Origin of the sequence: Pseudoalteromonas sp. PS5, from assembly GCF_004103255.1 — a bacterium.
In the GTDB taxonomy this organism is placed as follows: Bacteria; Pseudomonadota; Gammaproteobacteria; order Enterobacterales; family Alteromonadaceae; genus Pseudoalteromonas; species Pseudoalteromonas peptidolytica.
This window is the reverse complement of sequence record NZ_RCSQ01000016.1, coordinates 1-57671: the sequence shown is the minus strand read 5'-3', so window position 1 is coordinate 57671 and position 57671 is coordinate 1. Positions and strand designations below refer to the sequence as shown.

General features: G+C 42.8%; 53 protein-coding genes (1 of these 53 running past the window's edge). 8 read left to right on the top strand and 45 right to left on the bottom strand.

Annotated features, from left to right (window positions below; all coding sequences use genetic code 11):
- A protein-coding gene (locus tag D9603_RS02335) for a hypothetical protein (RefSeq protein ID WP_128729900.1) crosses the window boundary here: on the bottom strand, positions 1-1973 show its 5' portion. 949 nt of this gene lie to the left of the window's left edge; 1973 of the gene's 2922 nt are visible here — the first part of the coding sequence; it begins with the start codon at positions 1971-1973; the stop codon falls past the left edge of the window.
- A 171-nt stretch (positions 1974-2144) separates the two neighbouring features.
- Here D9603_RS02335 and D9603_RS02330 point away from each other — a divergent pair, with 171 nt between their 5' ends.
- Positions 2145-3479, top strand: coding sequence for a dicarboxylate/amino acid:cation symporter (locus D9603_RS02330; RefSeq protein ID WP_128729899.1), 1335 nt, complete (start codon positions 2145-2147; stop codon positions 3477-3479).
- 98 nt (positions 3480-3577) lie between these two features.
- On the opposite strand, the gene D9603_RS02325 is transcribed toward D9603_RS02330, so the two are convergent.
- The 3 genes from D9603_RS02325 to D9603_RS02315 all read right to left on the bottom strand — a co-directional run bounded on the left by D9603_RS02325 (position 3578) and on the right by D9603_RS02315 (position 8384).
- Positions 3578-6244, bottom strand: coding sequence for a TonB-dependent receptor (locus D9603_RS02325; protein WP_128729898.1), 2667 nt, complete (start codon positions 6242-6244; stop codon positions 3578-3580).
- A gap of 672 nt (positions 6245-6916) precedes the next feature.
- Entirely contained in the window at positions 6917-7573 is a 657-nt protein-coding gene (locus tag D9603_RS02320; RefSeq protein WP_128729897.1) for a DUF2987 domain-containing protein, read from the bottom strand.
- Positions 7563-8384: a glucosaminidase domain-containing protein gene (locus D9603_RS02315; RefSeq protein ID WP_128729896.1), complete on the bottom strand. Its 822-nt coding sequence runs from the start codon at positions 8382-8384 to the stop codon at positions 7563-7565. The genes D9603_RS02320 and D9603_RS02315 overlap by 11 nt, the downstream gene beginning before the upstream one ends.
- Before the next feature lie 257 nt (positions 8385-8641).
- Between D9603_RS02315 and D9603_RS02310 the strand changes: the two genes are divergently transcribed.
- Positions 8642-9934: an anti-phage deoxyguanosine triphosphatase gene (locus D9603_RS02310; RefSeq protein WP_194086947.1), complete on the top strand. Its 1293-nt coding sequence runs from the start codon at positions 8642-8644 to the stop codon at positions 9932-9934.
- Between the two features lie 170 nt (positions 9935-10104).
- On the opposite strand, the gene D9603_RS02305 is transcribed toward D9603_RS02310, so the two are convergent.
- Entirely contained in the window at positions 10105-11337 is a 1233-nt protein-coding gene (locus D9603_RS02305) for a DEAD/DEAH box helicase (protein ID WP_128729894.1), read from the bottom strand.
- 192 nt (positions 11338-11529) lie between these two features.
- Here D9603_RS02305 and D9603_RS02300 point away from each other — a divergent pair, with 192 nt between their 5' ends.
- Positions 11530-11790, top strand: coding sequence for a hypothetical protein (locus tag D9603_RS02300; RefSeq protein ID WP_128729893.1), 261 nt, complete (start codon positions 11530-11532; stop codon positions 11788-11790).
- A 207-nt stretch (positions 11791-11997) separates the two neighbouring features.
- Here D9603_RS02300 and putP read toward each other — a convergent pair whose 3' ends face one another.
- Positions 11998-13479: a sodium/proline symporter PutP gene (gene putP / locus D9603_RS02295; protein WP_128729892.1), complete on the bottom strand. Its 1482-nt coding sequence runs from the start codon at positions 13477-13479 to the stop codon at positions 11998-12000.
- A gap of 415 nt (positions 13480-13894) precedes the next feature.
- Between putP and D9603_RS02290 the strand changes: the two genes are divergently transcribed.
- Positions 13895-15115: an HDOD domain-containing protein gene (locus tag D9603_RS02290; RefSeq protein ID WP_128729891.1), complete on the top strand. Its 1221-nt coding sequence runs from the start codon at positions 13895-13897 to the stop codon at positions 15113-15115.
- A gap of 91 nt (positions 15116-15206) precedes the next feature.
- Positions 15207-17225 carry a TonB-dependent copper receptor gene (locus tag D9603_RS02285; RefSeq protein ID WP_128729890.1) on the top strand — a complete coding sequence of 673 codons (2019 nt, stop codon included), beginning with the start codon at positions 15207-15209 and terminating at the stop codon, positions 17223-17225.
- Between the two features lie 230 nt (positions 17226-17455).
- On the opposite strand, the gene D9603_RS02280 is transcribed toward D9603_RS02285, so the two are convergent.
- Genes D9603_RS02280 through ccmA form a run of 10 tightly spaced genes read right to left on the bottom strand, consistent with a single transcriptional unit; the run spans position 17456 to position 25197 of the window.
- The gene (locus D9603_RS02280) at positions 17456-18187 is read right to left on the bottom strand and encodes a VacJ family lipoprotein (RefSeq protein WP_125251983.1); all 732 of its coding nucleotides are present in this window, start codon (positions 18185-18187) and stop codon (positions 17456-17458) included.
- The gene (gene ccmI / locus D9603_RS02275; protein ID WP_128729889.1) at positions 18188-19471 is read right to left on the bottom strand and encodes a c-type cytochrome biogenesis protein CcmI; all 1284 of its coding nucleotides are present in this window, start codon (positions 19469-19471) and stop codon (positions 18188-18190) included.
- Positions 19468-19932, bottom strand: a complete 465-nt coding sequence (locus tag D9603_RS02270; RefSeq protein WP_125251985.1) for a cytochrome c-type biogenesis protein — start codon at positions 19930-19932, stop codon at positions 19468-19470. The genes ccmI and D9603_RS02270 overlap by 4 nt, the downstream gene beginning before the upstream one ends.
- Positions 19929-20501, bottom strand: coding sequence for a DsbE family thiol:disulfide interchange protein (locus tag D9603_RS02265; RefSeq protein ID WP_128729888.1), 573 nt, complete (start codon positions 20499-20501; stop codon positions 19929-19931). Before D9603_RS02265 ends, D9603_RS02270 begins: the two co-directional genes overlap by 4 nt.
- A gap of 1 nt (position 20502) precedes the next feature.
- Entirely contained in the window at positions 20503-22461 is a 1959-nt protein-coding gene (locus D9603_RS02260) for a heme lyase CcmF/NrfE family subunit (RefSeq protein ID WP_128729887.1), read from the bottom strand.
- 5 nt (positions 22462-22466) lie between these two features.
- Positions 22467-22946, bottom strand: a complete 480-nt coding sequence (ccmE, locus tag D9603_RS02255; RefSeq protein ID WP_128729886.1) for a cytochrome c maturation protein CcmE — start codon at positions 22944-22946, stop codon at positions 22467-22469.
- Positions 22943-23146: a heme exporter protein CcmD gene (ccmD, locus tag D9603_RS02250; RefSeq protein WP_128729885.1), complete on the bottom strand. Its 204-nt coding sequence runs from the start codon at positions 23144-23146 to the stop codon at positions 22943-22945. Before ccmD ends, ccmE begins: the two co-directional genes overlap by 4 nt.
- 2 nt (positions 23147-23148) lie before the next feature.
- Positions 23149-23886, bottom strand: coding sequence for a heme ABC transporter permease (locus tag D9603_RS02245; protein ID WP_125251990.1), 738 nt, complete (start codon positions 23884-23886; stop codon positions 23149-23151).
- 1 nt (position 23887) lies between these two features.
- Positions 23888-24574 carry a heme exporter protein CcmB gene (ccmB, locus tag D9603_RS02240; RefSeq protein ID WP_128729884.1) on the bottom strand — a complete coding sequence of 229 codons (687 nt, stop codon included), beginning with the start codon at positions 24572-24574 and terminating at the stop codon, positions 23888-23890.
- The gene (ccmA, locus tag D9603_RS02235; protein ID WP_125251992.1) at positions 24574-25197 is read right to left on the bottom strand and encodes a cytochrome c biogenesis heme-transporting ATPase CcmA; all 624 of its coding nucleotides are present in this window, start codon (positions 25195-25197) and stop codon (positions 24574-24576) included. Before ccmA ends, ccmB begins: the two co-directional genes overlap by 1 nt.
- 103 nt (positions 25198-25300) lie before the next feature.
- On the opposite strand from ccmA, the gene D9603_RS02230 reads away from it, so the two are divergent.
- Both D9603_RS02230 and D9603_RS02225 read left to right on the top strand, forming a co-directional pair.
- Positions 25301-27727 (top strand): flagellar hook-length control protein FliK, encoded by a 2427-nt coding sequence (locus D9603_RS02230; protein ID WP_128729883.1) that lies wholly within the window; start codon positions 25301-25303, stop codon positions 27725-27727.
- Positions 27728-27733: 6 nt separating this feature from the next.
- On the top strand, positions 27734-28030 hold the full coding sequence (locus D9603_RS02225; RefSeq protein WP_128729882.1) for an EscU/YscU/HrcU family type III secretion system export apparatus switch protein: 297 nt from the start codon (positions 27734-27736) through the stop codon (positions 28028-28030).
- Positions 28031-28054: 24 nt separating this feature from the next.
- Here the strand turns inward: D9603_RS02225 and D9603_RS02220 are convergent, their stop codons facing one another.
- The 29 genes from D9603_RS02220 to D9603_RS02080 all read right to left on the bottom strand — a co-directional run bounded on the left by D9603_RS02220 (position 28055) and on the right by D9603_RS02080 (position 56765).
- Positions 28055-28486 (bottom strand): DUF2802 domain-containing protein, encoded by a 432-nt coding sequence (locus D9603_RS02220; RefSeq protein WP_128729881.1) that lies wholly within the window; start codon positions 28484-28486, stop codon positions 28055-28057.
- Entirely contained in the window at positions 28487-28984 is a 498-nt protein-coding gene (locus D9603_RS02215; protein ID WP_010369098.1) for a chemotaxis protein CheW, read from the bottom strand.
- 24 nt (positions 28985-29008) lie between these two features.
- Positions 29009-29770 (bottom strand): chemotaxis protein CheW, encoded by a 762-nt coding sequence (locus tag D9603_RS02210; RefSeq protein ID WP_125251996.1) that lies wholly within the window; start codon positions 29768-29770, stop codon positions 29009-29011.
- A gap of 8 nt (positions 29771-29778) precedes the next feature.
- Entirely contained in the window at positions 29779-30549 is a 771-nt protein-coding gene (locus D9603_RS02205) for a ParA family protein (RefSeq protein ID WP_125251997.1), read from the bottom strand.
- A 121-nt stretch (positions 30550-30670) separates the two neighbouring features.
- Positions 30671-31816 (bottom strand): chemotaxis response regulator protein-glutamate methylesterase, encoded by a 1146-nt coding sequence (locus D9603_RS02200; protein ID WP_125252078.1) that lies wholly within the window; start codon positions 31814-31816, stop codon positions 30671-30673.
- A gap of 72 nt (positions 31817-31888) precedes the next feature.
- Positions 31889-34096, bottom strand: coding sequence for a chemotaxis protein CheA (locus tag D9603_RS02195; protein ID WP_128729880.1), 2208 nt, complete (start codon positions 34094-34096; stop codon positions 31889-31891).
- Positions 34097-34109: 13 nt separating this feature from the next.
- Positions 34110-34883 (bottom strand): protein phosphatase CheZ, encoded by a 774-nt coding sequence (locus tag D9603_RS02190; protein ID WP_128729879.1) that lies wholly within the window; start codon positions 34881-34883, stop codon positions 34110-34112.
- Positions 34884-34902: 19 nt separating this feature from the next.
- Positions 34903-35286 (bottom strand): chemotaxis response regulator CheY, encoded by a 384-nt coding sequence (gene cheY, locus D9603_RS02185; RefSeq protein WP_125252000.1) that lies wholly within the window; start codon positions 35284-35286, stop codon positions 34903-34905.
- Positions 35287-35328: 42 nt separating this feature from the next.
- Positions 35329-36063, bottom strand: coding sequence for an RNA polymerase sigma factor FliA (locus tag D9603_RS02180; RefSeq protein WP_128729878.1), 735 nt, complete (start codon positions 36061-36063; stop codon positions 35329-35331).
- 2 nt (positions 36064-36065) lie between these two features.
- A complete protein-coding gene (locus tag D9603_RS02175; RefSeq protein WP_125252002.1) occupies positions 36066-36926 on the bottom strand; it encodes a MinD/ParA family protein in 861 nt (286 codons plus the stop codon).
- Positions 36919-38394 carry a flagellar biosynthesis protein FlhF gene (flhF, locus tag D9603_RS02170; RefSeq protein ID WP_125252003.1) on the bottom strand — a complete coding sequence of 492 codons (1476 nt, stop codon included), beginning with the start codon at positions 38392-38394 and terminating at the stop codon, positions 36919-36921. The genes D9603_RS02175 and flhF overlap by 8 nt, the downstream gene beginning before the upstream one ends.
- A 19-nt stretch (positions 38395-38413) precedes the next feature.
- Positions 38414-40516: a flagellar biosynthesis protein FlhA gene (flhA, locus tag D9603_RS02165; RefSeq protein WP_128729877.1), complete on the bottom strand. Its 2103-nt coding sequence runs from the start codon at positions 40514-40516 to the stop codon at positions 38414-38416.
- Between the two features lie 72 nt (positions 40517-40588).
- Positions 40589-41719: a flagellar biosynthesis protein FlhB gene (flhB, locus tag D9603_RS02160; RefSeq protein WP_128729876.1), complete on the bottom strand. Its 1131-nt coding sequence runs from the start codon at positions 41717-41719 to the stop codon at positions 40589-40591.
- A gap of 15 nt (positions 41720-41734) precedes the next feature.
- The gene (gene fliR / locus D9603_RS02155) at positions 41735-42514 is read right to left on the bottom strand and encodes a flagellar biosynthetic protein FliR (protein WP_125252006.1); all 780 of its coding nucleotides are present in this window, start codon (positions 42512-42514) and stop codon (positions 41735-41737) included.
- Positions 42515-42516: 2 nt separating this feature from the next.
- A complete protein-coding gene (fliQ, locus tag D9603_RS02150) occupies positions 42517-42786 on the bottom strand; it encodes a flagellar biosynthesis protein FliQ (protein ID WP_125252007.1) in 270 nt (89 codons plus the stop codon).
- 1 nt (position 42787) lies between these two features.
- Entirely contained in the window at positions 42788-43525 is a 738-nt protein-coding gene (gene fliP, locus D9603_RS02145; protein WP_125252008.1) for a flagellar type III secretion system pore protein FliP, read from the bottom strand.
- A complete protein-coding gene (fliO, locus tag D9603_RS02140; protein ID WP_128729875.1) occupies positions 43518-43973 on the bottom strand; it encodes a flagellar biosynthetic protein FliO in 456 nt (151 codons plus the stop codon). The genes fliP and fliO overlap by 8 nt, the downstream gene beginning before the upstream one ends.
- Positions 43973-44371 carry a flagellar motor switch protein FliN gene (fliN, locus tag D9603_RS02135; RefSeq protein ID WP_125252010.1) on the bottom strand — a complete coding sequence of 133 codons (399 nt, stop codon included), beginning with the start codon at positions 44369-44371 and terminating at the stop codon, positions 43973-43975. The genes fliO and fliN overlap by 1 nt, the downstream gene beginning before the upstream one ends.
- A 67-nt stretch (positions 44372-44438) precedes the next feature.
- Positions 44439-45533, bottom strand: coding sequence for a flagellar motor switch protein FliM (fliM, locus tag D9603_RS02130; protein WP_128729874.1), 1095 nt, complete (start codon positions 45531-45533; stop codon positions 44439-44441).
- 10 nt (positions 45534-45543) lie between these two features.
- Positions 45544-46068, bottom strand: coding sequence for a flagellar basal body-associated protein FliL (gene fliL / locus D9603_RS02125; protein ID WP_128729873.1), 525 nt, complete (start codon positions 46066-46068; stop codon positions 45544-45546).
- Positions 46069-46111: 43 nt separating this feature from the next.
- Positions 46112-48139 (bottom strand): flagellar hook-length control protein FliK, encoded by a 2028-nt coding sequence (locus D9603_RS02120; protein ID WP_128729872.1) that lies wholly within the window; start codon positions 48137-48139, stop codon positions 46112-46114.
- Between the two features lie 132 nt (positions 48140-48271).
- Positions 48272-48718 carry a flagellar export protein FliJ gene (gene fliJ, locus D9603_RS02115; RefSeq protein ID WP_125252014.1) on the bottom strand — a complete coding sequence of 149 codons (447 nt, stop codon included), beginning with the start codon at positions 48716-48718 and terminating at the stop codon, positions 48272-48274.
- A complete protein-coding gene (gene fliI, locus D9603_RS02110; protein WP_125252015.1) occupies positions 48718-50049 on the bottom strand; it encodes a flagellar protein export ATPase FliI in 1332 nt (443 codons plus the stop codon). The genes fliJ and fliI overlap by 1 nt, the downstream gene beginning before the upstream one ends.
- Before the next feature lie 70 nt (positions 50050-50119).
- Positions 50120-50935 (bottom strand): flagellar assembly protein FliH, encoded by an 816-nt coding sequence (fliH, locus tag D9603_RS02105; protein ID WP_125252016.1) that lies wholly within the window; start codon positions 50933-50935, stop codon positions 50120-50122.
- Positions 50936-50938: 3 nt separating this feature from the next.
- A complete protein-coding gene (gene fliG / locus D9603_RS02100) occupies positions 50939-51979 on the bottom strand; it encodes a flagellar motor switch protein FliG (protein WP_128729871.1) in 1041 nt (346 codons plus the stop codon).
- Complete coding sequence (gene fliF / locus D9603_RS02095; RefSeq protein WP_128729917.1) at positions 51972-53690, bottom strand: flagellar basal-body MS-ring/collar protein FliF; 1719 nt, start codon at positions 53688-53690, stop codon at positions 51972-51974. The genes fliG and fliF overlap by 8 nt, the downstream gene beginning before the upstream one ends.
- A gap of 20 nt (positions 53691-53710) precedes the next feature.
- The gene (gene fliE / locus D9603_RS02090; RefSeq protein ID WP_125252019.1) at positions 53711-54043 is read right to left on the bottom strand and encodes a flagellar hook-basal body complex protein FliE; all 333 of its coding nucleotides are present in this window, start codon (positions 54041-54043) and stop codon (positions 53711-53713) included.
- Between the two features lie 254 nt (positions 54044-54297).
- Positions 54298-55668 carry a sigma-54 dependent transcriptional regulator gene (locus D9603_RS02085; RefSeq protein ID WP_128729870.1) on the bottom strand — a complete coding sequence of 457 codons (1371 nt, stop codon included), beginning with the start codon at positions 55666-55668 and terminating at the stop codon, positions 54298-54300.
- Complete coding sequence (locus tag D9603_RS02080; RefSeq protein ID WP_128729869.1) at positions 55665-56765, bottom strand: ATP-binding protein; 1101 nt, start codon at positions 56763-56765, stop codon at positions 55665-55667. Before D9603_RS02080 ends, D9603_RS02085 begins: the two co-directional genes overlap by 4 nt.
- 182 nt (positions 56766-56947) lie before the next feature.
- Here D9603_RS02080 and D9603_RS02075 point away from each other — a divergent pair, with 182 nt between their 5' ends.
- A complete protein-coding gene (locus D9603_RS02075; protein ID WP_128729868.1) occupies positions 56948-57550 on the top strand; it encodes a DNA-3-methyladenine glycosylase I in 603 nt (200 codons plus the stop codon).
- The last annotated feature ends 121 nt before the right edge of the window (positions 57551-57671 follow it).

Below are 57671 nucleotides of genomic sequence, written 5' to 3'. Positions count from 1 at the left end.
CAATTCCAGTTTTCTGAAGTGTTAGGAACTACGCCAACCTTACGAGGTGGAATACTATTTAGCCGATTGCCCCACTTCGGATCAGTAAAAGGACGAACACCTTGACTACGCCAAACTACAGAACAAGAAGCATTGTTGGTTCGGCAGTCATACGTAGTATCAGAATCAAGGCTACCTATTGCCCCAGCCTCTGCAATAACGGTTGCAGCGACCCCGTCGGCATTAAATTGGTTGAATTGATCGCCAAAAAATAACCTTATATCGGTGGTTACCCCATTATAATTAAGTGAATTGGTATTAAACGTGGTTGGAGAGGCATCAAATGTATCTTGATCGGTAACACCAGAGCTTAATATTAAGCCTGAAGACACACCAAAAATCTGTTCACTTAGTGGGATTGTATGCATAACGCCGGTAGGACAACGAACATCATCGTTTGTGGCATCAGTATCGTTACATGCTTTTGCAATATCTGTCCAGCAAGTTATTGCGTCACCATCTGGCAAGTTAACGTAAGATTCTTCTGGGATATAACATGCACTAACAACAAGTGGTCCCGGTACGATACCTGACTTAACTGTAGTTCTCACAATACCATTAGCATTGGTATTACCCGTAATTTGCGTAAGAGAGGCCAAGCCTTGCTCATCAGATAACCTGAAATCAACACGAGCACGGGGAATTGCAAGATTGTCTTCATCGACTAGCTTAAAGCTCACGACTGATTGCGTCGGCAAGCCCCCTTCGCCTGGAGGTAAAGCAATAAACTGGTTGAAGCCTTCTTCTTCTGGCAAAAACTGTACGGCCTGTGCAAGTGCACTGTCGATCTCAATCGTGGTTTCTTTGTTAATTGGCGAACTACCGTTTTGAATGGTCACTGAAATGCGGTCTTCACCTTGACAGCCTTTAGCGCGGTAAGTAGAGCGTGCAATACCGTTTGACGTGTTCACACTTTCATCAAGTTCGGCCAAAGCCGGTGTAGCAGATGAACAAGGGGAACTAAATGCCACCTCAAATGCGCTATTAATTAAGGCACCATTTTGGTCTTTCAGCGTTACAGTAATCACGGTACTACCACCAGCTGAAAGCTGTTGTTGAACGCCATCACCATCAACTAGGCCGTTATCAATAGACACATTTAGCTGCGCAACACCGACGTTAAAGTTAATTGCTTGGGTAACATCAACATAGTCTGGTGAATTTACGGTTATCGTCCCTGCACCACCTTGATTTCCAGGTTGAAACTTTAAGATAGCAATACCAAAATTATCAGTTAACGCTGTGCCAGTTGCAGGTAAAATGATACCTAATGTAGTTTCAGCACTAATTAGCGCATTAGCGATTGCATCACTTGTTTGACTTGAGGTGAGTTTGATAAAAATATCAGCAGTTTCATTTGATGACACTTGATTAACACGCGTACACCCCGCCGCAATTGGATCTATCATTGCTTGGTCACGATTTGTATCCCAGCCCACAGGACACTGGCTTAGTAGCATCACCTCAAGCTTACCTGAGGCCGTATTATCTGAGTTATCACCACCACCTTGAGAGGTAAAATCGAACGTCTTTGATACTGTGTTACTACCTTGTTCGTAAGACGCTGTAATGCGGCCAGCTCCGACCACATTGGTTACCTTTAGGGTAACCGAAGCTTTCCCTTCTGTGTCAGTTAACACTGAACCTGAACTAGGTTCCATTACTGCAAACTCATCGCTTTCAAAAACAACACGACTGTTCGCAAGCGCGCTGCCATCTTTTGTTAATGTTGCTGTAATAATGAGAGGAGAAGTGGACGAAAGTGTATTTGCTGTATTACCGTCGCTGTCTGAACCTGATAATGTTATAGCGTATGTGCCATCACTACCATCACCATTTCCATTGTCAGTATCTTTTTGAATGCTGCCGCCACCGCCGCATGCAGTCAGTAAAAATGCGATTATCAGCAAGCCAAAATAGCGCATCAAGGGCATTTACCTGTCTCCCTAGCTAAGTTAATTTTATTATTGCTCAATAGTAACCCAATTTTAGCGATAAAATCACAATTTTTTATTAGATTAACTCGATTTTCTATCGCTAAATGCTGTTCATCTGCGCTAAGCCTGTTAAGCTTTACGGATTTTAAAATACATAGTGTTAGGACAATGTCAGAAAATCAAAAAATGGGCCTAACGGCGCGCATTATGATAGGTATGGTATTAGGCGTAGCGTTAGGCTTTATACTCCAGACCATACTTGGCGACAGCAAAGAAGTACTTATACCTTTAGGTCTTTTTGACCTGCCTGTTAAAGGTTTTTTTGTTGATGGTTTGTTTCATATCGGTGGCCAAATCTTTATTGCAAGCTTAAAGATGCTTGTTGTTCCTTTAGTTTTTATTTCATTAGTGTGTGGTACGTGTAGTCTAAGCGATCCGAAAAAGTTAGGCCGATTAGGTGGGAAATCTATCGGTCTTTATCTGATCACAACTGCGATAGCAATTACAGTTGCGATAACCCTGGCTCTGTTTTTTGCTCCAGGTGGAGACGTTGAAGTACCCAGCACAGCCTCGTTCGATGCAAAGCAAGCGCCAACCTTAGTTCAAGTTATTATCAACATGTTCCCAACCAACCCGATTGATGCGATGGCTAACGGCAATATGTTGCAAATCATTGTGTTCGCACTGTTGTTTGGTATTGCCATGGCACTGAGTGGAGATGCAGGGGCTCGATTGGCCGCAGTATTTGAAGATTTAAACACTATTGTACTAAAGCTTGTCACTTTACTGATGAACGTTGCACCATACGGGGTATTTTGTTTGATGGCCAAGTTATTTACTACCATCGATATGGGCTTAATTGTTGAGCTTGGAAAATACTTTATGGTGGTAGTCTTGGCACTGCTTATTCATGCGTTTATTAACTACTCTATTTTGTTTAAGTTACTTACAGGGCTAAGCCCGGTTGTTTTCCTCAAAAAAATGAAAGATGCCTGCATGTTTGCATTTAGCACCTCGAGTTCCAGCGCGACTATGCCAGTGACATTAGAAACCGCAACTAAAAAGTTAGGTGCGCATAATTCGGTTGCTTCTTTTACTATACCGCTTGGTGCAACTATCAATATGGATGGTACTGCGATTATGCAGGGGGTAGCAACTGTCTTTATTGCCCAAGTATTCGGCGTTGACCTTACAATAAATGATTACTTAATGGTTATTCTTACAGCCACACTCGCCTCTGTTGGTACTGCAGGCGTTCCAGGTGTCGGTTTGATTATGTTGGCTATGGTGTTAAATCAAGTTGGACTACCTGTTGAGGGGATTGCGTTAATTATCGGTGTCGATAGATTACTTGATATGACGAGAACTGCTGTTAATGTCACTGGTGATTGTATGGTCACTTGTGTCGTTGCGAAATCAGAAAATGAATTTGATATCGCTGTTTTCAATGATCCTGACGCTGCAAAAGAGCTTGAAGAAACAACCTCTAGAGTCAAGGCCTGATCCCAATTATTACAGTTAGTTTTATCCTTATTCAAAGCGATAAGGCTAAACACTAAAAAGCCGCACTTCAAAGTGCGGCTTTGTGCTTAAACAAGCGATTAAAATTGATAAGCGAACTTCACGTATGCTTGGCGACCAAGAATACTATGCGTTTTATTATCAATACCCATAGACTCGGATGGCGCTAATGGTGCTTCCTCATTAAATAGATTAGATGCACCTAATGTCACCGTCAGCTTTTCAACACCGATGTAACTCACACTAGTATCTACCGTGGTCCAAGAGTCAATCTTGTACTTATTGCCTTCGCTATCAGCAAGATCCCTATATGAATCGATGTAATTAACACTGATATTTGCTAGCCAATCGTTTTTCGCCCAATCCACACCAGCAGTCCAGCGAAATTCAGGATGTTGGTATTCACCATTTAGATCCTCAGAAAGGTTGAATGAATTGCCCTGCTCGTCACTTGCAAACGATTGTTCTTCAAAGCTTAACGCATAAGTTAAATTGTAATTAAACTTAAACTCCCCTAACTCTTGCGTTGTTAGTGCATATGCTAAATTAACATCGAAGCCATCCGTCTCGCGTCCACCGATATTAACGAAAGTATCATTGATTGTTAGAATACGACCTAACGTACTGCCTTGGTTAGGCGCTCGCACAACTAAATTAGGATCAGTACCGCAGCAATCTACCAGCTTTTGCGCACCTATCTTCTTAATGAGATCTTCCTGTTCATAATTCCAGTAATCAACACCAATACTAAAGTCTTCAGTGGCTTGCCATACTACCCCTAAGTTATAGTTTTCAGACTCTTCAGGTTGCAAGTTTTTGTTACCAGAGACAATAGCAGTATACTCATAAGGGCTACAGTCATCATCTGCACCAGTTTGGCGACAACGTTCTCGGTCAATCACACTTGGTGATTCGTCAGTCCGGCCAAGATGTAGCTGGACTAACGAAGGCGCTCTAAATGCAGTACCCCATGAACCACGCACAACTAAACTATCCAGAGGCGCCCATCGGAATGCCACTTTTGGATCTGTAGTGGTACCAAAGTCACTGTAATCTTCATAACGTAAGGCTAATTGTAACTCTAGCGTGTCAAGTAGCGGTACACTAAACTCCGCAAAAATTGCTGTGTTATCACGATCACCATTCGCTTGGGTCGCTTCAGTACCGAAGATTTCTCCTCGAATATACTGGCTATCAGGGTTGTCTTCTATTTTCTCATAGCGATGTTCAAAGCCAAATGCAGCTGCAACATAACCTGCACCAAGTTCAAATAATTCACCTGACACCGTACCGTCTAGTGACTGCATTGTTGATGCACCGTAACGTGTTGTCGTTGTTTCAAAAAATGCCAGTCCCGCTTCTGTGTTAGTACTTGGTTCAAATGGATTCCATAGCCCTTCATCAATTGCTTGTTGTGCTCTTATTTTGTTAGGGAAACCATCAAAGCCTTTCTCTACTGCACTTGAGCGAATCGCCGAGTAAGCAATTTCCCATGACCAAGCTTGCCACTCACCACGTGCACCAAGTACTGCACGATAATACTCTGAATCAACATCTTTCTTACGATTACCTATATCCACAGTACGGCGGCGCATTGAAATATCTACACCATGTAAAAAGTGGTCCGGATCGTTAAATAGTGGGTGGTTTGGGTTGTCACCATCCATAAATAACTCAGTGAAGCTTGGAGAGCCTGCACCTTGAATAAAGGTTGATGTATGTTGAGCTGAGATTTCTGCAAATCCCTCAACCCCATCCATAATTTCTTGCACGCCATTGTAGTTAAAACTAATACGCTCTGTGGAAGGGATAGCAGTCATATGTGACGCAAAGTCATAGCGACAAATATTGCCAATATCTAGCGCAGGATCGCAGGTATCGTTACCCCAAATATCAGCAAAAGTTGTTTGTCTCACTTGAGTGCCATCATCTTCAGTACGGACGACTGGCAGTCTTGCCCACTGCTCATCCGTTAGCATACTTTTGACTACCTCAACACTGCCCGGATAACCCGCCGAACTTAGGGAGTTATTTCCTCCTCTAAAGCGTTGATCTGCAGATGCTGTATAGTCCCGATCAGCATAAGTTAAGTGGCCACGCTTAAAGTAATCCAGTGAAAAGTTATGATGACCATTTTGCGTTGACGATCCCCACAAAATAGTAAAGTTTTGCTCATCAGCGCCACCATCAGCAGTGTCTGATAGCTTAGCTGCAACTTCAAACCCGTCTATGTCATCGCGTAAAATAATATTAATTACACCTGCAACCGCATCAGAGCCGTACGTTGCTGAAGCACCGTCTTTTAAAATATCAATACGTTTTACCGATGATACTGGTATGGTATTCAAATCAACAAATGACGTTTCAATGTCTTTTGCAAATGGACTGACTGCAACACGTCGGCCATTTATAAGCACCAATGTCGATGACGCTCCTAACCCTCTAAGTGCCACACTAGAGCCGCCATTAGCGGTATCATCGCTCGAGTTACCTTGAGTACTGAATGTACCAGCACCGGATACCGGTAATTTTTGTAATGCACCGATGAGATCTGTTGATCCTGTTGATGCAAGATCCGCAGCAGATAAACTTTGGATAGGTGAAGGGCCTTCGAGATCTGTACGCTTAATATGTGAACCTGTCACTTCAATACGTTCTACTTGTTCTGTTTCTTCAGCGTTAACTTGTTGATTCATGCCGATTAACACTGCTATGGAGAGCGCACTGAGTGGTAATTTATAGGTCATCCTGTTTCCCCTTAAGTTAATAATTACTCTGTAGTTTTTTTAATAATCAAGCCATTATTAACACACCATTGAAACTTTAACAACGCATTTATTTAACATTAAGTTTCCATTTAAGGGTTGTACCTACAACTATACAAGATGAATGACAAGATTAATTAGATATTGATATTATTGATAAAAAAACAATAAAAATATCAGCTAAAAAGGGGAGTGCTCAATACCATAAACTTCATTAAGCTTGCTATTTTGAGGCGAGAAAATCTTGTCGATAATACCACTTCCGCGCCCTACTCTCGCTGAAGTACCTTTCCCCCTCTAGGCAAGGCAAATTCACTTCCAATAGCTAGCTATTGGAAGTGAATTCATCGCAGTTAGCACTAAAACTGGCTACTAGAAAGGCATTCTTTATCCGCAGATCAGGTTATTTAGTTGTTACATAAGAAATTTTTAACGCAGTTAACGTCTGATTTGCTTCTTCAAACTGAGCAGGCAAGTATTAAAGCTAATGGGTATAAGGCAAACTTGGAAACGGGCACCACATTGCTTACTTATGTGACGTTTGGAATTACTGAGTTTTTTGGTGTGATAACATGAGTAAGGGAAAGTTCACTGCGTTTTTGTGCTATACCTGGCAACACAGTGAACGTGACATATCTATACTTAAAATTAGTGTTACAACGCGAGCCAAGGTTGAACTGATTTAATATCCGCTGCGTTTGCAAAAGGCGCTGTATTATGCTCCCAGCTTGATGGAATGCTAATTTGGCAGTTCTGCGTATTACACTGTGTGGCTGTACTTTTTAAAGCCGCATCATCGTTAAATGTAACGATCACCCCTTTATGCTCTGGTAAAAGGAAGGATAGTAAGTGCTTAATAAAGAAACCTGACAGATCTGCTAATAAGGATTCAAATTCCATCTGCATCTTGTATAAATCAGACCTGCTAATAGAGTCGGCGTGAAATAGCTCTGCCTCTATTTGCATTTTTAGCTGGCATTCTGTATTGCCACCTTGGGTATCAATAATGACTTTCGCTTTATCCTTATCAAGCGCTTTGTCAAACGGCAACAATAATTGTGCTTCTTCAGTAAACGATAGCTGAAAATTGGCCGATTCTGTCACAATGTTACCACTACTAATTTGGCAAGGCTGCATGCTTACGGTGTCGACTAAATAAAAGCCAACTCGAGCAAACTCAAACTCGCCTTTATTCACGACTTTTAGGCGGTCATAAAAACTATCATAAGAAAATGTCACGGTACTAGCAAAAGCAAACGAGCTCCACCAAGTAACCAAAAGCGCCACCGCCACCACTAGTTTATTCTTCATCAAAATACGCTCTGTTGTGTCTGATCATATCATTTAGTTCACTAACATAATCTTCGCCTCGCTCTGAGTAGCTAAGCAAACCAGCGGTTAGTGCCGTTGCTTCTATAGGTACTTTTTCGGCTCTCAAGCCTGCACGTACTCCTCTTAACTTCTTGTACGCTTCATGCGTATTGATATTTCTAAAATAAGATTTAACAGCTGCACGTACTGACTTGAATGCACGAACTTCATGCTCAGCCTCATCAGCACGGCGCTTTGGGATCATACCGCAGCCTTTGGTGTAACACCATTGTCCAAAAAAATTTAACCCGATCCGCGCGAACCGAGAAGTTCCCCATGCCGATTCATTAGCCGCTTGCATTAATGCTAGCTCTTTTGGAATGATATCAACTCGACGCAGTGCTTTTTTTAATGACGCTTCATTGATTTTCTCATTTTTTAAATCGTATTTAGAGAAAATAACAGCAACTTTTTCAACCTGTTTACGTGTCAGTGTTTCGCCAAATTGTAACATCATCAGCGCGATATCAAGTGTTGCACGTTGCTCCAAAATCAGCTTGTTTTCAGCCTCAACATGAGGCTTGATAAAATCAAAAAACGCTTTCTTCTTTGCTTGAATATCTTTAATGGCTGAAAAGTTGGGTAACTTGATACTGTGAAGTGGCTTTTCAGGCACTACTTTAACAATCTCAATTTCTTCCTCATCATTTTCTACAGGTGTAAATTGAGGCTCTGGCTCTTGTAGAAACGGATAGATGAGCGCCCAAACCGTCACTAACGCAACCAATAGTTTAATTAATTTTACTTGCATACCTACTCCCCATTGCGACGCTGTTCTAAAGCAGAGCCTATCTCCTTATTACTCTCAGAACCTTGCTATGATCTACACATAATAATTACTTTCTTCTGTTACTATTTGGTGTAGATACACTTAATACGTCATAATTTACAGTATTCAAAATAGCGGCCGATAATATCAAAAGCTGCAATTAAACGCGAATTTTCGTGCAGTTATCGTACAAAGTTTAGACGACATCTTGAATTTAAGAAAAAGGAACAAGTAGTATGATGGTTAACGCTTGGCAGCAGCGGCTTTTAGAGCAGAAAAAGAATAGGCCTCATGACAATCGCTCGGCATGGCAGGTAGATCGCTCGAGAATAATCCATGCAGCAGCTTTTAGGCGCTTACAAGCTAAAACCCAAATCATGGCCATAGGCGTAAATGATTTTTATCGAACACGACTAACCCACTCGTTGGAGGTATCACAAATAGGAAGCGGGTTACTGCGTCACTTGAGAAAGCATCACCCTGAATTTGAACACTTTCCTTCAACCAGTCTGATTGAGACGTTATGTCTAGCTCACGATATTGGTCATCCACCTTTTGGTCACGGCGGTGAGATAGCACTTAATTATCTAATGCGTGATAACGGAGGATTTGAGGGAAACGCTCAGACCTTGCGTATTGTTACAAAGTTGGAGCCTTATACCAAAGGTTTTGGCATGAACTTAACACGCCGCACCTTACTCGGATTTATTAAATATCCTGCATTAATCGACACACTCTGGTATCACCAACCAACGCAAACACAAAGTCGAAAATATATACTCTCGAGTGATTGGCTGCCAGCAAAAGGGATCTATCAATGTGACGAATCTGTATTTGACTGGATCCTCTCTCCATTTTCTCAAAACGACCAGACAAAGCTGCAAGAAACTGAGATGAAAGACTCCTTCCGTCGTAAGACTAAGTTTAAGTCGTTAGATTGTGCGATAATGGAATACGCTGACGACATCGCCTATGCGGTTCATGATTTAGAGGATGCGATTGCAACCGAAACACTCAACGAGGCCGAGTGGCATAATTTTGCGCTTCCTGAATTACATAAACTAGATTCAGCTTGGCTAAAGAATAATCTTGATAGGATCACACAGAGCCTTTTTTCAGAAGATGAATCACAGCGTAAAGACACAATTGGTGAACTGGTAAACCTGTTTATTGTGCACTGTAAACTCACCGTCCAAGACTCAGATTTTGACTCAGCATTGCTCCATTTCACCGTTGAGATGGACTCCGAGTTTCAACAGATACTGCAAGTATTAAAGCTGTTTGTATATCAGAGACTTATTCGTGAGCCTAAAATGCAGCAAATCGAATTTAGTGGTCAAAACCTGCTTATTGATTTATTTGAAGTGTTTGCCAGTGATCCCATGCGTTTATTACCCTACACGACTCAAGCACTCTACCAAGAAGCAAGAGATGATACGCAGCAAATGCGCGTTTTGGCAGACTATCTCGGTGGTATGTCAGATGAGTATGCACGAAAAACACATCAGCGTTTATTTACTGGAGAGCGATAGTAATACCGATTAGCTTAATTAAGTGGTCTAAAACCCGATAGTTGAGGCAAGCGTGGGCAGTTGCAAAGGTAATCATTCGCAAAGTTGCGTAACAAATTGCATAGCCTACATTTGCCTGCCCAGCACATTTAGTAAAAGCTTCTCCCCTTGCAAGGTAGAACGAAAACTATTTACTTTCTGCGCTTAGCTCGTGTACCAAGAATACGCTTTTTATCCCGTTGCTTTTTGGACTTACAGGAGTTGCGGCGAGAATCTTTAGGCTCTTTGGTTAAATCAGGCTCATAGCCAGGAAGCCATTGCGGCGCAAATCGTTCATCTAAGAAAATTTCTATTTCTTCCAGCAGCCATTGTTCATCAATACTCACAAGTGAAATAGCTTGACCATTTTGCCCGGCGCGACCGCTGCGACCGATACGGTGCACATAGTCTTCTGCAACATAGGGTAATTCTGCATTGAAAACATAGTTTAGTGAGTCAATATCAATGCCACGAGCTGCTACGTCTGTTGCAACTAAGACACGAATTTCGCCTGACTTGAATTGAGATAGTGCTTTATCGCGCGCGCCTTGAGACTTATCACCGTGGATGGCGGCAGTTTTAAGGCCATCTTTATTTAACTCTTTGGCGTAGTTATCAGCACTATTTTTTGTGCGCGTAAATACCAGTACCTGATGCCAATTATTTTTGCCAATCAGATGAGAAATAAGTTCACGTTTGCGGTCTTCGTCTACTGAATAGAAAATTTGTGTAACGGTGCTCGCGGTACTATTTTGGGTTTCAACACCCACTCGTTTAGGATTATTCAACCAAGGTTTTACTTGGGATAGCACAGTATCGTCAACCGTTGCTGAAAATAGTAGAGTTTGACGCTCACGCGGCATGGTACGCATGATCCGCTTAATTTCACCCATAAAGCCCATATCTAACATGCGATCGGCTTCATCAAAAACCAAATGTTGAATATTCTTGAGCGTTAAAGTGCCCTTTATTAAATGATCGAGTAAACGTCCAGGCGTAGCAACAACAATATCCACTCCTGCCTTCAACCGCTTTTCTTGAGGACCGATATTCGCCCCTCCATATAAACACACAACATTCAAGTGAGAATGGCTCAGCAATTTCTCCGTGTGTTCAGCCACTTGCTGCGCAAGCTCACGAGTGGGTGTTAACACCAGAGTTCTGACTGATTTTTCACTCTTTACACAGGCACTTAGCATACGATGCAAAATCGGAAGCATAAAAGCGGCGGTCTTACCGGTTCCAGTTTGAGCACTTGCTATGAGATCATTACCACTTAAGATCTGTGGAATACTCTTTTGTTGAATAGGTGTCGGCGACTCAAATCCAAGCTCAGTAATCGCGCTTAGAAGTTCTGGGTGAAGTTGTAATTCGTTAAATGTCATTAATTGCCAATGGTATAATTGTGCTGATAATTAGCAGATTATAACAAAAAAACGAATGCTCGATGCACCTTGTAACACGCTGCATTTATCTATGTTGACTTTTTCACCAGCCAGTTTTACCTTCGATGATTAGACTTTCTAGTTTTCAGTAACGAAGCTAGCATAACAGTTCAGTTTTATAGGGATATATTCATGAAAACGCAAAATTTTAGACGGATATTATTTTACTGTGCCATAGTCGCACTTTTGCCGCTTTTAGGATTAATCCTCGCCGAATTGTTCACAAGTATTTTAAAGTGTAACGTATCACAAAGAGAGACATCAAACTGCTCAGTAGCAGGAGTTGATATAGGCATGATTTTAGCAGTGCTTTACACCGGCGGCTGGGTAGGCTTAGTTACGACTCCCATCGCGGCGATATTAGCGCTTCTGTTACACCTAAAAACACAGTAGGAAAACACTGCTTTTACGTCCTACTCTCGCTAAGGTATCTAAATCCTCTAGGCAAGGCGAATTTACGCATCAATAGTCGGCCATTGGAAGTGAACTCAACACAGTTAACGCTAAAACTGGCTGTTAGAAAGACATTAATTATTCGCAGCTCAGATTAATTACAAAAAAGTAGGCTGCAAACATTGTTTACAGCCCGCCTGCACTCGCTTAATCTAGCGCATTTTCTACTTTATTAAAGAGTGTTGTAATTGCTTTACTTGGCTCTTTTGTCACTAAGCTAACCACAATAATTGCAGCTGTTGCGACGACAAAGCCCGGAACAATTTCATATAGTGTCGCACTAAGCGGCTCACCGTTATAAGTAAATGGTCCGTAGATCCAAACCAATACTGTCACTGCGCCTGAAATCATACCGGCAAGGGCACCCGCAAAATTCATACGAGACCAGAACAAACTAAGCAATACAAGTGGACCAAATGCTGCACCAAACCCTGCCCACGCATTACTTACTAAATCTAAAATTGAGCTATCTCTGTCATATGCTAAATAAATCGCAGCTAGCGCTACAACCACAACACTAATACGACCAACCAGCACTAACTCTTTATCTGTGGCTGCTCTGTGAATAAAAATCTTATAAAAGTCTTCTGTTAATGAGCTCGAGCTAACCAACAACTGAGATGAGATTGTACTCATTATTGCCGCTAGAATTGCTGCTAACAAGAAGCCAGCAATCAGGGGGTGGAAAAGTAGTTGAGACAAAATTAAGAAGATGGTTTCTGCATCTTCCACTACAATGCCCTTTTCGTGAGCATAAGCTGCGCCGAATAAACCAGTACCAACCGCACCTAAAGCTGCAACTATCATCCAAGTCATTCCGATCCGACGTGCTGTAGGCATATTTTTTACGCTTCGAACTGACATAAAACGTACGATAATATGTGGTTGACCAAAATAGCCAAGACCCCAAGACATCGCAGAAACAATACCAATTGCGCCCGCTGAACCAATCCAAGTTAACATGGTTGGGTTTAATTCATTCAGGGTTTGCCCAAGAGGGTTATCCAATAGCGAGAAGGTTACCAGTGGCACCAAGATAAGAGCAATAAACATGATGCAGCCTTGAACAAAGTCGGTCAGACTAACTGCCAAAAAGCCACCAAATAACGTATAAAGAACGACTACCCCAGTAGTAATATACATTCCGCTTTCATAGCTAAGTCCAAATGAGCTTTCAAACAACTTACCACCAGCAACTACACCCGATGAGGTGTAAAGCGTGAAGAATATGATGATAACCAAAGCCGACACAATTCTTAGTGCATTACCCTTGTCCTCAAAACGATTGGCAAAGTAGTCAGGGATTGTTACTGCATCATTGGCATACTCTGTATAAACCCTTAGACGTGGTGCAACCAGTAAATAGTTTAACCATGCCCCAATCACAAGGCCAATTGCAATCCATGTACTACTGAATCCAGTTAAGAACATCGCACCGGGCAGACCCATCAAAATCCAGCCACTCATGTCTGAAGCACCTGCTGACAATGCCGCTACGCTAGGGGGTAAGCTGCGACCACCCAGCATATAACCTGACACATCACTGGTGGACTTTTTATATGCGTACAACCCTATTCCCAACATTGCAATGAAGTAAAGTGCAAGTGAGATTATCGTACCTATCTCCAATTTAGCCTCCTAAGTAAGTTGGGCTCTTCTCCAAATGTGAGCTTTATAGTGCTCAATTGTTTGATTTATAACTCACTTTGAATAAAAGCCAAAACATAAAGGATCACTATAACATGCTGCTACTTCTCACCCAACCTCCTGAGACCAGTGTACTTTGCTATATCTTCCTTTGAAGCGTTCAGGGATCTGACGTTTGGATGCAAAATGAGCTGACTCTTCATTTTTAGTCACTGAAGGTTACTCTATGATCTAGCCAGCACACTTTGAAGGTGATGACGCGCTTTCAGCGTGAGGTTTACACATTTGGCTAGTGCATACTTTACTCAATCATTACAAACTATGTTTCCCTGCGTGACCTCGTAGCACTTTTACCTTATATTAAAGCCAATATCATTTTGTTTGGACGGTAGTATTTATGTATTTTTACACGGCTCGTCAGCCCATTTTTAATGTCCAAAGGGAGTTGATTGGCTACGAACTATTATTCAGAGACAGTCTGAATAATGTATTTCCCGAGATAGATGGCGATGAGGCCACAAGCCGCCTGATTGAAGGCAGCCAGTTCACTTTTGGTCTTGATGATTTGACCAATCAACACCCTGCCTATATTAACTTTACGCTGGAAACTTTATCCAAAGGTTACGCCCAAATGCTATCCCCAGAGCAGGTCGTTGTGGAAATACTGGAAACAGTACAGCCAGGAAAAAGACTGCTCGCACACGTTAAAGAACTAAAAGAAAAAGGTTATACACTCGCATTAGACGATTACCAACACCAAAATGTATGGCGGCATTTTTTTCCTTATGTTGATCAAATAAAAGTCGACTTTCTCTCTACCAGCACAGACCAAATCAATATCATCAAAGCAGCAATTAAAGATTTCCCTAACATTGACTTAGTTGCCGAAAAAGTAGAAACATACGAACAATTTGAATTGGCTAAATCTCTTGGCTTTAAATTCTTTCAAGGCTTCTTTTTTGCTAAACCAGAAATGGTAAAAACCAAAGCATTAGCGCCTTCAGAACTTGCAATGGCGGAGCTTTTGTATGAAACGTCAAGTGTCGAGCCTGATCTTGCACGAATTACGCAAGTGTTTGAGCGTGATGTGAATCTTAGTTATAAGTTATTGCGCTACGCCAACAGCGCTGTGTTTAAACGTAGAGCTGAGATTTCAACAATAAAACAAGCATTAGTTGTACTGGGTAGCATCGAGTTAAAGCGTCTTATTTCATTGCTTTTTGCATCGCAACTTAACACTGAAAAACCAAAAGAACTACTGTCTCTTTCATTACTACGAGCTCACTTTATGGAAGCCGTTGCCACCAAAGCTGGCAAAGTTTCTGATACAGGCAGTGCATTTCTTATTGGCATGATGTCACTTATGGATGCAATATTGGATGATGAAATGGCAACACTCTTGACTAAACTGCCATTATCTCAAGAGATAAAGGCCACACTGCTGAAAAAGCCAAGTCAGTTTGGTATTTACTTAGATCTTGCAGAATCAATGGAAAAAGGAGATTGGGATAATGTTGAAACTGTCTCAAAACCTTTGGGAGTCTCACCTGAGCGCATTGCCCAGCTATATCAATCGTCGCAGTTATGGAGTGACACCCAAATAAAAGCCATTGAGTAATATGCAGCGGACTGCGACAATCTGTCGCATCCCACTACCATCATGAAAGCGATAAAATAAGCTCACAAAAACAATGGACTAATGTGAACTTATGAAACGCACGCTACTTTCTCTCAGTATTCTTTCTCTTTCATCGACAGCCAGTGCAGATGAAATAGAAAGAATTGTTATTATTGCTCCAATGCAAACACCGCTCACCCTCTCCACTGATACCAAAGCGGTACGCCAGCCTCTCCCAGCACAAGATGGTGCCGATTTACTGTCTTCTATTTCTGGTTTCTCTTTGGTTAAAAAAGGTGGCGCAAGCTCAGATCCGGTATTTAGAGGCATGGCTGGTTCAAGAATTGCAATTATCGCCAATAATGGACAAACGCTTGGTGGCTGTGGCAATCGAATGGATCCTCCTACCGCTTATATTACCCCTCAATCATATGACACTTTAAAAGTAATAAAAGGGCCTCAAACCGTTCTTTATGGTCCAGGTAATAGTGCAGCAACGGTTGTTTTCGAACGTGAAACTGATCGTTTGGATAAATCAGAAATAGTAGGTTTTGCAAATGCTGTGGTATCTAGCCAAGGTCGCCATAGCGTAAATTCAGATATTAAAGTTGGCAATCAAAATGGTTATGCACGTGTCGCAGCGAATTATAGCGACGCCGATGACTACGAGGACGGCAGTGGAGTCGATGTTCACTCAGCCTATGAACGGTGGAATATAGATACAGAGTTTGCCTACACACCTGATGATGACTCATTTTATTCCTTAACTTATGGCGTGAGTGATGGTGAAGTTGCCTATGCAGATCGTATGATGGATGGCAGCTTATTTGACCGAGAAAATATAGGTCTGAATATTAAATTATCTGCTTTGTCTGAAATGGTTGATGAGCTGAAATTTAATGCCTATTACAACTATGTTGATCACATCATGGACAATCATAGCTTGCGTCAATTCGTCCCCAACATGATGATGAAAAAGCCAACTTCTTCTAACCCTGATCGAAAAACATATGGTGCAAAGCTGACACTCACTTCGGATATCAACAGCAAACATACATTTATTTATGGGTTAGACTATCAAGAAAACGAACACCGCAACAGGATCAGTCGTGATCAGTATAATAGTCCAGTAGAGACAATGCCTCGTCAACTTGACGCTGAGTTTAGGCAGTTAGGTATGTTTGCTGAGTTCGAGTATGAATTAAGCAATACAAGCCAATGGGTAACGGGACTTCGCATTGATGATTGGAAAAGTGAGGATCACCGCACCATGATAAGTGCGATGATGACAATGAAACCTAACCCAACAGCGAATCAAACAAGAGAAGACACCTTATATAGTGGCTTTACTCGCTATCAAGCGCAATCTGAAAACAGTAGCTACTTTATTGGTTTAGGAAGAACCGAGCGTTTTCCAGACTACTGGGAAGTGGTTGGCAGCAATAGAGGCAGTGAAACAGCCATTTCGGCTTTTAATGTCGAAACAGAAAAGACAACGCAATTAGATGTTGGCGTTGTTCATCAATTTAAAGACATTAATCTCAGTGCCTCTGCATTTTATAATCAAATTGATGACTATTTGTTGATTGACAATATGTTCAAAAAAATGAATATGACTTCAAAAGTGACGCGTAATATTGATGCTGAAACATTCGGCTTTGAAGCGGAAATAAGATGGCAAGTCAGTAAGGCACTACAATTAACCAGCAGCCTTGATTATGTTAAAGGTAACAATTTGACCGATAATACAGCACTGGCACAGCAGCCGCCTTTGCAACTGCGATTTGCCGCAGCGCAGGAGCTGTCAGACAAATGGCAAATAGGTGGTCTTGTACGACTTGTTAAGCGCCAACACAGAATCGCTATTGGGCAAGGCAATATTGCCGGGCAAGATACATCAACCACAGCCGGTTTTGGTACTTTCGCATTAAATACTAGCTATCAATATAACAGTGCTATTCAGCTCAGTGCCGGTATTGACAACTTACTTGATAAAACATACGCAGAACATTTGAGCCGCTCTGGTGCTGCGGTAAGTGGCTATGAGCAAATAGCGAGGATCAACGAGCCTGGTAGAACATGGTGGGCAAACTTGAACTGGCGATTTTAATTGACCTAATATAGGTGCTCATTCGTCTATGCTCTGCTACAAGATATATAGTTATACGTATTAAAAGGTAATAATACCAATTTGACTTAATACTTGCTCAATTTGAAGGAGTAAATCTGAAAATATAAAGGTCGGCATTAGCCGACCTTTATATTTACTAGCTTAGTCCATTGCTCCAGTTTGCTTAATTAAGCGGCCTCTTTTGAGCAAGTGTTAAGAAAACAATATAGCTATAAGTTTTCTAAAAAGTTTTCATCAAAATCATCAGGCTCTTCCTCTAGCGGAGGGTTACCATCATATAGCTCATACAATTGACGCTGATAGTAAACATCTTTTAAGAATGTATATGGGTCTAATGATTCATTTAATAACTTTTCTTGCGACATCAATGCCGCTCTGGCCTCCACTGCCCGTAGCGCAAATACCAGTATAGTTTGCGGCGTACTGAGCGCAATTTCAGGCAACACTAGATTATCGACTACATCACCTGTTAAATTTCTTGCTGTGGTAGGTCCCATGCCTGGCACCATAATATAGGCACCATCACCTACTCCCCACACGCCAAGGGTTTGGCCAAAGTCTTCATCTTTCAACTCCAGTCCGAGTGTTTTTGCTACATCAAATAGACCAAAAATACCAACGGTTGAATTGACCAAAAATCTAGCTACATTTATGGCCATGTGATCTGGCTTACCTTGCAGCGCAGCATTCACCGCGTCAGTCGGCGCGGCAATATTTGTCGTAAAGTTGACAATACTACTTCGCACAGGCGCAGGGGTAACTGACACATACCCCTTAGCCACTGGGCGCAAAATATAAGCATCTAAAACATCCATATTAAAATCATATAGAGGTCGATTAATAGATTGTAATGGATCTCGTGGATCTTTTTTCTCTTCTGGTACCTGTGCACAACCAATGACGGTGAGTGCTAGTAAACCTGTGAGCACAACTTTAAGCATTTATTTCCCTGTATTTGTTAAGACACGACTAATCTCGACATTAACCTGACTGCCACCTTGTTTTAGTTCTATCACATTTGAAACCCCTTCCAGCTCACCATCTGATGGCATCACCGAACCGTCATTAGAAATGCGTGCGGTAACTGTAACGTGAGAAAAGTTAGATAAGGTTAATTCAGGCATCATTGCCATACTATCATCCAGAGCAACCGTGATTGGCAAGTTAAAGTTTGTAATTTTCGCCACAGCTAATGGCATCGCTGGACCATTTTGCGCTTTTGCAAAAACAAATAACGTGCTTCCTGACGGAATGTCGCCTTGTAACGCCTCGGCAATAGTAACTGTAGCGTTAATGCTCGCCGCACTATTTACAGCTTCTGGCTCTTGCTGCCCAAGCCTTTGTTCAAGCTCCGCAATACGACCGGCTATCATCTGATAACGAGGATCGTCTTGCGTTAGCTGTGCCATCAGCACTTCAAACGCTGCTTTAGACTCTGCCCAGTCCTGACGTTCATAGGCGATAAGTGCCAAAAGGCTAATGGCATCAATGTTCGTAGGCTCCGAATTCAGGACTTTTGAAAGCATCTTGGCTGCGCGGTTCATGCTCTGCTCTGACCCTTCAATCAACAATGCCTGGCTGTAATTAACTAAGACATTATTATTATCAGGCTGCATTACTAACGCTTTATCAAAAGCTTGCGTTGCCATTTCAAAGTCACCCAACGACATTGCCACACGCCCCAGTAACATCCACGCCACTGCATCATCACCGGCAGTGGCAAGTTTTGTTCTAAGCCCTAGAGCAAAAGCTTGTAGCTCATTAGCATTTAACGGCTCACCAGTTTGCATTACAGCTCGCTCGCCATACTCTGGAAGATTTTCAATAGCTTCATTCCAGTTAGCGATTTGTCTATGGCTACCTGTGTAGTAGTAAAAAATCGCTGTTACAAGCACCATAAACGCGATCCCCGTGACCGCTAAAACTCGATTATCACCACGACTTGTTAATGATTGCTCAGGAGACAGCTCATTGAGTAATCTGCGTTTTAACTCGATCACTGATTCATGATAACTATCTTTTTCTATTCGTTGATTAGCAAGCTCATCTTCGAGCTCTTCTAGCCTCTGATGGAAAATACCAATACGCTCGGCATTGGCGTCATCATCAACCACTACCTTTCTCTCTTTTTTGATAAAAGGAAAAACGACGAACAAACCAGCAAAAACACTAAGAAGCAGAAATAAAAACCACATTTGTGTTAAATCGGTTGAAAATTCACTCACAGCTCACGCTCCTGACGTTGATATTGGTTAATAAGCTCAGCGAGTTTTTGTTCATCAGTAGCATTCCAATCCTGCTTTTTCGCTGCACGCTTTTGGCGAAATACAATAAAGCCAAAGCCAAGCACAATAATCACGACAGGTAGTACCCAAAGCACAATGGTTGCAGGCGTGACAGGTGGTTGGTAATGCACAAAATAGCCATATCTGTCTATCATAAAGTCAATCACGTCTTGCTTAGACTTACCTTCGTTCACTAAAGTGATCACTTTATCGCGCAAGTCTTTAGCCACAACAGCATCCGAATCTGCAATATTTTGATTTTGACACTTAGGACAACGCAGTTCATGGGTTAGTTCTCGAAACGTTTGCGCTCGCTCTGGAGTCGCAAAGTTGTACTTATCTTCTGCGGCCTCGCTTGCAAAACCTACGAACATAAACACAATTAGGATAAGGTATTTCATTGTGTTAACTCCTGATAGATTGGAGCAAACTTGCTGCGCCACACACGTTCATTAATATCGCCTGTGTGATGCAGTAAGATCTTACCGTTTTTGTCTACTAGAAAAGTTTCTGGGGCTCCCGAAACGCCCAAATCAAGTGCCAAAGAGCGCTCCAAGTCAAGGATATTGAATTGATAAGGGTCACCTGCACGACTCAGCATGCTAGTTACATCTGCCCTTAACGCATTAATGTCGAATTGATCGCCAAAGTCCGGGTCATACGCCTGTTCATAATACAGGCCGATGATCCTCACACCTCGCTCTCTTAGCTCTGTCAGATAGCCAAGCTCTGCGATACATGTTGGGCACCATGTGCCCCAAACATTCATAAGGTATACCTCACCTTTGAGTGAGTCAGCTGTCCAGACTTTGTTACTATCCATTAAGTCTGGTAAAGCAAACTCAGGCATCGTTTGCCCAAGTCGACCTGTCTGAAGCTCTCTCGGATTTCCAAATAAGCCTTGATATAAAAATACACACAAGAAGATAAAGATTAAAAAAGGCACTAAACCTAATAATTTACGGTTCATATTAAGCCTCCTGCTGTTGCGGCTTTTTTACGCGGCCACGGTATCGTTTATCTGCAAGTACAATAAACCCAGCAAATGAAATAAGTAAACCACCAAGCCACATCCACCTGACATAGGGTTTGTGATAAATCCTGAGTGACCATGCACCTGCCGACAATGGTTCTCCGAGTGCGAGGTACAAGTCACGGAAAAAGCCATCATCTATCGCAGCTTCAGTCATAAACTGCATACCAATATCATAACGGCGTTTTTCTGCGTACAGCTTAGTAACTTTCTCGCCATCTTTGAATACTGTCACGACCCCTGCGTGACCACCGTAATTTGGCCCTCTAATTTCTTTTACGCCGTCAAAGCGGTATTCGTACTCATTTAACATTGCCGTTTCGCCTGGTTTCATACTAACAGAGCGTTCTACCGAGTATGCCGAGGTTAACGTAACGGATGCGATAACAAATGCGATACCAACATGACCAAGTACCATTGCCCAATAGCTCAGCCCAAGCTTTTTAAGTCCGACAGTTAGACTCGAATGAACCGACACTTTGCTAAATAAGTCAGTCGCAGTCGCAATAAAGATCCACACAGCCAATGCAGTAGCAACAAAAGTAAGGGGAGCAACTACTTCAAAGCTTGAGAATAACCATGCAGTGGTGATGACTAAAGTAGCGAACAATAGTACTACCCACTTTTTAACTAGCGGTGGCATTTTATTTTGCTTCCAACGTAACATTGGCGCTATGCCAAGCAAAATAGCAAATGGCACGGTCAATATTGCAAACATCTGATTAAAGAAAGGGACTCCAATCGAAATGGAACCTAAACCTAATTCTTTATGGATCATAGGCAAAAGTGTTCCAAGTAGCACAATAAGAGTCGCTACGACCAAAAAGATGTTATTGACCCAAAGCGTTACTTCTCTTGAAATAAACTGGTATCTGCCTTCACTGTAAACTTGCGAAACTCGGGTTGCATATAAGGCTAGACTCCCCCCAACCACCACGGCCAAGAAAGATAGAATAAATAAACCTCTATCAGGATCAGTTGCAAACGCATGCACCGATACGATAATACCTGAGCGAACAATAAACGTACCGAGTAAGCATAAACTAAATGCAGTAATGGCAAGAAGTACCGTCCAAGACTTAAACACACCCCGTTTTTCTGTTACCGACAATGAATGCAGTAACGCTGTTGCGACAAGCCATGGCATTAACGATGCGTTCTCTACTGGATCCCAGAACCACCAGCCTCCCCAGCCTAACTCTGAGTATGCCCACCAGCTACCAATGGTGATACCTAAAGTTAAAAAGCCCCATGCAGCCATCGTCCACGGACGAGACCATTTAGCCCACGTATTGTCCAGCTTACCTGTTAACAATGCGGCGATTGCAAAAGAAAAGGATACTGATAAGCCAACATAGCCCATATACAACAAAGGTGGATGAATAATCATACCTGGGTCTTGTAACAATGGATTTAAGTCGCGGCCTTCTACAGGGAAATAAGGTAATAAACGTTCAAAAGGGCTAGACATCCATAGGGTATAAAGCATAAAGCCTACACCTAAAAAGCCTAATACGCCCAATACTCTGGCTCGAAGCACCCAAGGCAGTGATTTAGACATAACTGCGACCAACATGGTCCAAACTGACTGCATCACTAACCAAAGTAGAATAGCGCCCTCGTGCCCACCCCAAGTAGAGGTAATTTTATAGTACCAAGGCAAACTACTACTTGAATGATGGGCAACATAAGCCACGGTAAAGTCATCCATTAAGGTTATATAAATCAGTACCAAAAAGGAAAACACCACCAAAATACATTGACCAATGGCTAGTGAAGGCGCGGCTTTCATTAGCCTTAGATTGCCTGTGTATGCGCCCCATAACGGGAAAATACACAGTAGTAAACTCAACGACATCGCCAGAACTAAGGCGAAGTAACCTATTTCAGGGATCATCTTAGTTAGTTCTCGCTATTTAAATTATATTTTGGCTTTTCGTGCTTTATGCCTTTAACGGCTTCAGCAACTTCTGAAGGCATATACTCTTCATCGTGTTTTGCCAACACTTCAAATGCTTCAACCACATTGGTTTCAACCAAGGTTCCCTGTGCTACTATCCCTTGTCCCTCACGAAACAGATCAGGCAGAATACCGCGGTAACGTATAGTCACCATAGGTCCGGTATCAATCAGTTTAAACGACACATCTAGCGATGATTCATCTCGCTCAACAGAGCCCGGAACCACCATTCCACCAATGCGGAGTTTTTGTCCAATTTGAGGTTTTTCTTTAAGCTCACCTTTGCCTTCAACTAACTCACTAGGGGTGTAAAATAAATTGATATTTTCTTGCAGTGCATAGAGGGTTAAGCCAACCGATGCACCAATACCAAAGACAGCTGCAACGACGGCAAATAGTCTTTTTTTGCGTCTAGGATTCATGCTTGTGACTCCTCTTTTGCTTTTTTAATCCGTGCTTCTCGTGCCATTTGAGCTTTCACGGCTTGCTTGAGCTTTTTACCATCGGCAAGAGAGCTGACTAAGATGCCCACTAATATAAGCGCACATGAACCAAAGGACAGCCATACATAGAAACCATAGCCGCCCATTGCTAGAAATTCACTGAAGGATTCAAACTGCATAATTATCCCCTATTCACTAATTCACGTACCCAAGGACGATGCTGCTCACAACGCAAAATTTCATTCTTTAAGCGAATAAGCGTTACTACTCCCAGCACACCTGCAAAGGCGACAATATTAATTAGTAATGGCCATAACATAGATGGATCGATTGCTGATGTATCAAACTTTGTGATGGTAGAGCCTTGATGTAGCGTGTTCCACCATTCAACTGAAAAATGAATAATTGGTAAGTTAACTACACCAACTATTGCTAAAATACAGGCAGCTCTCCCCCCTGATTTTTTGTCTTCGAACGCATGATAAAGTGACAATACACCAAAATATAAAAATAACAGAATAAGCTCAGAGGTTAATCTGGCGTCCCACACCCACCAAGCGCCCCACATTGGTTTACCCCAAGCAGCTCCGGTAATTAATGCTATTGCAGTCATAGCTGCACCAACTGGCGCGATTGAGATAACTGCCAGCTCGGCGTTACGAATTTGCCACACCAAAGCAATAATGGCTGCTATGGCCATAGATGAATACGCACCCATTGACCAAATCGCTGAGGGCACATGAATAAAGATTATCCGGTAGCTGTCTTTTTGTTGATAATCTGCGGGCGCATAGGCAAGCCCCCAAACCCATCCAACAAGTAAACCCACTACCGCAATCACGGCAAAGTAAGGAAGCAAGGTGTTACACAATTGGTAAGCACGCTCCGCTTTGGCATAAGGATGTAACCACTTCCACATTTTAACTTACACTCACTCTTAAAGCTGACGATATGGCAATTGGTGCGGCGACAATGGCAACGGCAAGCATCGCACCAAGGATTGCAAGCTGACCGCCATAAGCAAGAGACATGCTACTGGTATCAATGGCGGATGTTGCAAAAATTAATACAGGGATATACAGCGGCAGGACTAGTAAGCTCATCAAAATTCCACCTTTTTGCAATGCAACGGTGAGTCCTGCCCCTATAGCTCCAATAAAACTTAACAAGGGTGTCCCAATTAATAAGGTTAACACTGTCGCGTTCAGGGACTGCGTTTCTAAATTCATTAACAATGCAAATAATGGCGCTAGTAGTACCATAGGTAGACCACTTACGGTCCAGTGTGCAGCCACTTTGGCAAGTACAGATAATGACAACGGATAAGGCGATGCTATCAATTGTTCTAGCGAGCCATCGTTATAGTCATCCCGAAATAGTTTATCTAGCCCTAACATAGTCGATAACAGGGCTGCTACCCAAATTATGCCCGGCGCAATTCTGGTAAGTAATGCAGGCTCTGGCCCAATCGCTAAAGGGAATAACGTGATGACAATCAGAAAAAATAGTAATGGGTTAACGATTTCAGCACGTTGCCTAAATGCGAGTGTCACATCTTTTGTATAAACGGATTTGAACGCTAACCAATATGAATGATGAGTCTGCATTACAAACGGTACTCCAATGTCAAAGTTTGTAACTGCGCGAAATGTGCGGTGAGATCTTGGTGTGTAGTCAGTAAAATTGCTCCGCCTGCATCGAGGTGGGACTGAAACTGGGTTTGCAACAAGGCAACACCTTTTTTATCTAATGCGGTAAATGGTTCGTCGAGTATCCACAATTTAGCTTTGTTCAGCCATAAACGAACCAAAGCAACACGACGCTGTTGACCCGCTGAAAGGGTACGCACCGGTACATCTTCAAGCCCTATTAGACCCAGCTTTGCCAACAGCTCATAAACCTCTTCTTCACTGGCTTTTGCACCATGTACTTGCAACCAATATTGGACATTTTCGTAGGCATTCAGTTGCTGATTAACACCCGTTTTATGACCAATAAACAACAGTTCAGCTGCAAATGAATCATAATCTTCTCGAATATCGGTATGGTTATATCGGATCTGACCTTCATCCGCTCTGGCAAAGCCCGCAATTATTCGTAACAGTGACGTTTTACCGGCACCATTTGGGCCTTCAACTTGCATGATCTGCCCCGAATGGAGAGTGAAACTTAATGAGTCAAACAAGCATCTATCTTGTTTGGTACAAGTGACGGTGTCTATCTCTAGCAAATCTGGGCTTCTCTTTACCTAAAATTGGGCGTTAGTCTAACATAATGGTATGGTAATACGAATAATCCGATGCGATCGATTAGCGAAAATTTGATTTAAAATAATGAATAAGCTGCCAATTACAACAAATACTACGACAGCATCTGTGATAAGCACAGATAATAGCGAAGTATCTAAATTAGACTTGACTAACAACCAGCCTTTTGCAGCAAAAAACATTCACATTAGCAATGATAAACTAAAGATGGATGTAGCAATTGACGGTCGCTGGCAAACTATCCAAATTGCGTTGAAACCACCAACTCAACCTAATCAGCTCCAAGAAGCGCAAGTTAGTATCGACGAAACAGGGAAAGTAGTTACTTTCCATACCCCAAAATTACAAGCTCAAGTCACATTGACGAGTCAGCTGTTTGATATTTTGGCGACACTTAAAGGCCAAACCAACAGTACAATTATTCAGTCTTCGGCAACTGTGCAGCCTGATTCCACATTGCGCATTAATTCCCTTGATTTGAAGGTACCGGTACCACACCCCGTCGCACAATTGCTCGCAAGTGAGAGCAAACTGTTTGCTAATCTAAGTACTCAACAAAGCAATACTCTTTTGCAAATAGTAAATCAATTTAGTGATCCTCTGTTTAGCACCACATTACCTAAATCAATGATTATTAAACTTATCTCTAGCCAGTTTAGCCCCATCAATGTAAAGCCTCTAGTCAACGGGGTAATGCTTAATATTAACGATCGCCCAATTAGCTTACCGAGGATCCCCAGTAATTGGCCACCTTCTTCAACATGGCAAAAAGGTGAGCTCAAAGCAGCCATCAACGGGGTAGAGGTGACAATGCCAGCACGACAAATAAAAGTGGAAACGATCAAACCGCTTAGCGCATTGCTGCATCAAGTAAGTGCGATTGCAAAACCCATTACGCCAATAAATAGCACCAACCCAACTTCAATACATACACTCCAATACGAAACACCATTACTTGAGGTCAGCCTGCAACAAATAAAGTCAAGCGTCGCGCGGGCATTGCAAGTGCTGATCGGCAGACCTTTTGGCAAACAACAACCCCATCAATCTAATGCTTCTCAAGCCTTGCTGACATCTAATAATCAACATGAGAGTATTAAGCGCCTATTACCAAGCTCCATCATACAAGCCCAAAACGTAAACCAGCACAACGAAAGTAAGATAAGTACTCCACTACAGCAGCTCACTGGCCAAATAAAGCAGAGCCAGCTCGATATGATGAGACAATCATCAGTACCATTACAACAGAGCCAGCCCCCTATTAATCGCGAGAAATTAACCGCCTCCATCATCCACTACTTACAACAAAACCCTAGCACAGCACCAAAGTACCAAGTGCTTCCCGTCGATTTTGAAATGAAGCAAAAAGCCCTCTCTTTATTACTAGACACATTCACTGGTAAGGAGCAGCTAGACACTAAGCAGCTTCGGCAGGTTACTCAAATTCTAGAGAGACCACTGTATCTTAAAGCACACACCGCACCTTTGCTTGTTGATAAAACTGCACAGTTTGTACCATATGCTTCGAGTGAACAGCTTACTCACTCTGTCACCAAAGAAGTTAAAGGGATCATTGAAGTCTTACTAAACATGCCAACCGCAAAGCTGGGAAGAAAAGACAATATTCAAAGCCCGCTACAGCAAGCCTCTAACACGATAGCAAAAGCGTTAAAAGCTGATTCGTTAAGTCAAATGCCTGAGCTACAAAAACTAGTAAACCAAGCGTTCTCTCGGCTATTGGATGAGCGTTCTATTTCGGCACTCGCAGTTAAAAATCAACTAGAAAGCCAACTGAGCTTAACGCCGTTTAGTAATACGACATCAAGCTTGAACCAATCTAGCTTTACACAAATGTTAGAACGCTTGCTACTTTCTCTTTTAGGTGGCCAAGTCGCAGGTCAAGACACTAGCAAAGAAAGCGCAAATCAAAAGATGCAGGCACTGCTAGAGACGTTGTTGCCACAGTTAAAAATGCTCTCTCCTAAACAAGTTGCAGATGCGTTACAACAGCCAATCGCAAAAGAGCTTTTAAATGACTTGGGACAACTACACAACCAACTACAACCACAACAATCTCAATTACAAACCACGAGTTTAGGGAAACAAGATAGTGAAACGCAGCTCATCGTTAATTTGCTATTCCCTACAAAGGTTGGACAAGAGCAACAGCAAACACAGTTACAAATCGGAGAGTATAAAAAGTCGCCCAAAGCTGGAATGCCTGAGAAGTCAGTGTGGTTTATTCGCTTGTGTTTTGATTTTGCTGATAAAGGCCAGATCCATGCCCAAGCAGAGCTAATGGATAAAGCTCTGGAATGTGCACTAGTTGCAACTTCCAACCAAGTGAAACAACTCGCTGAACCCCATTTGGCAACTCTTAGGCACAAACTCGCCGCTCACGGACTGCAAGTTGCTGAGATAGACTTAAGGGAAGAAGCCAGTTTTCAAGACAAGTTCTTCTCTGAACATGCCATTATTAACATTAAGGTGTAAATACTAATGACGCACAAATCAGCAATTGGATTACTTTACGAAGCCGGAAGCGCACCTCAAGTGACCTTCAAAGGCTATGGTGAATTAGCGGAAGAAATTATTGCGCTCGCAAAAGAAAAGAACATCATGATCCATGAGGATGAATCTTTAGTACAGACATTAAGCGCCTTAGAGCTACATCAGGAAATTCCTAGAGAGTTATATTATGTTATTGCTGAACTTATTGCGTTCTCTTACATTATGCGTGGAAAGTTTCCTCCCGGTTGGGAGGGGTTTCGTGGCAAGCTAGATATAAAGGCCTAGTCCCCCTCTAGCTTGCAACCAACATTATTTTGATTTGTTATGTAAAGACATTAATAGCTCGGCCTCAGCACGAGGCAACTCACACTCTCGCATGACTTCTTCAATATCAGCCCCCAGCTCAACCATTTTTACCGCTCGAGAGTAAATTTTTGCGTCTGGATCGTCATATTTTTGTGCTGCTTGCTGATTTGCAAGTTCATGGAGCTCCTGCTCTGTTGTGACTACTCGTTTACCAACACTCATTATGCTAGCGCGAAGCTCTGCAACTTCACTGCGCAATATCGCAATTTGCTGCTCAGCTCCCTGCAATGCACTTGAAGCTTGCATAATATTCGATCTTTCTTTTTGTAATTTTTTACCCAACACAAAAACAAACCTCAAGCACACTATCGCGAGTACGCTTGAGGTTATTGATATGACGAGTAAAACGATTTGAGCGTTTACTACTTCCAACATCTAAATATGACTCAGCTCATCCCATTCGTCATCACTTAATAATTTATTAAGATCAACCAAAATCAGTAACTCGCCTTCTCGGTTCGAGACACCTTGGATGAACTTAGCACTCTCCTCCGTACCTATATTTGGAGCGCTATCAATCTCCGAGCTACGCAAGTACACAACTTCAGCAACACTGTCGACTAAAATACCGATTACTTGCTTTTCAGCTTCGATAATTACGATCCGTGAATTGTCTGTAACTTCCGCGCTCTGAAGGCCAAACCTTGCTCGCGTGTCTATTACAGTAACGACATTACCACGCAAATTGATAATACCAAGCACATAGCTTGGTGCGCCTGGAACAGGTGCAATTTCTGTATAGCGCAGCACTTCCTGTACTTGCATTACGTTAATACCGTAAGTTTCCTCTTCAAGCTTATAAGTAACCCACTGCAATACTTCATCATTACTATCAGCATTTTTGTCTGCAGAAAGTAGTCTATCTTGGCTCATGGTTTCACTCCATCAATATACTAGTTACTGCTCTCGACTATCGAGGCCTTGTTCTAGCAAACGGTTTAAATTCTCTACATCTATTAGCGCACACATTTTTTCTTTTATCACCCCAGCTAGCCAAGGTCTCTTGCTGTCGCTGGTACGCCACTTTATGTCTTCAGGCTTGAGTGTCAAGTTATTGACGAGCTTTTCTGCCAATAGCCCCCAACTACTATCTCCAAGCATGATTAGATATTGATAATTCAGGCTATCTTGAAGCTCAGGTGTCAATTTTTCAGGCATCACCCACATCGCAGTATCTACAACATTTAGTTTTTCTTCGCGGTTTAACATCACCCCTCTAAACCATTTAGGTTTGCCAAACAATTGATTGACCTCACCTAACTGGTGTATACCGCCAAGAGACTTCAGCGGAACCGCGAGCGTTAGACCTGCAACTTCAAAAAATAATGCTTGAAACTCACCTTCTTGGTAAGCGTCACGCGCTGACGTCGCTTCTATCGTTGCCTGTTCTTTGATAATAGATGTATTTTCAGTGACTTCAAGATCTTGAGCAAATTTACTCACCTCTTGCTCTTGTACTTCAGTCATCGATTCAATCGTTGTTGGCTTAATGTCGGCGGCTGCGGGAACTATTTCTTGCTCCACATCAGGGTCTTTTACTTGTTCCAATAGCTTCGCAACAGGTGATAAAGCGCAATCTTGTACTTCAGGCTCTTCCTGTAGTAACGCACTAAGGTACTGTTTCATTACCTTTTCATTTGCAAATAAGTGCTTACTCATTCTCTTCTCTAGCTTAGCTGCTTTAAATAATCCAACAAAGCACGATAGGCAAATACGCCCCGAGACTTTGGACAAAACTGCACTGGAACTTGTTGTGCAAGGCTGGCATCTCTAAATTTTGTATCAACCGGAACCACGCCCGGCCAAACTGCATCTTTGTAAGTCGCCAACAATGTTTTATATGCCTCTAAAGATGCCTTTGTACGCTTATCATACATCGTGGGTATTATCGTATACTGATATTGTTTTTGTTGTGAAGATTGCATCAGCTCCATAGTTCGCATCATTCTATCGAGCCCCTTCAAGGCAAGAAATTCTGTCTGTACTGGGACCAATATTCTCTCACTTGCAGCAAGCGCATTAACCATCAATACACCAAGTACCGGTGGACAATCCAGAATCGCATAATCATACTGATCCGCAATTTTCTCAATAGACTTTTTCAAGATCAGACCCATGCCAGTCTTGTTGCCCATACTCCTGTCTAACGTCGCAATAGCCATAGTCGCAGGAAGGATATCAAGGTTTTCAATGGTTGACGGGCAAAGTGCTTGCAATATCTCTTCCCCCGTCATGCTATTTCCACGTATAAAAATATCGTAAACGCTAACTTCTAACTCTTCAGAATCTATACCAAAGTAATAAGTCAGTGAAGCATGAGGGTCGGTATCAATCAATAAAACACGATGGCCTTGTTCAGCTAAAATACCGCCCAGGCTTACCGTTGTTGTGGTTTTGCCCACGCCACCTTTTTGATTTGCTACCGTCCAAATTTTCACTCAATATTCCTTCGCTCATAACGGCCGCATAATGCGGCCTTTATTATACAAACTCAATGTTATTTTTTGTTTTAAAAGTTCGATAATTGCAAGCTTCGGCAACGTAACTTTGCCAGTGGGCTTATTGATTACCCGCTTCCTTGTTAATTCTCGACGCAAAGTCTTGTAACGCAATACTATCTGATGCTAGGCCCGCACTAGCAACCGCTTGTGGCATGCCATACACTACACAGGTAGCTTCATCTTGTGCCCAGATAGTCGCTCCAACCTGCTTTAACATCCTAGCGCCATCTCTACCATCAGCTCCCATACCAGTTAACACAACAGCTAATGCGTCACCACCATATGCTTTAGCGACACTTGCGAAGGTGATATCAACGCTAGGTTTGTAGGTTATTCTCGGACTATCATCTTCAAAAACCTTTAACGTTTTACTGCCACCTCGACTTTCAACCATCATTTGCTTTCCACCAGGAGCAAGATAGGCAACTCCAGGCATGAGTCTATCTCCATGCTCTGCTTCTTTCACTTTAATCTTACACAGGCTATGTAGCCTGGCTGCAAATGCAGGGGTAAATGCGGCTGGCATGTGTTGGATAAGCAGAATCGGATGAGGGAAGTTTGCAGGTATTTGCGTTAGAATTGTTTGCAGCGCAACAGGCCCCCCCGTTGAAGTGCCAATCGCTACTAAACTATATTTTTTTCCAGATGCTCTTGCGGCAGAGGCAGCCGGTGAAGAAGTGGTTGCCGATCTTTGAAAGCTTCTATCTGGCTGAGGCACTGCTGGTCTTAATGTCTCGTTTCGGACTGGCTTTGGCTCTATTGTTCGATTCGAAGTCGAAATACTTGGCCGTGTAAATCGGCTCACTCGACGTCGGCCAATCTCTTTCACTTTGTTCTGTAATGACTTTATCGCCTCTTCGCTGTTTCTAGCAATGTCTTCAAATTTTTTAGGCAAAAAGTCTACAGCACCCGCATCAAGCGCGTCTAACGTTGCACTGGCGCCTTCCCGCGTTAACGACGAAAACATCAGTATCGGGGTTGGCGTCGCTTGCATTATTTGCTTTACAGCGCTTATACCATCGAGTACTGGCATTTCTACGTCCATTGTAATCACGTCTGGACGCAACGAAGCGGCCTTTTCAACCGCCTCTTTACCATTAACTGCAAAGTCTATAACTTTGATTTCACTGTCTTTTTCTAAGATTTCACTGACTCGGCGACGAAAGAAGCTCGAGTCATCAACAACTAATACTTTAACTGCCATTGGCAACGCTCTTTTATTTTGCTCTACAGCAGAGCAGTCAAACCGCTCTAGCATTTGACTACGCTTAAAAACTTAAGCGTAGTGTTTTAATAAGTTAGGTACATCTAGGATTAAAGCAATGCCACCATCAGAAGTGATAGTTGCCCCAGCCATACCTGGTGTACCTTGCAATAAGGCATCAAGGGGCTTTATCACCACCTCTTCCTGACCGATAAGGGAGTCAACAACAAAACCCACTTGTTTAGTCCCTATCTGAGCTATTACAACATGACCCTCAGCTTTTCTCATGCTTCGGTCTGCGCCCTTCACCAGCCAATGTTCGAGATAAAACAGTGGTATGGCTTTTTCACGAACAATGATAGTGAGCTGTCCATCAACTACATTGGTCTTAGTCAAATCAAGGTGGAAAATTTCGCTCACTCCCGCGAGCGGTAGTGCGAAGGTCTGCTCTCCAACCACAACCATTAAGGTAGGTAAAATGGCCAGTGTCAATGGAACCTTGATCTCTAATACAGTGCCAACTCCGAGTTCAGACTGTATATTAACAGAGCCATTAAGTTGGGTAATTTTAGTCTTTACGACATCCATACCGACGCCGCGGCCTGAAATATCAGATATCTGTTCTTTTGTTGAAAAGCCAGGGGCAAATATTAGATTGTACGCTTCGGTATCCGACAATCTGCTTGCTTGGTCTGAATCGATCACGCCTTTATTAATAGCAATTTTCTTCAACTTTTCAGGATCCATACCTGCACCATCGTCACGAATGGTCAGTAGAATATGATCCCCTTCTTGAGAAGCTGAAAGTGTCACGGTTCCCATTCTTGGCTTACCAGACGCTTCTCGAACATCTGGCATCTCAATTCCGTGGTCAACAGAATTTCGTACCAAGTGAACCAACGGATCCGCAAGCGCTTCAACTAAGTTTTTATCTAAATCAGTTTCTTCACCTTGTAAAACAAGATTGATTTCCTTTTTTAAGCTTCGAGCAAGGTCTCTTACAACCCGAGGAAAGCGACCGAACACTTTCTTGATGGGTTGCATTCGAGTTTTCATCACAGCGCCTTGCAAGTCAGCTGTCACCACATCAAGATTTGATATGGCTTTACCCATACTCTCACTATTTGTGTTATTCGCCAGACTGACCAAACGGTTGCGTACCAATACCAACTCACCGACCATATTCATGATTTCATCAAGACGTTTTGTGTCGACACGTACTGTTGTTTCTGCTTGTGCAGCTGGCTTTTTAGCTGCAGGAGCTGCGGCCTTTGCAGGCTCTGCTTCTTTTTGAGGCGCAGGTTTTGCTTCGGCTTTAGGAGCTGGTTTAGCCGCTGGCTTAGCCGTCGGTTTTGAAGCTGCTTTCGCTTCAGGCTGTTTGGGTGATGGCGTTGGAGCTTGCGTTACCGCTTCTTCAGTTGCTTTTGGCGCACTGCCTTTTCCATGTAACTCGTCTAATAAGGCTTCAAACTCATCATCTGTGATTTCCTCATCGTCTCCACCGTTGGCATTTGCTTGCTCACTGACTTGCGCTGGTGCTTGAGCTTCTTTAGGAACAGGGTCTTCACTGTTTGGTGCCCCGCCAAATTTGCCGACACCGTGTAACTCATCTAATAGATTGTCAAATTCGTCATCAGTAATGTCGCCATCATCACTGCTTGGTGGTGCACTTTCCGGGCTTTCTGTACTGGTCGGAGCGGGACCATTTCCTGAACCATGTAACTCATCAAGTAAATTTTCGAATTCTTCTTCAGTTATCTCATCAATACTAGAACTGGCGTCGCCGTCAGTATCGGCGTCAAATAAAACATCATCTGCACTAACTTCAGGTACTGGTTCAGTTTCTGCAACAGGTGCTGAAGCGACTTCTTCAACTACCTCGCCCTCAGATGCTGGTTGACTGAGTTTGTGAAGTGTTTCAAGCAACGCAGGATCAGCAGCTTCAGGCTCTTCACGATTTTGGATACAAGCAAACATCTCATTGATTGTATCCAAAGACTGTAAGATAACATCCATCAATTCGGAAGTTACTTTTCGTTGTCCCTGTCGTAACACATCGAATACGTTTTCCGCACCATGACAAGCGTCTACCAGCTCCGTCATGCCCAAGAATCCAGCTCCACCTTTAACAGTATGGAAGCCACGGAAAATCGCATTAAGAAGTTCTTTATCTTCAGGGTTGTTTTCTAGCTCAACAAGCTGCTCAGATAAAAGCTCTAATATTTCGCCTGCTTCAACAAGAAAGTCCTGCAAGATATCTTCATCGACTTCAAAGCTCATACACACTCTCCAACTAGAAGCCTAAACTAGATAGCAAGTCATCGACTTCGTCTTGACCAGAAACCACGTCGTCTCGTGATTCAGCGTCAATAATTGGACCTTCAGGCCCAGACAATTCATCACTGATAGTCTCTGTTGTTTTTATTTCATTTTCATTCGATTTAGTACCGGCCTGTGTTTCGTCTGCTGAACCAAACACAGTAAGGAGATGAATGAGACTATCTTCTACTTCTCGAACTAATTCAATGACACGGCGGATGACCTGACCAGTTAAGTCTTGATAATCTTGTGCCATGAGCACGTTTGTCATCAAACCTTGTAACTCGTCCGTACGTGTTTTCGAAGTCTGCATAAAGCTATCTAGGTCGTGGCACAGAGATTTGAATTCTCCGAGCTGAATATCTCTACTCATTAAACGATCCCAAGTTGGCTTTATTTGTGCTAGTTCGTCGGCAAGGTTTTGTGCCAACGGTAAGCTCTCTTCGACAGCGTCCATCGTTTTGTTTGCAGCGCTCTCCGTCATTTCCATGACGTAGTTGAGGCGCTGTTTAGCGTCAGGAATGGCCTCCGTTGTGAGGTCTGCAAGGCGAGTATCCAGTTCAAAGTTTTTCAATGACTCATGTAACTGACGAGTAAGCTTGCCAACCTCTGCAAATAACTCGGATTGCTCTTTGTTAGCAGCCTCTAAAATCAGCTGATCCGCTTTTTCTTGTTCACCTTGCTCTAATAGCTCTACAAGTTGTTTAGCTTGCTCGAGTGTAATTTGAGGCGCAGCGTTTACAGACATAGGCCATTTCCCCTTGCTGTTAGCCTAAGCGCTCAAATACTTTTTCAAGCTTGGTTTTAAGTGTACCTGCCGTAAATGGTTTCACGATATAACCATTAACCCCAGCCTGTGCTGCAGCAACGATCTGCTCTTTTTTTGCTTCCGCGGTTACCATAAGCACAGGAATATGTTTCAACTTTGCATCAGCTCGTATTGCTCGCAATAAATCGATCCCTTGCATTCCTGGCATATTCCAATCAGTTACTACAAAGTCAAACTCCTGATTTTGTAGCATCGGAAGTGCTGTACTACCATCATCAGCTTCTTGAACATTTGTAAAGCCTAAATCTCTTAATAGGTTTTTGATTATTCTTCTCATAGTAGAGAAATCATCAACCACGAGAATCTTCATGTTCTTATCCAAAACTTCCTCCAGTGAGGTTCGAACCCAACTATTTTATGTACTCTAATTTATCCAGTCATTGATTTTAGCTTTTAGCTTTATCATTGCCTGACCGTGAATTTGACTTACTCGAGATTCACTGACATCTAAAATGGCGCCAATCTCTTTTAAATTCATTTCATCGTTATAATAAAGCGACAAAACCATGGCATCTCTTTCTGGTAATGATTTTATCGCATTTACTAAAGACTCGTTAAAACGTTCATTTTTAACGTTATTAAACGGTTTGTCTAGCGCAAAATCGCTATTTGCAGGGGTAATCACATCTTCGTCTACCCCAAGATCCTCAATGCCTATTACTTTGCTTGCATTTACATCATGTAAAATATGATGGTACTCATCTAGAGATATATCAAGTTTTTCAGCGATTTCAGTGTCTTTTGGTTCTCGACCAAGGAGAGATTCGAGCTCAGATATAGTCTCTGCAACCATTCGGCTATTTTTGTGGACAGATCGGGGAGCCCAATCTCCACGACGAATTTCATCAAGCATCGCACCTCGAATACGTATGCCCGCGAAAGTTTCAAAACTGGCACCTTTACTGGCGTCAAAGTTTTTTGTTGCCTCAATTAACCCTATCATTCCTGATTGGATCAAATCATCAAGTTGCACGCTTGCCGGAAGTCGAGCGATTAGGTGACACGCCACTTTTTTGACAAGTGGAGCATGCCTTTCAACCACCTTATGAATATGGTCAGAAGTTTGATATCCCGCAGCTCTGTTGACCGGAGAAGCCATAATCACCCGTTTACAAGTTGTTCAATAAAAAATTCTAAATGACCAGAAGGCTGATGAGGAATTGGCCACTTAGCCGCTCTCGTAGCTAAGCCTTTAATAGCAACAGCTGCAGGAGAGCTTGGAAATAAATCAACGATAGCCCTTTGTCGACGTGATGACTTACGCATATTTTCATCAAACGGTACTGTCGCGACAAGCTCTAGAGCAACGTCAAGAAAACGATCGGTCACTTTTGATAGTTTAGCAAAAAGTTCCTGACCTTCACGCATGCTACGAACCATATTGGCCACTATTTTAAAGCGGTAAACTCCATGTTCTCGACTTAATACTTTAATTAATGCGTAGGCATCTGTAATGGATGTCGGTTCATCACACACTACCACGAGTACGTCTTGAGCGGCACGAGAAAAACTCAACACCATATCCGAAATTCCGGCTGCAGTGTCAACAATTAACACATCAAATTGTGTATTTAGTTCACTAAAAGCTCTTATTAACCCAGCATGCTCTGCTGGAGTGAGCTCAACCATATTCTGAGAACCTGACGTAGCTGGTACAATTTTTATACCTGCAGGCCCTTCAACTAGAATTTCATCTAGTTCACACTCTCCTGATAAGACATGTGATAAATTCTTTTCGACTCTTAGACCTAGCATCACATCACAGTTTGCCAAGCCTAAGTCCGCATCTAAAACAAGAACACGCTGTCCTTGCTGACCCATAGCAATAGCGGTATTGAGCGAAACATTGGTTTTCCCCACTCCCCCTTTGCCGCCGGTCACGGCTATGACTTTTACACCCTGGTTGCTACTTTGACTCATTCTACGCAGGCCACTTGCTTGATCTAAAACTGTGTTAATCATACATTCCTACTGACTCTGACGCTACAGGTACACGTCGAGAGTGCTGTGCTTTTATTCTTTTTAAATACAGTTGCTCAGCCTTTTTTACTAGCTTTTGAGCATTTGCTACACGAATGTCCTCTGGCACTCGCTGACCGTTGGTAAGATACCCTATTGGCAAGCGATTTTGAATCGCTATGCTAATAATCTCACCTAAACTTAGACTTTCATCAAGTTTTGTGAAAATACAGCCACTTAAATTTACTTTTTGGAAGTGTCTTACCGTTTCTTGCAACACGTTCATTTGTGATGTCGCACTTAACACTAAATAACTTCTAATATCAACTCTTGCGCTACGCATAAGTGTATTTAACTGTTCAGTTAAGCGCAAATCTCTTTGACTCATTCCTGCCGTGTCTATTAATACTAGACGCTTATTACGTAAATGATAAAGCACTTCTGCAAGTTCATTTGCATCTTTTACTTGCTTAACTGGACAGCCGATGATTCTACCATAGGTTGCTAGTTGCTCGTAAGCGCCAATTCTGTAGGTATCCGTTGTAATAAGTGCAACTTTATCTGCACCGTATTTTTGGGCGCCCAATGCTGCAAGTTTTGCCACTGTCGTTGTCTTACCTACACCAGTCGGGCCGACCATTGCAAAAACGCCACCTTGACGCAAAATATCATTGTTGGTGGTGTGCATCTGATTTATGACCATATTTAAGAGTGCGCTCCACGCCTCTTTTCTTGATACATCATCTGGAATGAAGCATGCCATTTGTTCAGCAACTTCTTTATCAATCCCCATCCCCTCCAGACGGTCTACAAGGCAAGCTCGTGTCGGATCGCGACGCGCCATTTCTTGTTTCATTAGCCCAGATACCTGATGCTCTAGCAGCTGGCGAATTGAGTTCATCTCTTCGCGCATTGCACTCATTTCATCTTTTTTGCTATGAACCTCTGTTAAATCATCACCAAAGCCATTATCGAGGTCATCAGATTCTCCCCACGGCTTCGATTGCTCTGTGGCTTCATCTTCAAAGTCAAAAGATTGACGATGAGTTTGTGGCGCTGACCTGTAAGTAGGCTTCGCCTCTGGTTGCATCTTGCGTTGGTTGCCTAGCATCTGTTCTGTATCAATGCCTGACTGCGAGAACATAGAGGCAAGCTCTGGTGAGCGAGGACGTGGAGCTTGACGCTCCAAAAGCGCCTCTAAGCTGTCAGCTACCTGAGCCTGCTTAGCTGGTTGTGCTTGACGAGGCTCTGGTCGCACAAAACGCGTTTGTGTTTCTTTTGGTGCACTAGCTCGGCCAGTTGTAGGTTGTTGCACCGGTGCAGCTGTGCGGTCATTATCAATTGCAGCAACAATTTCAACACCATCAGCTAGCTTTTTGTTAGACATAATGACAGCATCTGCGCCAAGCTCTTCTTTAACTTCATTTAAAGCCGTACGCATATCTTTTGCAAAGAAACGTTTAATTTTCATGTTACAGCCCCTTTATCCTCTATTGTCCTACCGAGCTTACTATCTTGATTTGTCTCTCTTCAGGCACTTCTTGATACGACATCACTCGTAAACCTGGGATAGTGTGTTTAACAAACCTAGACAATACACTTCTTAACATACCTGAGGTTAATAAGATGGACGGCTCACCTAGCATTTCTTGGTTATGATGTGCTTCTTTTAATGACTCTTGAAGCCTCTCTGCCAAGCCAGGTTCTATGCCTGCCCCCTCATCACCTGCGTTCTGAAGTGACTGATGCAACATCTGTTCCAACTCAGGTGCCAATGTTATGACAGGGATTTCATCGTCTCCTCCAACAGCATCTTGTACGATTAGTCTACGTAGGGAAATTCGCACTGCAGCGGTTAGTACATCAGGGTCTTGGCTGCGAGGGCCATACTCGACAAGTGTTTGCACAATTGAGCGCATATCGCGAATAGCAACGCCTTCATTAAGTAAATTTTGTAATACCTTAACCACCGTAGTCAAAGGCAAGATATCGGGTACAAGGCCTTCAACTAAACGAGGGTGACTTTTAGCTAGCATGTCTAAAAGGTTTTGTACTTCTTCATGGCCAAGTAACAATGAAGCATTATTTGTAAGCAGCTGACTGATATGAGTGGCAACTACAGTTGCTGCATCAACAACTGTATAACCAAGAGAATGCGCCTCGTCCTTCTGATCCGGCTTAATCCATACCGCATCCAATCCAAATGCTGGGTCTTTGGTTTCTATGCCCTTAATTGGGCCAAATACTTGCCCTGGATTAATCGCCAATTCGTCACCATGCTTTAACTCACCAGTTCCAGAGCCTACTCCCATTAGAGTAATATTATAAGCATTAGGGTCTAATTCTAGGTTATCGCGAATATGTACTGGTGGTACTAAAAAGCCCAATTCTTGCGAGAGCTTCTTACGAACTCCTTTGATCCTACTTAATAACTCACCACCTTGTGCCTGATCGACTAGTGGGATGAGGCGGTAACCAACTTCTAGACCTATTACATCGACAGGTTGAACATCGTCCCAGCCAAGCTCTTTTTGCTCTTGCTGCTGCCCACCTTTTGCCGAAGAGCCTTTCGCCGCTTGTTCTGCCTTTTCAATTTCGGCTTTTTTCTTCTGCTGGCTGGTGTAGTAAGCGATGTAACCCAACAAAGCCCCTAAACCCAAAAAAGCAACGTGAGGCATGCCTGGAACCAGACCCATCGTAATTAAAATACCAGAAGCAATCGATAGTGATTTTTCATTACCAAGCTGACTCTTAAACTGATCGCCCATGTTGTGCGATTCATTTTGACGAGTAACAACTATCGCGGTACCAATAGACAATAATAATGAAGGGATTTGTGCGACCAGTCCGTCCCCGATAGTTAGCATGGTATACACTTCCATCGCACGACCAAAGCTTAAGTCATGTTGGATCATGCCAACAAAAAGACCACCAATAATATTAATTGCTAAGATCACTATGCCAGCAATCGCATCACCTTTAACAAACTTACTGGCACCATCCATCGAGCCATAAAAGTCAGCTTCACGTGTCACTTCATCACGGCGAGTTCTTGCTTCGTCGGCAGAAATAAACCCTGCATTAAGGTCAGCATCAATCGCCATTTGTTTACCAGGCATTGCGTCAAGTGTAAAACGTGCGGATACTTCAGAAATACGGCCTGCACCTTTGGTAATAACGACAAAATTAATGATGATGAGAATAAGGAATACAACCAGACCAACGGCATAGTTACCACCAATAACCACACTACCAAATGCCTCAATTACTTTACCTGCGGCATCACCACCATTGTGCCCTTCAAGAAGTACCACTCGGGTACTTGCAACATTTAATGCTAAGCGCATTATTGTGGCTATCAATAGTACTGCTGGAAACATACCAAACTCTAATGGCTTCATGGTGTAAACCGTCACCAGGAGCACCACCAGCGCGAGTGCTATGTTAAAAGAAAATAAAATATCGAGTAAAAAAGGTGGTAAAGGTAAAATAACCATACCTAATGCAGCTAATACCAACAGAGGTGTCCCCACCCCCTTAGCGTATTCTTTTTTATCTCGATTGAGTTGCTGTAAAACTGCTTTAAATTCCATAACTTAACACATGCAAAAATTTGACACAGATAAATCAATGCAATATGTATTCCAGCTTGAAATCAAGATTAACTAGTGCTTAAGTTCATTAGGTATTGGTAGGTTTTTGCTTAAGGCAGTTGGCCGTTTGCCTTTGCCCTTTTGAAAACGGTTAAGTTGAAAAACGTAAGCTAGCACTTGAGCAACTGCTGTAAATAATTGCTCTGGAATTTGATCTCCGATCTCTGTTGTATGATAAAGAGAACGAGTCAACGCTGGAGATTCAACGATGGGTACATCTCGGCCAATTGCAATCTTTCTTATCTGCATCGCCAATTCATCAACCCCTTTTGCCAGAACAATAGGCGCTCCAGCCCGCTCAGTATCGTATTTTAGCGCGACAGAATAGTGAGTTGGGTTTGTTACTACAACATCTGCATCTGGCACATCCTGCATCATCCGCCGCTGCGACATTTCTCTTTGAGTACGGCGGATCCGGGCTTTTATTTGCGGATCACCTTCGGCGTTTTTATATTCATCTTTCACCTCTTGTAAGGTCATTTTTAGTTGTTTATGATGATTATAACTTTGGTAAGGGGCATCAATCGCGGAAATCACTATCATAGTGCAGCTCAGAGCTAAAAACATCCACGCGATAATCTCTAGCGCATGCTCAATACTTGAGGGGATCTGCTCTATACTTAAATGCAATATTTCATAAAAATATATTTTAATCAATAAGATAGCAAAGCCAGCAACGAGTACAAACTTTAGTATTGATTTTAACAACTCTATTGCAGCTTGAGGCCCTAGCATGCGTTTAATGCCTTTCATTGGTGACATTTTACTGGCTTTTGGTGCCGCAGCCTCCCATGAAAAGTTAAACCCACCAAGCAATGTATTTCCAACCACTCCAGCAATAGCGATAATAAAAACGAACATAGCCATAGGAAACAGTAATTCATCGGCAACATCTGCCCAAACCGCAAACATTTTTGTTGTATCGTACGTTTCATTGCGATTTAACGATAGCATTCTGCCCATTACATTGTAGAGCGCTTTGCCGATCCCTGGTCCATACAGTAACAATGCTATTGCAGAAAATAACAATACAAATGTCGTCCCGAGCTCTTTTGAGCGCGCCACTTGTCCTTTTTTTCTTGCCTCACTAATTTTTTTTGCTGTGGGCTCTTCGGTGCGCTCTTGACCTGAATCTTCTGCCATCTTTTACTTGCACCTCTATACCGTACAACCAATAAGGTTACACATTAGCTCTGTCATTTTTAGCCACTGAAATTCAAATTGTGCTAAAAAATTCCCTAAAGTAGCCCAAATAATTGTTAAACCGGCCACAAGTGTAAACGCAAAGCCGACTGAGAATATATTCATTTGCGGAGCTGCTCGGGTCATAATCCCAAACGAGATGTTGATAACCAGCATAGCGGTTAGCGGAGCCAAGGATAATGCAAGCGCAGTTGAAAACATCCACCCTCCCCAGTTGACAATAAGCCAAAAGTTATCAACTTTCCACCAATTACCAGCAATGGGGAAGCTCTCAAAGCTGTATACAACCATCTGGATCATCATGAGATGTCCGTTGTAAACAAAAAACAGCAGTGTTGCTAAGATTAGATAAAACTGACTGACCGCAGGTACGCTTAATCCATTGGCGGGGTCGACAACTGACGCAAAACCAAGGCCCGTTTGCATCGCCAATATCTGGCCGGCAATAATGAAAGTATTTAATAATAATAGTGACCCAAATCCTATCGCAATACCTGTTATCATTTCCTGAATAACAACAAAAATCATAGAAAATGAAAATAAGTCGGTAAATTCCGATTTGGGTAAAGCGGGAACGACTGCAAATGTAATAACAACGGCAAGCGCAAACTTGATCCGCGCGGGAATACTTTGTGCTCCCAACCCTGCCATTACCATGATCATCGAGCTTATACGCACCAGCGGCAGCAAAAAGTCGCTCAACCACTGCATGATCACTGCAAAGGTAAACTCCATGATTAACCCGCTATTTCAGGGATTCGCATCACGAGTAGGTTAAAGTAGTCCATCAGGACTTGAGTTATCCAATGACCTCCAGCAATTAGTGCCATAATTGTGATAATAAGCCTTGGCAAAAAGCTGAGCGTTTGCTCATTGATTGACGTCGCCGCTTGAAACACCGCAACCACTAGTCCAATTAAAAGCCCAGGTATCACTATAGCAGACACTAACTTTATTACGATAAACAGCGCATCACTCAAAATATCAACGAAAACTTCTGGTTCCACGTTACACCCCCAACCCGAAGCTTCGCGCGAGCGTACCCATCACCAAACCCCATCCATCTACCAATACAAATAACATAATTTTAAATGGCAAAGAGACAATCATAGGTGAAAGCATCATCATACCCATGGCCATTAATACACTCGCGACCACCAGGTCGACAATCAAAAATGGAATAAAGAACATAAAGCCAATAATAAAGGCAGTTTGTAGCTCAGAGGTAACAAAAGCGGGGATTATCACAATAAACGGGGTGTCTTCTGGACTATCTAATTTGTCATAGCCGGCGATTTTTGCAAATGTCTCTAAATCTTTTATCCGTGTTTGCGACAACATAAAGGCTTTCATTGGCTCTTTTGCCCGCTCTAACGCCTGTATAGATGTGATTTCTTCTTTAATATAAGGCTGAACGGCCTGATCATTAATTTGTGAGAAAATTGGCGCCATAATAAATAATGTCAAAAACAAGGTTAACCCTAGAAGGATTTGATTAGAAGGAGACTGTTGAAGACCAATGGCTTGTCTTAAAATTGCTAACACAACGATAATACGCGTAAAGGAAGTCATCATAATAACAGCCGCAGGAATAAAACTTAACGCTGTCATTATTGCTAATACTTGTAGCGTGACAGAATACTCCTGAGAGCCATCGGGGTTAGTCGTAACGTTTATCGCTTCGATGCCTTCGGCGCCAACAGTGCCAGAGAAAATAAGTAAGCAGAGTATCAGCAATCTAATCATGATTTGTCTTATTGTTGTTATCTTCAGCGCGACCTTTTCCTACCAAGAATTTTTGTAACTCATTGGCAAAAGGCGTTCGATTAATATCATCAAGTGGTGTTTCTAATTGATAGAGATAATTGATATTGTTCGGCGTCACTCCAAGCAGGTGGTGTTTATTGTCCAGTTCAATAACTAACAACCTCTCCTTGGTGCCAAGCGAAACACTACGGATCACTTTGAAATCTTTTTGGTTGACCATATTTGGATTCAAGCGCTTTAAGATGAAAGCGAGCCCTAACACCAGTCCAATGACCAGCATCAGTGACAACCCCATAGAAAGTAGCTCAGCACTTAACCCAGAGGCTGCTGACCCTACTGGCGTTACCGTCGCGACAGATGTTGGTGCCGCGCTAGCGGTTGTTGTAACCGCTAAGCTAAATAAACTCAAGTACCCACCTATTCGCATCAGCGTAGCTTTTTAATACGCTCAACTTGGCTTATTACGTCGGTTAAACGAATACCAAATTTATCATTCACAACCACAACCTCGCCATGTGCAATGAGCGTTCCGTTAACTAGTACATCTAGCGGCTCACCTGCGACACGATCCAGCTCCACAACAGAGCCTTGGTTTAGCTGTAAAAGGTTTCGTATGTTTATTTTTGAACGACCTACTTCCATTGAAATAGTGACTGGAATGTCTAGGATCGTGTCAAGTTTTCGTTTTTCATCTGACGATAAGGCAGTGCCAGAGTCTTTCAGCTCATCTAATTCAGCAACTTCTGGCTCGCCATCGTTGTCAGAGCCTTCTGCTTCAGCTAATGCTGCAGCCCATTCGTCCATAGTATCTTGATCATCGCTCATTGATTACTACCTGATTTAATTTATTTTTACCCACAACTGGCGTCTAATGATAACAATCACCTAGAGACTACCAATCTAAATCAACACCTTCTGATAGGTGCAAATCCTCTTCAAGCTCAGCAAGCTCTGCATCTGAGTCCAGCTTTTTACCACCTTTGGTAAATACATGAAGTTCAGACTTAACAGATTCTGGACGCTTAATTTTTTCACTGATCTGCAGTGCAACATTATCGCGAGACCGTCCCATTTTAGCTCTAAAGGTCGGTAACTCTTCAACAAATACCGTTACATGTTCAGGCATTTCAACTGGAATAACATCCCCTGCTTGTAACTTCATTATCTGCTCTAATGACAAATCTACTTCGAGCAATTGTGACGAAACTTCTACTTCCACGTCCATTATCTCATCGCGTAGTGCCTTACTCCAGCGCAAGTCTGTATCTTCGGTATCAGATTGTACACCAGCGTCAAGCAACTCTCGGATAGGTTCAAGCATCGAGTACGGGAGTGAAATGTGAAAATCGCCGCCACCGCCATCCAACTCAATATGAAATGAGCTGATAACGACAACTTCAGTCGGCGATACGATGTTCGCCATCGCGGGATTCACCTCCGAGTCTAAGTACTCAAAAGACACATCCATTACAGGTGCCCAAGCTTCTTTATAGTCTTCAAAGATGATTTTTAGTAGCATTTGAACAATACGTCGTTCCGTCGGAGTGAACTCTCGCCCCTCAATCTTGGCATGATAGCGGCCATCTCCACCGAAGAAATTGTCTACCAAAATAAATACTAATCGTGCTTCCATAGTAATTAGGCCAGTCCCTTTTAATGGCCTGAACCTCACCATGTTTAGACTAGTTGGTACAAACAAGGTATGAATATACTCGCCAAACTTGAGCATCTGCACGCCGTTAATAGACACTTCAGCGGTACGTCGCATCATGTTAAAAAGGCTGATCCGCATGTGGCGTGCAAAACGTTCGTTAACGATCTCAAGTGTCGGCATGCGCCCACGCACAATCCTATCTTGAGATGAAAAGTCGTATTGTAAGGCGCCGGCACCATCACCATCTTCACCATCTGCGATTTCGTCTTCTTCGACTTCATCTACACCATGGAGTAGCGCATCAATTTCGTCTTGGGATAATAAGTCGCTCACAAATACTACCTTATTGCATTACAAAGCCGGTAAATAACACGCGCTCAATCACTTTACTACCTTCAACCCCTTCCATTGCTGCTTGCACTTTGTCAAGTGCAGTCAACCTTAGCGTTTCCTTGCCAGCACTGGTGCTTAACTCATCAGCGGTTGTCGTTGAAAACACACTAAGCAGTGTCCCCTCAATCAGTGGGATATGTTTTTTGGCAACTTCTTCGTTGACATCTCCACGCACCAATAGCTGCACTTTTATTTGCACAATCCTATCGCGGCTTGCCCCGGGTACATTGAAAACAAAAGGTCTTGGCATCGCGACATACAACGCACTACCAATTTGCGCTGAGTTGCCTTGCTCCACTTTCACTTCACTTGCTGTTGTTTCTTCAGCGAGCGTTTCCTCTGGCGCATCTGAGCCTGAAAATAGGAAAAATCCGGCAACACCACCGAGCACTAAAACGGCAGCCGCAATAATAATAATCAGTTTCTTCTTCGAGCCACCTGTTTCTTCTATTTCTAAGTCAGTTTCTTCAGCCATAGCAAACCCTTATATTCTTTTGTAACTACAATAATAGCAGGTGTTAGGCATAGTAATCTATTGCAGAATCAGTATTTCTCTGCGGTGAAGCTTGTACATTTTGTGCTGTGTCATCACTACTACCATGTCCAGCTTGTCTACCAGCACTACCAGAATTTCCTTCAGCATCACCATCGCTCTGCCCTTGTTGCTGATGAGATATTTGGCTATCTCCTAACTCAATCCCTTGTTCTGCAAGCATTTCTCTCAGTCTGGGCAAGGACTGCTCTAGTAACTCTTTTGCCTGTTGATTTTGCACAACGATATTCACTTGAGCTTGCTCTGCATCACTTTTTATTCGTATCTGCATTGCCCCCAACTCAGGAGGATCAAGTCTGATCTCAGCCTCTTTATTGTTTAGGTTCAACATCATACCAACTCGCTGATGCAGCTCCTTGGCGGCATCTTGACGCGCAATGTTGATTGCCTGTTGAAGGTTAGCATCAGTTGCAGGTTTTGTCTGTGCTGTTGATTGGTTTGAAGACTGTGTTTGTTGAACTTGCTGCACTTCTTTTAAGGTTTGGTTTAAAGAGGAGTTATCCTGCTGTGGTGTTTGAACAGGGCTTGTTTCTTGCTTTATTGCTGCTTGTGTAGTTGCGACGAAGGGCTGACGTTCAGATTTGAGCGCTTCCTTATTTGAATGCGCTTCAACTTGCGCTGAACGACTTAACTCTTTTTCTGCCAGTTTTTCGATAACTTGTTTATCGGTATTTTGTTTTTCTACGTTCTGTTTTTCAAGTACGCTGCTTTCAACATCTTGTAACTTTTGATTTTCACGATTTTGATCCACATTCTGTTTTACCGAGGTAGGGATATCTTTCCCCTCTTTAAGGGGCGTCGTTATTACTTTTTCCTTAGTAAGTTGTGTCTCGGAAATCACAATATCATTAACTGATGTTTTCCCCTCTGACGTCATATTCTCTGAGTTTAGCGACTGAACAAGAGGTTTGAGCTGTTCTAGCGTCGTTACGCCAGAGCGGTTTCCTAGGAGCTGTGCTATTGCTTTTTGAACACCTGGAGAAGCATCATAAACATCCAATTTACCATCAATTACCGCTTTTAATTGTTGTTGTTCTTGATGGGTCAACTTTGCAATTATCTGAACTTGTTGTTCACCACCTTTTGCTGCACTTTTCTTGGTATCTATAGCTACTGTAGCGTTCGATTCAGTAGCTGACTCTTTCAACTTCGCTTTACTCTGCTTTTCATCAGCAAGCAAGTCATCATCAGACGTGGTAGATTGAGTGCTCTGTACTTTTAAAACGGCTTCATCGGTACTATTTTTCAGTCCTATTGCCGCTTTACTCCCTAAGTCTGCATCATCAGCTTTATTGTTTTGTAACGCGCTCTCTACCCCTTTAGTCGCAATGGCAGTTGCTACAGTTGACTTCTCAAGTTGATCTTCAGCATGTTTCTCAGGCTGGTTTTGCATTGGCAGCTTGTCCATACTTTGAGCTTTTGGATCTGTTCTTTGTTCTTTGCCAGTCGAAATGAGCGTACCATCTATGGCTGAAACAGGTTTAGTTTGCTCCTTTTGTCCCTGCACCTCTGCGTCTTCTGTCGGTTTTGCACCAGAAATACCATTAGACTCTTTCTCTAGCGCTTCTTTGACAGATTGCGCTACTAAACTTGGATGCTGCAATGAAGTATCTTGCTTCTTTGATGCACTGATTTGTGTGTACAAATCATTATCTGGTAAATCAGGTAACACTTCGCCTGACATCTCTGAAGGTATACTATCGCCTTGATACTGAGATAGCACAGCACCTTCTCCCCCCTTTTCTTTTACTGGTGGTGTAACACTTTGTTCAGACTCAGCTAATTCCTTAGTGACACCAGACCCCAAGTCTGATGAACCATCTGAATCGACTTGCTCTTGAGCAGACTTATCGCCTTGATGAGTTAGCTCAGCCATCAATACGCGAAACCCGGTTTCACCCTCTTGGCTATTAGCGTCCTGCTCTGAGGCTTTACCTTTAACCTCAACTTCTTGACTGCCTCGTTGCAGCATAGATGCAAGCATTACATTCATTATTAAGCTACCTCAAAAAGTGGCAATATACTGCCGTTGTAATTAACGCTAACACGCCTAAAAGCCGCATTATTAAGCATTCACTACATAAATTTGAAAACGTTTTAACTACTTTGCATATTTCGAGCCAACCTACCAAGAGCGTGCTCTTCGGACAAATTGGTTGGTGGCAAACTCATCCAGCATTCTTTGCTCTGCTTTAGCTAATTTTTGCTGCTGTGCCAACGCTTGTTTCTCTATTAGCTTTTCAATGGCTTTGGTTTTCGCTTGTTGCGCTAACCACAATTTACGGCGCTGCTCAACGACTTGTTTAGCGGTATTCACGGTTTTCGCCTGCTGATCTATCGCCTGTTCAATCTTATTAATAAAGTTATGATATTGATTGAAACCACCACTCGTTAAACCAACCTTTGCCTTATTGTGAAGCTGCATACTGTACTCCATCCGAAAATCGTTGAGCCCTGATAATCTTTGTTGGTTGGTAGTAAGATGTTGCTGTGCTTGCACAAAGTTTGCGCGCAAGTTATCTTCTTTGTCTTTTTCTAATTTCAGCAGTAGGTCTAATTTATTGTTTGCCATTATGCTTGTCCCAGAAGCTGCGCAAGGTTTTGTAGACACTCATCATAGTTGATAACGTCTTTCATTCCTTGCTGTAAGAAATTATTGACCGCAGGCATCATGTTTATCGCCTGATCTAACATTTGGTCACTACCTTTTTGGTAGGCACCAAGAGTGATCATATCTTTGTTCTGCTGATACATTGAGTAGACTTGCTTGAGCACTCTAGCTTGCTGCATATGCGCTTCAGATACAACTTGTGGCATAACACGGCTAATGGACTTTTCAATATCAATTGCTGGGTAATGCCCACTATCCGCAAGTTCTCTCGAAAGTACTATATGACCATCTAATATCGCACGAGCAGCATCCGCGATTGGGTCTTGCATATCATCGCCTTCACTCAATACCGTGAAAAATGCGGTAATTGAGCCTTGTCCTTCACCGCCATTACCCGCTCGCTCAACCAATGCGGGTAGTTTTGCAAACACCGAGGGGGGGTAACCCTTTGTGGCTGGCGGCTCACCTACCGCGAGTGCAATTTCTCGCTGCGCCATGGCATAACGCGTTACAGAGTCTAATAGTAGTAAGACATTTAGGCCTTGATCGCGAAAATACTCAGCGATTGTCACTGCGCTTTCACAGCCTTTAAGGCGCATTAAAGGTGAAGCATCCGCCGGTGCGGCAACCACCACAGAACGTCGCCGCCCCTCTACGCCAAGTATTTCATCAATAAACTCTTTAACTTCCCGCCCACGTTCTCCGACAAGGCCAACAACGATAACATCAGCTTCACTGCCTCGGGTCATCATGCCAAGCAATACTGACTTACCTACACCACTACCTGCAAACAAACCCATACGTTGACCTTGCCCAACAGTAACAATAGAATTTATGGCTCGTACCCCTACGTCCATTGGGGAGTCGATCGGTCTTCTAGCTAGTGGGTTTATCGGCGCTGCTGCAAATTTCAAGTGCTGCTGGGCATCTATGGCACCGAGGCCATCAAGAGGGCGGCCTAAGCCATCAACAACACGGCCAAGTAGCTCCATACCGACGGGCAGACCTGAATCTTTCACTTTGGGAATAACGCGGGCGCCAGGAAGCACACCAGTAATATGATCGTTAGGCATCAAATAAAGCGTATCTTGATTAAAGCCTATCACTTCAGCGTCAATGAAACCGCCAAGCGTTTCAATTTTGCACTGACTGCCAATAGGTGCATTCAGTCCTCTTGCTTCCAGCGTTAACCCAACCACTCGAGTCAGGCTACCTGCAACGGCCACGCCATAAGGCTTTACAAACTTTTTGTATTTACTGATCCGCTCGCTCAAAGCAGCTGATGTAGACATTTCGTAGTTACCTATTTAGATGCTTCCCTCAAATGCTTGCGAACAACAGGCAATGAGGGCAAGTTCTTATTTACGGATTTATACCACTGTCTAGCAAAAATGATTCCAATACTTCACTGATGCGGTTTTTCAGTGTCATATCAATTGAAGATTGTGGTGTTTTGACCTCACATCCCCCTCTATCTAGAGTTGGTTCAGGGATCAGCTGCCAATGCTGTGATTCGATGTGTTCCGCACCATACATAGATTGTACTAACTCGAGATCTTCTGGATGCAGATGTATTCGCACCGTTTGCTCTTTAACTGGTAGCGCATCCATTGCTTTTTTCAATGCGTTCAAAATAAGCTCAGGGCTGGTTTTCAGTTCTTTAAAAATGACTTGCTCTGCCAATAAATTGACAAGATATACCAGTTGCTTTTCACACTCATCATCAACACGTGTAAGTGGCGATTGCATCTCGTCTAATAAGCTTGAAAGTGCTTTCATGCGTTCTTCGATAATTGGTTGTGCTTCTTCGATGCCCTTCTCTTTCCCTATCTCAACGCCTTCTTTATAGCCAGCTTCTTTACCTTCTGATACGCCTTTTTCAAAGCCCTCAATATAACCTTGCTCATGACCTTGTTTGATACCTTCGTCATAAGCATCTTGGCGAATTTGTTCAAGCTCTTCGAGTGTTAGCGTCGGAAATTCAGGCTCTTGTGGCTCAGGCTCTTCGTGAACTTGTTTCTTACTGTAGAGCTCCTCCAACGGCGTGCCAAACGCAGTCGATCGCCCTCTAAATTTCTCTGGTTTATCAGACACATCTGGTATTGGCCAGTTTTCTAGCAATTCATCTAATGCTTCGGTACTGACAGGGCGACCTTTATACAGCTTTTTATCGACCATGGTTTACAAGAACTCCTCACCACCACCACCACCAAGCATGATTTCGCCTGAATCGGCCAAACGTCTCGCGGTAGCAAGAATTTCTTTTTGTGCTGCTTCAACTTCACTTATCCTGACAGGCGGCATAGCTTCTAAGTCATCTTGCATCATTTCAGCTGCGCGCTTGGACATATTTTTCAATATCTTATCTTTCAATGAGTCATCAGCGCCTTTAATCGCTTTCATCAGTACATCTTGCTGTACTTCACGCAAAATTGCTTGGATCCCTCGGTCTTCTACATCCATTAAATTCTCAAACACAAACATTAAATCTTGGATTTGTTGTGACATCTCTTCATCATGTTCGCGTATAGAATCCATCAGCTGGCCTTCAACGTTAGTATCAAGATAGTTCATGATATCAGCGGCCGCTTTTAAGCCACCCATTTTCGCAGCCTGCGCACCAGCTTGGCCAGCAAATTGTTTTTCCATGATTTCGTTTAGCTCTTGTAATGCCGCGGGCTGAACTTCTTCTAAGTTGGCGATTCTCATCGTTAAGTCTAAGCGCACTTTCTCAGGAAACTGAGACAATATTTCTGCGGACTGCTCCGGCTCTAGGTAAGACAAAACAATGGTTTGGATTTGCGGGTGCTCGTTACGAATGATATTCGCAACCTGTTTAGAGTCCATCCATTTTAATGAATCTAAGCCTTTTGCACCTGAACCCATTACAATTTGGTCTATTAAGCTTGCTGCTTTGTCTTCGCCAAGTGCTGCAGTCAGTGCTTTTTTAATAAAGTCTTCAGATTGGAAGCCTATGGTACTAAAGCTTTGTATTTGCTCAATAAACAAGTTATGCACTGCTGCAATTTTAGCCTGTGATAAGTCATCCATAGACGCCATCGCCATACCCACCTTTTGTACCTGCTTTGGCTCTAGGTGCTTTAAAATTTGAGCTGCATCTTCTTCTGTCAAACTAAGTAGTAAGATGGCGGCTTTATCAACGCCATCTAATTTTTCAACGTCAAAGGCCACGGGTAATTGTTTTTGTTCTTCATCAGTCATCTTCGGTTAACCACGCTTTCACAACTTGTGATGAGAGTTCAGGTTCATTCGCAACAAGGGCACGTACCGCTTTTAGTAGGTCCTCATCACCATGTAAGTCTGGCAATTGTAATCTACCGTCTGATGAGAAGCCAACTGCTGACTCATCGAAATCGTTATTTAGCATATCTAACGTGCTATCACCTAGGTCAACACCGCTGGTTAAGGCATCTTCATCAAAATCTTCCAGTGTATCATCTGGGTAAATTAGACGTTTAAGCATAGGTCGTACCACTGCTAAGATTAGCACAATGATAACTAACGTTCCCGCAACTAAGCGAATGGTTTTTTGGAACCAATCTTGTTCCCACAGTGGTAACTCTTGCATTTCCATCAAATCTTCGCGAACGAATGGTACAGTAACCACTTCTAGTGCGTCGCCACGCTGCATGTCAAAGCCGACACCGCCTTGAAGCAAACGACGGATATTGTTCAGCGCTTCTTGTGAACGAGGCACCATAGTCATATTACCTTCGGCATCTGGCTGAGGTAGGTAATCAACCGCCACACTCACACTAATTCTGCGAATAACGCCAGTTTGTTGACGCTTATGACTAATCGTCGTATCAAGTTCGTAGTTACGGGTCGCTTCTTTTTGAATACTGCTAGGCGTAGTGCCATTACCGTTTCCCCCTTGACCTGCAACTTCAGGGATATTTGAGTTAAGTGGAGGTTGGTTCGTCAGCGCTCCAGGGATCCCCACTGATAGACCGCCAATATTGTTTTCTTCGTAAGTTGTTTCACTTCTGACCGCTGGTAAATCAGGGTTATAGCGTTTTTGTGTTTCTTCAACTGCACTAAAGTCCATCGTCAGATCAACTTGGGCCGTAAAATTGCCTAGGCCCACTGTTGGGATCAGTATACTGTCTATCTTTTCTAAGTACTCTTGCTCTCGCTTACGTTCAATTTCGTACTCTTTTCTAGAGCGAGCAGCAAGCGAATCTTGTGAACCTGAGTTAAGTAAGCGTCCATTTTGGTCAGTCACCGTTACCCGTGATGGCTCCAGCCCCTGTACCGCTGATGCCACGATATCTACGATAGAGTCAACTTCTTCTCCTCCTAAAGTTCTGCCACGCTTTAGCGTGATCACCACTGTCGCAGATGGTTTCTTTTCACGACGGGCAAATACGTTCTCCTTTGGAATAGCTAACAGTACTTTTGCACGATTTACATCTTGCAGCTCTTCAATCGTTCTTGCCAACTGCTGCTCACGACCGTGTTTTAGCCGTTCTCTTTCAAGACGTTGACTAACACCAAAACCCATGTCCTGCATTAAAATATCAGTACCGGAGCTAGGAGATTGGGTGAAACCATCACGCGCCATACGCAACTTAACATCTTGGTAATCCGATTCAGCAACTAAAATAGTATTACCGTCTAATTGGTACTCAATTTTTTGTTGGTCTAGGAAGTCTAGCGTCTCAACTAGCTCTTCAGTAGGATATTTACCCAGCGGACGCATGTCTGGCTGGCGGGCCCAAATAATGATAAAAATGGCAATTGCTAAACAAATAGCTAACGCAATAACCAGAGTAACCTGGCGCAACATATCGACACCGCTTAGCGCACTGAAGTAGCCAGACTTTTGCTCTTGTTGCTCGTCCGAACCGCTGTCGTTATTCAGCGCTGCGTCGGAAAGTGTAAGATCTGTTGATTGATTAGTAGCCACGATTACTCTCCACAATCATTTTGTTAAACTGGCATGCTCATGATTTCTTTATAGGCTTCGACAAGTTTATTGCGAACTTGTACCGTTGCCTCAAAAGCGACCGATGATTTTTGTTTTGCGATCATCGCCTCAGCAAGAGAAACACTACGATCACCCATCTCCACCGCCGTCACTTTTTTCTTTGCGTCTTGCTGAAGGCCATGAACAGAATTGAGTGCGTCAGAGAGTAAATCTCCAAATTGAGCTGAAGAAGATGCTGCTGTTTTAATTGGCTGCACAGTAGGCTGCGTATTTCTTGTCGCTTCTGCGGCCATTGCCTGCATTTCTTGGAATAGCGCTGATGATTGTACTTTCATGATGCTTTACTCAAAATAACTCTTGTTACCTTGATGAAAGCAGGAAACATGCCAATATTAAAACACTTTAATTTCAGTTAGTTAAGCTGAAATTACCCTGTCGGAAAATTGGCAGTCGGAGGAAAAGGAAGGTGCCAGAGAAAAGCAACAGCTTCGTTTAGGTTGATGTTGTATTAGCCTGAGGTGTACAAATGAAGGTAAGCTCACGTCCTACTTTTAAGCTCACCTTCAAGATATCTGAGAGACTCTTTCACCTAAGCTGGTAACGCAATTCCGAGATCTCGCATTTTTGCTAGCTTATAGCGCAGTGTCCTTGGGCTCATGCCTAAAACTTCAGCCACTTCTTTGCGCTTACCATTAAACTTAGCAAGCGTATCCAAAATAATTTGATGCTCTTTGTCCTGTAGCTCATCCTTATAATTGATGATGCCATCATCATTGGGAGCGTCTTCTGTAACGGACTGTGTGAGGCTAGTTTCTGACTCAACCAAAGACATCGGTGAAAAGTTTTCAATAAAAATATCATCTTCTGTGATTTCAAGGCCCTGAAACAATATCAAAGCACGCTGGATGACGTTATCAAGCTCACGCACATTGCCAGGCCAGCTATGAGAATTTAACTTTTGCTTAGCACTAGTACTTAACTTGGGTGTTGGTTTACCCGCTTTTTGCATATGTCTTGATAGCAAGTGCTCAGCCAATACCGTGATGTCTCCTGCTCTATCTCTAAGCGGCAGCCATTCCAATGGGAAAACATTAAGGCGATAGTATAAATCTTCTCTAAATACCCCATCTTCAACCGCTTCTTTCAAATCTCGGTTACTGGTTGCCAACACCCTAACATCTAGTGTTATGGTTTTTCTACTACCAAGTCGCTCCACTTCCCGCTCTTGTAAAACGCGAAGTAATTTTGCCTGAAGCCCCAAATCCATTTCTGTGATTTCATCCAGTAATATTGTCCCTTTTTGCGCTTGTTCAAACTTACCAGGGCATGCCTGAATTGCACCTGTAAATGCGCCCTTCTCATATCCAAACAGGGTAGCCTCAAGCATATTTTCTGGAATTGCAGCACAATTAATTGCAATAAATGGTTCGTCAGCCCTGTCTGATTTATCATGAATATAACGGGCTAATACCTCTTTACCTGATCCACTCGGCCCAAGCACCATTACACTGGCATCAGACTTTGCTACTTTTGCAGCCAACTCAAGCAGCTTTATACTCTTTGGATCAGCGACGATAGGACCCTCTGTTTCTTTTTCTTTTTCAGGTAGGTAACGACCCACCATATTCAACAACACTTCAGGCGCAAAAGGCTTAGCCATGTAATCAATGGCTCCCAAACGCATCGCTTCAACCGCATCATCAATGGTCGCATAAGCTGTCATCATTAACACTGGCAGCTCAGGGTAGTTAAGCTTTATGGATTTCAACAAATCTAGCCCGCTCATTGCACCCATTTGAACATCGCTTACCACCAAAGAAAACGTCTCTTGCTTGAGTAACAATACGGCTTGCTCTGCACTGTTTGCTTCGACACACTCAATGCTTGAAAGCTGTAACGTATCGATGAGCGCTTCTCTTAAGCCGGCATCATCTTCAACAACTAACACTTTATTACTCATAATTCCTCCGCTTTGATCAGTGGTAGTATCAGACTAAACTGTGCACCTAGACCTTTGATATTTTCAGCCCTGACAAACCCTTTGTGTGCATTTGCTACCGAGTTTACAACTGCCAAACCTAATCCTGTTCCTTGCGATTTGGTGGTAAAGAACGGTTCGAACAGCTTATCGACTAGCGCTTCATCTATACCTGGACCATTGTCTGTGACAGAAATACGCACGTGCTCGCCACAGGGCTCACGCTCTGCTTTAAGCTTAATGTAGGCGTCACTGCCAATAATTTGAATACTGTTATGGATAAGGTTCTGAATAGCGCTCGCCAATGCAGTACGATTACCAAGTATCTCAATATCCGGCTCAGGCAAATCGGCTTCCAACTTAGCGTGATTAAGTTCAACCATAGCGTCAGCACCCGCTTTGACTTCACTTAGTAAATACTGCATAGAGACCCGTTCAACCACTTGTTGTTCGCCACTTTTTGCGAATAACAGCATGTCATTCACCTGATTTTCTAAATCTTTTAATCGTGACATCAATTTGTCATGAAACTTTTCCCGAGATGCTTGTGGTAAGTTTGTAGCGCCTAAATTGGCACCATAAAGCATTGCTGCTGACAATGGCGTTCTAACTTGATGCGCCAAAGAAGCCACCATTTTTCCCAATGCGCTTAGTCTTTGCATGTGAGCAACTCGACTCTGTAATCGCCGAGTTTCTGTCAGATCAGTCATTAGGATCAGCTGCCCAGGCTCGGGCGCTAATGCTGTTATATCCAGCTTAATTCGGCGACCGTCTTTAAGAGAGACCTCGTGACCATCATCTTGCTGTGGCCTAAATGAGCGTTGAATAATACTGAACCACTTTTCTCCCTCGAGCGGCTCTCCAAGCATATCCATTGCTATCTGATTTGCTTTGGCAATCATCCCTTGACCATCTAAAACAATCACGCCTGCTGGCATAGTGTCAACCAGATGACCTAGCCAACTTGCTTGTTGTCGTAGATCGCTCAACTCACCCACATATGCCTCTTGAAGTAAGCAAGGGTTATAATGACCAGTAGTTGGTACAAACTGAGGATTAATAACATGTGCTAATGCCATTTTTCCGCTCTCTTAAAAATAAACTCATGTAGAAAAAGCAAAAAACATTCCAACTTTATATTCCTTTAAAAACATGAAGTTAAAGAAGCACTGTAAAGAACAATTTATTGACACTGTATTTATGTACAGCTACATGTTAGAGTCCTAAAGCTCGAACAATAAATAAGCTAAAGGACACTTTCATGAATAGACGATGCAGTTGGGTTGATCAAAGTAAACCCGATTATATTGAGTACCACGATAAAGAATGGGGAAAGCCAGTACTCAATGACAAAAGCTTATTCGAGTTTCTGACCTTAGAGTCCGCTCAAGCAGGCCTTAGCTGGTATACCATACTAAAAAAACGTGAGGGTTATCGGCAGGCATTTCATAACTTTGATGTGCAAAAAGTCAGTCAAATGACAGAACAAGATATTGAAAGGTTATTGACGTTTGACGGTATCATTAGAAATCGAGCGAAAATCGCTGCCACCATCAATAATGCTAGGCACTTTATTGAGATCCAACAAGCCTTCGGCAGCTTTGCTCGTTATCAGTGGGGGTTTGTTGACTATCAACCCATTGTAAATAAAATGCGTGATAAGCAAGACGCCGTTGCTACTAGCGAAATCAGCGACAAATTCGCTAAAGACTTAAAAAAGCGGGGATTTAAATTTCTTGGTTCTACAACAGTATACGCGCACATGCAGGCCTGTGGAATGGTAAATGACCACGCAGATGACTGCTTTTGCAAACAGGCTATTATTGATAGTTATGCCTCTTTGGATTTTTCGAAAATAGAGTAAATGCTTAAAGTGGCACTTATTTCAGGACAAGTGGTTCGAAGTTATACCAATTTTCTTAATTAAGTGGTCTATTTTGAGGCGAGAAAATCTTGTCGATAACTAGGCAAAAATTTTGATATTT

Bases quoted from the DNA above. Each gene is read 5' to 3' on its own strand.
- D9603_RS02330 (WP_128729899.1), top strand. From the start codon at position 2,145: ATGTCAGAAAATCAAAAAATGGGCCTAACGGCGCGCATTATGATAGGT.
- D9603_RS02325 (WP_128729898.1), bottom strand. From the start codon at position 6,244: ATGACCTATAAATTACCACTCAGTGCGCTCTCCATAGCAGTGTTAATC.
- D9603_RS02320 (WP_128729897.1), bottom strand. From the start codon at position 7,573: ATGAAGAATAAACTAGTGGTGGCGGTGGCGCTTTTGGTTACTTGGTGG.
- D9603_RS02315 (WP_128729896.1), bottom strand. From the start codon at position 8,384: ATGCAAGTAAAATTAATTAAACTATTGGTTGCGTTAGTGACGGTTTGG.
- D9603_RS02310 (WP_194086947.1), top strand. From the start codon at position 8,642: ATGGTTAACGCTTGGCAGCAGCGGCTTTTAGAGCAGAAAAAGAATAGG.
- D9603_RS02305 (WP_128729894.1), bottom strand. From the start codon at position 11,337: ATGACATTTAACGAATTACAACTTCACCCAGAACTTCTAAGCGCGATT.
- D9603_RS02300 (WP_128729893.1), top strand. From the start codon at position 11,530: ATGAAAACGCAAAATTTTAGACGGATATTATTTTACTGTGCCATAGTC.
- D9603_RS02290 (WP_128729891.1), top strand. From the start codon at position 13,895: ATGTATTTTTACACGGCTCGTCAGCCCATTTTTAATGTCCAAAGGGAG.
- D9603_RS02285 (WP_128729890.1), top strand. From the start codon at position 15,207: ATGAAACGCACGCTACTTTCTCTCAGTATTCTTTCTCTTTCATCGACA.
- D9603_RS02280 (WP_125251983.1), bottom strand. From the start codon at position 18,187: ATGCTTAAAGTTGTGCTCACAGGTTTACTAGCACTCACCGTCATTGGT.
- D9603_RS02270 (WP_125251985.1), bottom strand. From the start codon at position 19,932: ATGAAATACCTTATCCTAATTGTGTTTATGTTCGTAGGTTTTGCAAGC.
- D9603_RS02265 (WP_128729888.1), bottom strand. From the start codon at position 20,501: ATGAACCGTAAATTATTAGGTTTAGTGCCTTTTTTAATCTTTATCTTC.
- D9603_RS02260 (WP_128729887.1), bottom strand. From the start codon at position 22,461: ATGATCCCTGAAATAGGTTACTTCGCCTTAGTTCTGGCGATGTCGTTG.
- ccmE (WP_128729886.1), bottom strand. From the start codon at position 22,946: ATGAATCCTAGACGCAAAAAAAGACTATTTGCCGTCGTTGCAGCTGTC.
- ccmD (WP_128729885.1), bottom strand. From the start codon at position 23,146: ATGCAGTTTGAATCCTTCAGTGAATTTCTAGCAATGGGCGGCTATGGT.
- D9603_RS02245 (WP_125251990.1), bottom strand. From the start codon at position 23,886: ATGTGGAAGTGGTTACATCCTTATGCCAAAGCGGAGCGTGCTTACCAA.
- ccmB (WP_128729884.1), bottom strand. From the start codon at position 24,574: ATGCAGACTCATCATTCATATTGGTTAGCGTTCAAATCCGTTTATACA.
- D9603_RS02230 (WP_128729883.1), top strand. From the start codon at position 25,301: ATGAATAAGCTGCCAATTACAACAAATACTACGACAGCATCTGTGATA.
- D9603_RS02225 (WP_128729882.1), top strand. From the start codon at position 27,734: ATGACGCACAAATCAGCAATTGGATTACTTTACGAAGCCGGAAGCGCA.
- D9603_RS02220 (WP_128729881.1), bottom strand. From the start codon at position 28,486: ATGTTGGAAGTAGTAAACGCTCAAATCGTTTTACTCGTCATATCAATA.
- D9603_RS02215 (WP_010369098.1), bottom strand. From the start codon at position 28,984: ATGAGCCAAGATAGACTACTTTCTGCAGACAAAAATGCTGATAGTAAT.
- D9603_RS02210 (WP_125251996.1), bottom strand. From the start codon at position 29,770: ATGAGTAAGCACTTATTTGCAAATGAAAAGGTAATGAAACAGTACCTT.
- D9603_RS02200 (WP_125252078.1), bottom strand. From the start codon at position 31,816: ATGGCAGTTAAAGTATTAGTTGTTGATGACTCGAGCTTCTTTCGTCGC.
- D9603_RS02195 (WP_128729880.1), bottom strand. From the start codon at position 34,096: ATGAGCTTTGAAGTCGATGAAGATATCTTGCAGGACTTTCTTGTTGAA.
- D9603_RS02190 (WP_128729879.1), bottom strand. From the start codon at position 34,883: ATGTCTGTAAACGCTGCGCCTCAAATTACACTCGAGCAAGCTAAACAA.
- D9603_RS02180 (WP_128729878.1), bottom strand. From the start codon at position 36,063: ATGGCTTCTCCGGTCAACAGAGCTGCGGGATATCAAACTTCTGACCAT.
- D9603_RS02175 (WP_125252002.1), bottom strand. From the start codon at position 36,926: ATGATTAACACAGTTTTAGATCAAGCAAGTGGCCTGCGTAGAATGAGT.
- flhF (WP_125252003.1), bottom strand. From the start codon at position 38,394: ATGAAAATTAAACGTTTCTTTGCAAAAGATATGCGTACGGCTTTAAAT.
- flhA (WP_128729877.1), bottom strand. From the start codon at position 40,516: ATGGAATTTAAAGCAGTTTTACAGCAACTCAATCGAGATAAAAAAGAA.
- flhB (WP_128729876.1), bottom strand. From the start codon at position 41,719: ATGGCAGAAGATTCAGGTCAAGAGCGCACCGAAGAGCCCACAGCAAAA.
- fliR (WP_125252006.1), bottom strand. From the start codon at position 42,514: ATGGAGTTTACCTTTGCAGTGATCATGCAGTGGTTGAGCGACTTTTTG.
- fliP (WP_125252008.1), bottom strand. From the start codon at position 43,525: ATGATTAGATTGCTGATACTCTGCTTACTTATTTTCTCTGGCACTGTT.
- fliO (WP_128729875.1), bottom strand. From the start codon at position 43,973: ATGCGAATAGGTGGGTACTTGAGTTTATTTAGCTTAGCGGTTACAACA.
- fliN (WP_125252010.1), bottom strand. From the start codon at position 44,371: ATGAGCGATGATCAAGATACTATGGACGAATGGGCTGCAGCATTAGCT.
- fliL (WP_128729873.1), bottom strand. From the start codon at position 46,068: ATGGCTGAAGAAACTGACTTAGAAATAGAAGAAACAGGTGGCTCGAAG.
- D9603_RS02120 (WP_128729872.1), bottom strand. From the start codon at position 48,139: ATGAATGTAATGCTTGCATCTATGCTGCAACGAGGCAGTCAAGAAGTT.
- fliJ (WP_125252014.1), bottom strand. From the start codon at position 48,718: ATGGCAAACAATAAATTAGACCTACTGCTGAAATTAGAAAAAGACAAA.
- fliI (WP_125252015.1), bottom strand. From the start codon at position 50,049: ATGTCTACATCAGCTGCTTTGAGCGAGCGGATCAGTAAATACAAAAAG.
- fliH (WP_125252016.1), bottom strand. From the start codon at position 50,935: ATGGTCGATAAAAAGCTGTATAAAGGTCGCCCTGTCAGTACCGAAGCA.
- fliG (WP_128729871.1), bottom strand. From the start codon at position 51,979: ATGACTGATGAAGAACAAAAACAATTACCCGTGGCCTTTGACGTTGAA.
- fliE (WP_125252019.1), bottom strand. From the start codon at position 54,043: ATGAAAGTACAATCATCAGCGCTATTCCAAGAAATGCAGGCAATGGCC.
- D9603_RS02085 (WP_128729870.1), bottom strand. From the start codon at position 55,668: ATGAGTAATAAAGTGTTAGTTGTTGAAGATGATGCCGGCTTAAGAGAA.
- D9603_RS02080 (WP_128729869.1), bottom strand. From the start codon at position 56,765: ATGGCATTAGCACATGTTATTAATCCTCAGTTTGTACCAACTACTGGT.
- D9603_RS02075 (WP_128729868.1), top strand. From the start codon at position 56,948: ATGAATAGACGATGCAGTTGGGTTGATCAAAGTAAACCCGATTATATT.